The sequence below is a fragment of the Streptomyces sp. NPDC027185 genome, assembly GCF_055567035.1.
Genome location: NZ_JBVHRF010000006.1, coordinates 1 through 56,355, shown reverse-complemented (window position 1 = coordinate 56,355; position 56,355 = coordinate 1). Strand labels below are relative to the sequence as shown.

At 73.1% G+C, this 56,355-nt stretch carries 51 protein-coding genes; 28 read left to right on the top strand and 23 right to left on the bottom strand.

Annotated elements, in window-relative coordinates; translation table 11 throughout:
- Positions 1-67: 67 nt before the first annotated feature.
- From ACZ4M8_RS20235 to ACZ4M8_RS20210, 6 genes are all read left to right on the top strand, one after another.
- Positions 68-442 (top strand): STAS domain-containing protein, encoded by a 375-nt coding sequence (locus ACZ4M8_RS20235; protein ID WP_399090019.1) that lies wholly within the window; start codon positions 68-70, stop codon positions 440-442.
- Between the two features lie 168 nt (positions 443-610).
- The gene (locus ACZ4M8_RS20230; RefSeq protein ID WP_467609251.1) at positions 611-1,111 is read left to right on the top strand and encodes an ATP-binding protein; all 501 of its coding nucleotides are present in this window, start codon (positions 611-613) and stop codon (positions 1,109-1,111) included.
- A gap of 257 nt (positions 1,112-1,368) precedes the next feature.
- Positions 1,369-2,079 carry an LPXTG cell wall anchor domain-containing protein gene (locus ACZ4M8_RS20225; RefSeq protein WP_467609249.1) on the top strand — a complete coding sequence of 237 codons (711 nt, stop codon included), beginning with the start codon at positions 1,369-1,371 and terminating at the stop codon, positions 2,077-2,079.
- A gap of 106 nt (positions 2,080-2,185) precedes the next feature.
- A complete protein-coding gene (locus tag ACZ4M8_RS20220; RefSeq protein ID WP_467609247.1) occupies positions 2,186-3,100 on the top strand; it encodes a COG1470 family protein in 915 nt (304 codons plus the stop codon).
- Complete coding sequence (locus tag ACZ4M8_RS20215; RefSeq protein ID WP_467609245.1) at positions 3,097-4,203, top strand: hypothetical protein; 1,107 nt, start codon at positions 3,097-3,099, stop codon at positions 4,201-4,203. Before ACZ4M8_RS20220 ends, ACZ4M8_RS20215 begins: the two co-directional genes overlap by 4 nt.
- Positions 4,203-5,603, top strand: coding sequence for a hypothetical protein (locus ACZ4M8_RS20210; protein ID WP_467609243.1), 1,401 nt, complete (start codon positions 4,203-4,205; stop codon positions 5,601-5,603). The genes ACZ4M8_RS20215 and ACZ4M8_RS20210 overlap by 1 nt, the downstream gene beginning before the upstream one ends.
- A 174-nt stretch (positions 5,604-5,777) precedes the next feature.
- On the opposite strand, the gene ACZ4M8_RS20205 is transcribed toward ACZ4M8_RS20210, so the two are convergent.
- Complete coding sequence (locus ACZ4M8_RS20205) at positions 5,778-7,307, bottom strand: peptide MFS transporter (RefSeq protein WP_467609241.1); 1,530 nt, start codon at positions 7,305-7,307, stop codon at positions 5,778-5,780.
- A 476-nt stretch (positions 7,308-7,783) separates the two neighbouring features.
- Between ACZ4M8_RS20205 and ACZ4M8_RS20200 the strand changes: the two genes are divergently transcribed.
- The gene (locus ACZ4M8_RS20200) at positions 7,784-8,464 is read left to right on the top strand and encodes a response regulator transcription factor (RefSeq protein ID WP_030282226.1); all 681 of its coding nucleotides are present in this window, start codon (positions 7,784-7,786) and stop codon (positions 8,462-8,464) included.
- Positions 8,465-8,562: 98 nt separating this feature from the next.
- Positions 8,563-9,810 (top strand): ATP-binding protein, encoded by a 1,248-nt coding sequence (locus ACZ4M8_RS20195; protein ID WP_467609239.1) that lies wholly within the window; start codon positions 8,563-8,565, stop codon positions 9,808-9,810.
- A 51-nt stretch (positions 9,811-9,861) separates the two neighbouring features.
- Here the strand turns inward: ACZ4M8_RS20195 and ACZ4M8_RS20190 are convergent, their stop codons facing one another.
- Positions 9,862-10,404 carry a GtrA family protein gene (locus ACZ4M8_RS20190; protein ID WP_467609237.1) on the bottom strand — a complete coding sequence of 181 codons (543 nt, stop codon included), beginning with the start codon at positions 10,402-10,404 and terminating at the stop codon, positions 9,862-9,864.
- A gap of 249 nt (positions 10,405-10,653) precedes the next feature.
- Here ACZ4M8_RS20190 and ACZ4M8_RS20185 point away from each other — a divergent pair, with 249 nt between their 5' ends.
- From ACZ4M8_RS20185 to ACZ4M8_RS20175, 3 genes are read left to right on the top strand one after another with little or no spacing between them, the layout of a single operon-like run.
- Positions 10,654-11,805 (top strand): 5-(carboxyamino)imidazole ribonucleotide synthase, encoded by a 1,152-nt coding sequence (locus ACZ4M8_RS20185; RefSeq protein WP_467609235.1) that lies wholly within the window; start codon positions 10,654-10,656, stop codon positions 11,803-11,805.
- Positions 11,802-12,344, top strand: coding sequence for a 5-(carboxyamino)imidazole ribonucleotide mutase (purE, locus tag ACZ4M8_RS20180; RefSeq protein ID WP_467609234.1), 543 nt, complete (start codon positions 11,802-11,804; stop codon positions 12,342-12,344). The genes ACZ4M8_RS20185 and purE overlap by 4 nt, the downstream gene beginning before the upstream one ends.
- Positions 12,344-13,534, top strand: a complete 1,191-nt coding sequence (locus ACZ4M8_RS20175; RefSeq protein WP_467609232.1) for a dipeptidase — start codon at positions 12,344-12,346, stop codon at positions 13,532-13,534. The genes purE and ACZ4M8_RS20175 overlap by 1 nt, the downstream gene beginning before the upstream one ends.
- Before the next feature lie 174 nt (positions 13,535-13,708).
- Here ACZ4M8_RS20175 and ACZ4M8_RS20170 read toward each other — a convergent pair whose 3' ends face one another.
- A complete protein-coding gene (locus tag ACZ4M8_RS20170) occupies positions 13,709-14,080 on the bottom strand; it encodes a VOC family protein (protein WP_467609231.1) in 372 nt (123 codons plus the stop codon).
- 164 nt (positions 14,081-14,244) lie between these two features.
- Positions 14,245-15,585, bottom strand: coding sequence for a UDP-glucose dehydrogenase family protein (locus ACZ4M8_RS20165; protein ID WP_467609229.1), 1,341 nt, complete (start codon positions 15,583-15,585; stop codon positions 14,245-14,247).
- A 249-nt stretch (positions 15,586-15,834) separates the two neighbouring features.
- Here ACZ4M8_RS20165 and ACZ4M8_RS20160 point away from each other — a divergent pair, with 249 nt between their 5' ends.
- Together ACZ4M8_RS20160 and ACZ4M8_RS20155 are read left to right on the top strand one after the other, a co-directional pair.
- Positions 15,835-17,007: an acyl-CoA dehydrogenase family protein gene (locus tag ACZ4M8_RS20160; RefSeq protein WP_467609227.1), complete on the top strand. Its 1,173-nt coding sequence runs from the start codon at positions 15,835-15,837 to the stop codon at positions 17,005-17,007.
- Positions 17,008-17,115: 108 nt separating this feature from the next.
- Positions 17,116-17,367, top strand: coding sequence for a hypothetical protein (locus ACZ4M8_RS20155; protein ID WP_467609226.1), 252 nt, complete (start codon positions 17,116-17,118; stop codon positions 17,365-17,367).
- Positions 17,368-17,428: 61 nt separating this feature from the next.
- Here ACZ4M8_RS20155 and ACZ4M8_RS20150 read toward each other — a convergent pair whose 3' ends face one another.
- The 8 genes from ACZ4M8_RS20150 to ACZ4M8_RS20115 all read right to left on the bottom strand — a co-directional run bounded on the left by ACZ4M8_RS20150 (position 17,429) and on the right by ACZ4M8_RS20115 (position 21,850).
- Positions 17,429-17,617, bottom strand: a complete 189-nt coding sequence (locus ACZ4M8_RS20150; RefSeq protein ID WP_399090064.1) for a hypothetical protein — start codon at positions 17,615-17,617, stop codon at positions 17,429-17,431.
- Between the two features lie 5 nt (positions 17,618-17,622).
- Positions 17,623-17,757, bottom strand: coding sequence for a hypothetical protein (locus tag ACZ4M8_RS20145; RefSeq protein WP_381699091.1), 135 nt, complete (start codon positions 17,755-17,757; stop codon positions 17,623-17,625).
- Between the two features lie 385 nt (positions 17,758-18,142).
- On the bottom strand, positions 18,143-18,340 hold the full coding sequence (locus ACZ4M8_RS20140; protein WP_467609224.1) for a hypothetical protein: 198 nt from the start codon (positions 18,338-18,340) through the stop codon (positions 18,143-18,145).
- Positions 18,340-18,534, bottom strand: coding sequence for a hypothetical protein (locus ACZ4M8_RS20135; protein WP_467609222.1), 195 nt, complete (start codon positions 18,532-18,534; stop codon positions 18,340-18,342). Before ACZ4M8_RS20135 ends, ACZ4M8_RS20140 begins: the two co-directional genes overlap by 1 nt.
- Before the next feature lie 86 nt (positions 18,535-18,620).
- Positions 18,621-19,469, bottom strand: a complete 849-nt coding sequence (locus ACZ4M8_RS20130) for a helix-turn-helix domain-containing protein (RefSeq protein ID WP_467609220.1) — start codon at positions 19,467-19,469, stop codon at positions 18,621-18,623.
- Positions 19,470-19,486: 17 nt separating this feature from the next.
- On the bottom strand, positions 19,487-20,011 hold the full coding sequence (locus ACZ4M8_RS20125) for a DUF6879 family protein (protein ID WP_467609218.1): 525 nt from the start codon (positions 20,009-20,011) through the stop codon (positions 19,487-19,489).
- Entirely contained in the window at positions 19,992-20,225 is a 234-nt protein-coding gene (locus tag ACZ4M8_RS20120; protein ID WP_467609216.1) for a hypothetical protein, read from the bottom strand. The genes ACZ4M8_RS20125 and ACZ4M8_RS20120 overlap by 20 nt, the downstream gene beginning before the upstream one ends.
- A gap of 350 nt (positions 20,226-20,575) precedes the next feature.
- Positions 20,576-21,850 (bottom strand): LCP family protein, encoded by a 1,275-nt coding sequence (locus ACZ4M8_RS20115; RefSeq protein ID WP_467609214.1) that lies wholly within the window; start codon positions 21,848-21,850, stop codon positions 20,576-20,578.
- Between the two features lie 227 nt (positions 21,851-22,077).
- Between ACZ4M8_RS20115 and ACZ4M8_RS20110 the strand changes: the two genes are divergently transcribed.
- Positions 22,078-22,632, top strand: coding sequence for an acyl-CoA thioesterase (locus ACZ4M8_RS20110; RefSeq protein ID WP_467609212.1), 555 nt, complete (start codon positions 22,078-22,080; stop codon positions 22,630-22,632).
- On the opposite strand, the gene ACZ4M8_RS20105 is transcribed toward ACZ4M8_RS20110, so the two are convergent.
- The 3 genes from ACZ4M8_RS20105 to ACZ4M8_RS20095 all read right to left on the bottom strand — a co-directional run bounded on the left by ACZ4M8_RS20105 (position 22,583) and on the right by ACZ4M8_RS20095 (position 25,146).
- Positions 22,583-23,167 carry a VanZ family protein gene (locus ACZ4M8_RS20105; RefSeq protein ID WP_467609210.1) on the bottom strand — a complete coding sequence of 195 codons (585 nt, stop codon included), beginning with the start codon at positions 23,165-23,167 and terminating at the stop codon, positions 22,583-22,585. The genes ACZ4M8_RS20110 and ACZ4M8_RS20105 overlap by 50 nt on opposite strands.
- A gap of 96 nt (positions 23,168-23,263) precedes the next feature.
- Positions 23,264-23,680, bottom strand: a complete 417-nt coding sequence (locus ACZ4M8_RS20100; protein WP_467609208.1) for a hypothetical protein — start codon at positions 23,678-23,680, stop codon at positions 23,264-23,266.
- Entirely contained in the window at positions 23,677-25,146 is a 1,470-nt protein-coding gene (locus ACZ4M8_RS20095; RefSeq protein WP_467609206.1) for an LCP family protein, read from the bottom strand. The genes ACZ4M8_RS20100 and ACZ4M8_RS20095 overlap by 4 nt, the downstream gene beginning before the upstream one ends.
- A gap of 265 nt (positions 25,147-25,411) precedes the next feature.
- On the opposite strand from ACZ4M8_RS20095, the gene ACZ4M8_RS20090 reads away from it, so the two are divergent.
- A complete protein-coding gene (locus ACZ4M8_RS20090; protein ID WP_467609204.1) occupies positions 25,412-26,437 on the top strand; it encodes a glycosyltransferase family 2 protein in 1,026 nt (341 codons plus the stop codon).
- Between the two features lie 72 nt (positions 26,438-26,509).
- Here the strand turns inward: ACZ4M8_RS20090 and ACZ4M8_RS20085 are convergent, their stop codons facing one another.
- The 4 genes from ACZ4M8_RS20085 to ACZ4M8_RS20070 form a co-directional block, all read right to left on the bottom strand.
- Positions 26,510-28,348, bottom strand: a complete 1,839-nt coding sequence (locus tag ACZ4M8_RS20085; protein WP_467609202.1) for an LCP family protein — start codon at positions 28,346-28,348, stop codon at positions 26,510-26,512.
- 69 nt (positions 28,349-28,417) lie between these two features.
- Complete coding sequence (locus ACZ4M8_RS20080) at positions 28,418-30,148, bottom strand: LCP family protein (protein WP_467609982.1); 1,731 nt, start codon at positions 30,146-30,148, stop codon at positions 28,418-28,420.
- A gap of 219 nt (positions 30,149-30,367) precedes the next feature.
- Positions 30,368-31,483, bottom strand: coding sequence for an LCP family protein (locus ACZ4M8_RS20075; RefSeq protein ID WP_467609200.1), 1,116 nt, complete (start codon positions 31,481-31,483; stop codon positions 30,368-30,370).
- A 498-nt stretch (positions 31,484-31,981) separates the two neighbouring features.
- Positions 31,982-32,746: a TIGR03089 family protein gene (locus ACZ4M8_RS20070; RefSeq protein ID WP_467609198.1), complete on the bottom strand. Its 765-nt coding sequence runs from the start codon at positions 32,744-32,746 to the stop codon at positions 31,982-31,984.
- 414 nt (positions 32,747-33,160) lie between these two features.
- Between ACZ4M8_RS20070 and manB the strand changes: the two genes are divergently transcribed.
- Together manB and ACZ4M8_RS20060 are read left to right on the top strand one after the other, a co-directional pair.
- A complete protein-coding gene (gene manB / locus ACZ4M8_RS20065; RefSeq protein WP_467609196.1) occupies positions 33,161-34,243 on the top strand; it encodes a mannose-1-phosphate guanylyltransferase in 1,083 nt (360 codons plus the stop codon).
- Positions 34,244-34,515: 272 nt separating this feature from the next.
- A complete protein-coding gene (locus ACZ4M8_RS20060; RefSeq protein WP_467609194.1) occupies positions 34,516-35,421 on the top strand; it encodes a DNA-3-methyladenine glycosylase family protein in 906 nt (301 codons plus the stop codon).
- 376 nt (positions 35,422-35,797) lie between these two features.
- Here the strand turns inward: ACZ4M8_RS20060 and ACZ4M8_RS20055 are convergent, their stop codons facing one another.
- The 3 genes from ACZ4M8_RS20055 to ACZ4M8_RS20045 are packed head-to-tail and all read right to left on the bottom strand — an operon-like array spanning position 35,798 to position 38,715.
- Positions 35,798-37,156 carry a coenzyme F420-0:L-glutamate ligase gene (locus ACZ4M8_RS20055; protein ID WP_467609192.1) on the bottom strand — a complete coding sequence of 453 codons (1,359 nt, stop codon included), beginning with the start codon at positions 37,154-37,156 and terminating at the stop codon, positions 35,798-35,800.
- Positions 37,153-38,142, bottom strand: a complete 990-nt coding sequence (gene cofD / locus ACZ4M8_RS20050; RefSeq protein WP_467609190.1) for a 2-phospho-L-lactate transferase — start codon at positions 38,140-38,142, stop codon at positions 37,153-37,155. The genes ACZ4M8_RS20055 and cofD overlap by 4 nt, the downstream gene beginning before the upstream one ends.
- Before the next feature lie 54 nt (positions 38,143-38,196).
- A complete protein-coding gene (locus ACZ4M8_RS20045; protein ID WP_467609188.1) occupies positions 38,197-38,715 on the bottom strand; it encodes a cysteine dioxygenase in 519 nt (172 codons plus the stop codon).
- A 699-nt stretch (positions 38,716-39,414) separates the two neighbouring features.
- On the opposite strand from ACZ4M8_RS20045, the gene ACZ4M8_RS20040 reads away from it, so the two are divergent.
- The 3 genes from ACZ4M8_RS20040 (at position 39,415) to ACZ4M8_RS20030 (ending at position 45,527) form a co-directional block, all read left to right on the top strand.
- Positions 39,415-39,678: a WhiB family transcriptional regulator gene (locus tag ACZ4M8_RS20040; RefSeq protein WP_030282286.1), complete on the top strand. Its 264-nt coding sequence runs from the start codon at positions 39,415-39,417 to the stop codon at positions 39,676-39,678.
- 372 nt (positions 39,679-40,050) lie between these two features.
- Positions 40,051-43,938 carry a glycosyltransferase family 2 protein gene (locus ACZ4M8_RS20035; protein WP_467609186.1) on the top strand — a complete coding sequence of 1,296 codons (3,888 nt, stop codon included), beginning with the start codon at positions 40,051-40,053 and terminating at the stop codon, positions 43,936-43,938.
- Complete coding sequence (locus ACZ4M8_RS20030; protein WP_467609184.1) at positions 43,935-45,527, top strand: DUF5719 family protein; 1,593 nt, start codon at positions 43,935-43,937, stop codon at positions 45,525-45,527. The genes ACZ4M8_RS20035 and ACZ4M8_RS20030 overlap by 4 nt, the downstream gene beginning before the upstream one ends.
- Positions 45,528-45,586: 59 nt before the next feature.
- Here the strand turns inward: ACZ4M8_RS20030 and ACZ4M8_RS20025 are convergent, their stop codons facing one another.
- Positions 45,587-46,039 carry a metallopeptidase family protein gene (locus ACZ4M8_RS20025; protein WP_399090130.1) on the bottom strand — a complete coding sequence of 151 codons (453 nt, stop codon included), beginning with the start codon at positions 46,037-46,039 and terminating at the stop codon, positions 45,587-45,589.
- Between the two features lie 342 nt (positions 46,040-46,381).
- Here ACZ4M8_RS20025 and ACZ4M8_RS20020 point away from each other — a divergent pair, with 342 nt between their 5' ends.
- From ACZ4M8_RS20020 to ACZ4M8_RS19985, 8 genes are all read left to right on the top strand, one after another.
- The gene (locus tag ACZ4M8_RS20020; protein WP_467609182.1) at positions 46,382-46,801 is read left to right on the top strand and encodes a DUF3499 domain-containing protein; all 420 of its coding nucleotides are present in this window, start codon (positions 46,382-46,384) and stop codon (positions 46,799-46,801) included.
- Between the two features lie 249 nt (positions 46,802-47,050).
- The gene (locus ACZ4M8_RS20015) at positions 47,051-48,409 is read left to right on the top strand and encodes a phosphomannomutase/phosphoglucomutase (RefSeq protein WP_467609180.1); all 1,359 of its coding nucleotides are present in this window, start codon (positions 47,051-47,053) and stop codon (positions 48,407-48,409) included.
- Positions 48,410-48,879: 470 nt separating this feature from the next.
- A complete protein-coding gene (locus tag ACZ4M8_RS20010) occupies positions 48,880-49,062 on the top strand; it encodes a Trm112 family protein (RefSeq protein WP_467609179.1) in 183 nt (60 codons plus the stop codon).
- Positions 49,063-49,139: 77 nt separating this feature from the next.
- Positions 49,140-50,276 carry an SIS domain-containing protein gene (locus tag ACZ4M8_RS20005; RefSeq protein WP_467609177.1) on the top strand — a complete coding sequence of 379 codons (1,137 nt, stop codon included), beginning with the start codon at positions 49,140-49,142 and terminating at the stop codon, positions 50,274-50,276.
- A gap of 95 nt (positions 50,277-50,371) precedes the next feature.
- Positions 50,372-51,577, top strand: coding sequence for a mannose-6-phosphate isomerase, class I (gene manA / locus ACZ4M8_RS20000; protein WP_467609175.1), 1,206 nt, complete (start codon positions 50,372-50,374; stop codon positions 51,575-51,577).
- A 458-nt stretch (positions 51,578-52,035) separates the two neighbouring features.
- A complete protein-coding gene (locus ACZ4M8_RS19995; RefSeq protein WP_467609173.1) occupies positions 52,036-52,995 on the top strand; it encodes a cation diffusion facilitator family transporter in 960 nt (319 codons plus the stop codon).
- 686 nt (positions 52,996-53,681) lie between these two features.
- Positions 53,682-55,139, top strand: coding sequence for an adenosylhomocysteinase (gene ahcY / locus ACZ4M8_RS19990; protein WP_467609172.1), 1,458 nt, complete (start codon positions 53,682-53,684; stop codon positions 55,137-55,139).
- Positions 55,140-55,346: 207 nt separating this feature from the next.
- Positions 55,347-55,961, top strand: coding sequence for a hypothetical protein (locus ACZ4M8_RS19985; RefSeq protein ID WP_467609171.1), 615 nt, complete (start codon positions 55,347-55,349; stop codon positions 55,959-55,961).
- Positions 55,962-56,355 lie beyond the last annotated feature (394 nt).

Below are 56,355 nucleotides of genomic sequence, written 5' to 3'. Positions count from 1 at the left end.
GGCGTAGGGTTCGAATGAGCGCAGTCATAGGCAAACGACGTCGAGACAGCAAGAGGGGTGCGCGCGCATGGACCGCGGGACGGTCGGCAGTGCGAGCCGGGGCCGGCTTCACGTCGCGATCCGGCATCACGGCGCCAGCGCGGTCGTGACGCCGGCGGGTGAGCTGGATCACCACACCGCCGATCTGTTGCGCGACGCGCTGGAGGGGTGTGTGGAAGAGGGGTACGCCCGCCTCGTGGTCGACTGCGAACCCCTGGAATTCATGGACTCCACCGGGCTCAACGTCCTGCTCGGGGCCCGCCTGACGGCGGAGGCCGCGGGCGGCGGGGTCCATCTCGTCGCGATGCAGCCCGTGGTGGCCCGCGTATTCGAGATCACCGGCGCGGAGGCGGTTTTCACGGTGCACGACTCACTCGATGCGGCGCTGGCCGACCAAGGGTGACGAGGGCGGCCCGGAGGATGGCATTCCGGGCACGTAGTCCGCGTCACAACTTCCGTATCAAAGAAGTGGGTGTTCTCACGGTCCGGTCGGGCAGGAGACATCTGAATCCGTTGAATCTGTCAGTTATCCGTTTTCCGTGAAAAGGCGAATCGGTGAGGTGAAGCGCTGATGAGCACCACCCGGCCGTACCCGCCGGGCGACCTCGGCCCGGAGCCGGGCGGCGCCGGTGCTTCCGCCGTCGCGCCGGCCGCCGCCCCGGTCGGCCAGGTCCGCAGGCTGCGCCTGAGCGGCGCCCGGGGGGCCGTCGCGCGCGCCCGGGACTTCGCCCGCGAGGCCCTTCAGGACTGGGGCTGGCTGCCGGCCGCCACCGCCGACCAGCGCGCGGCCGCCGAGGACGTCCTGCTGGTCGTCTCCGAGCTGGTCACCAACGCCTGCCTGCACGCCGAGGGGCCCGAGGAGCTGCGGCTGCGCTGCACCGCCAAGGTGCTGCGCCTGGAGGTCAGCGACCTCGGCGCCGGATCGCCCGCGCCGCGCACCCCGCACCGCGCGGGGCGTCCGGGCGGGCACGGCATGTTCATCGTGCAGCGGCTCTGCCTGGACTGGGGCGTGGTCCGTAACGCCGACGGTGCCGGGAAGACAGTCTGGGCCGAACTGGCCGCCCCGTCCTGAGCGGTGACGGACGGCGCGGTCGTCCGCCGGCGGGAGGTGAGGGCGTGGACCGAGGGTCCGCGCCCTCCGTGCGTTCCGCCCCGATCCGCCCCGCGCTGTGCCTTCCCCCTTCGCGGTCCCCGGCGTACCTTGAGCCACCCATCTGATGCGCCGTCAGTAGAACGGGGCGGCGCCCAGGGGCGGTGCGGGGCCCGCCGCCGGGCCCGTGGCCCGCACGGCCCCGCCGCGCCCCTGGACCCGGGAGAAGGGAACGAGAGGTGGCCCGCTTCCACGTACCGCACATCCGGCGCCCCGGCCGCGCGGCCCGGCCCGCCGTCGCCGCGGCGCTGACCGGGGCGACGGTGCTGCTCTCCGCGCCGGCCGCGCACGCCGAGGTCGTCGACGTCAACTACCAGTGCAGGACACCGATCGGGAACAAGGGCGCGGTCTCGCCCATCGACATCAAGGGCACCCCGAGCGGGGGCGGGTACCAGCTCGTGATGTCCTTCCAGAAGGGCGTCTCGTCCAGCCCCGTCGAGTTGGGCAAGGGGGCCATGAAGCCGTCCGCCGTCATCGAGCTGGGCGGTGCGGACAGCGGGACGGTGCCGGTGACCGGTCCGCCCAACGACCAAGCCATCCCGGCCAACACCCCCATCAAGATCAGCGATTTGAGCGGGACGTACACGCCCAAGGCGAGCGGCAAGGTGACGTTCACGGCGGGCAAGCTGACGATCAAGGCCCTCGGGACCACGACCACCTGTACCCCGGACAACAGCCCGAAGCCGTCGCTCAGCCTGGACGTCAAGGGCGGTTCGGGCTCCTCCGGCGGCGCGTCGGGCTCGGGCGCGTCGGGCGGCGCGTCCGGTGGCGGGCAGTTGCCGCAGACCGGGCCCGCTGACTCCGCCGTCGCCCTCGGGACCTTCGGCGGCACCGTCCTGCTCGCCGGGGCGGCCGGGGCGCTCTGGCTCGGCCGCCGCCGCGCCGCCTGATCCGGGGCGCGGTGCCGCCCGGCTTCCGGACGGCGCCCGCCCGGCCCCGGGGCGCGCCCGGACCGCGCCGCCCCTCCTGTTCGCGCACGAGCACCGGGAGCAGCCGATGCCGTTGGGTACCCGAGGCGCGTTGGTGGCGCTGGCGACGCTCGCCGCGGCGGCGTGGGGGCCGCCGGGCGCCGCCGCGGCCGATGCCCGGCCCGGCTGGACGGCCGCACCCGCGCCCGGCGCCGGGAGCCGTCCGGCGGGGGACGGGCGGACGTTCTGCTATCTGGAGGGCGCGCCCGGCGCCGTCCTCGGTGACCGGATCGCGGTGACCAACCCCTCCGGGCGCCCCGTCACCGTCCGGCTGCGCGCCGCCGCGGGCGGGGACGCCGCCGGATGGCTCGCGCCCGCCGAGGACCGGGTGCGGATTCCGGCGCGGACCCGGGCGGCGGTGCCGTTCACCGTCACCGTGCCCCGGGGCGCCGCGCCCGGGGAGCGCACTGCCGCGCTCCGCGCCGACGGGCCCGGGGGCGGGCGCACCGTCCCCGTCCGGCTGCGGGTGACCGGGCCCGCCCTCGCCGCGCTGACCGTCGAGGAGGTCGCCGTCGTCCGGCGCGGCGGCGGCGCGGAGATCCGGTACACGCTGGTCAACCGCGGTACGACGGTGCTCAGGCCGCGGCTCGCGGTACGGGCCGACGGCGCTTTCGGGACCGCGCTGCGGCGTGAGGCCCGCGCGCTGCCGCTCGCGCTCGCCCCCGGGCAGCGGGTCCGGCGCACCGAGCCCTGGGCCGATCCGCCCGCGCTGGACTCCGTGGACGTCACCCTCACCGCCACCGCCGCCGGGGGCGCGTACGCCTCGGCGCGCGCCGGGTACGCGCCCGTGTCCCGGAGCGTGCTCGGCGTGGGTGCGCTCGCCGTCGCCGCGGGTGCGGGCGGCGCGCTGTGGCGTCGGCGGCGCCGTACCGGACGTACCGCAACCGAGGATCAACCCACCGATGGCACAAGGGAGTTGACGCGCGTGGGAGACCGACCGTGACCGGGGGAGCGGTGCGCCGCGCCGCCGCGCGGGGGTGGCCGCTGCGGGTGGCCGCCGCCGTTCTCGTCCTGGGTGCGGGGCTGCTGCCCGGCGCGTCGCCCGCGGTGGCGGCACCGTCCACTGGGGCGCCCACCGCCGAGGTCTCCACCGGGCAGGCCGGGGCCGGCGGCACGGTGACCGTCTCCGGGCGCGGCTGGCGGCCGAAAACGCTGCTCACCCTGTTGATCTGCGGCCAGAACATGATCGGCGGCACCAACTCCTGCGCCAACGGCGACGGGCGGACGGTCACCACCGACGCCCGGGGGACGTTCCGCAGGACGCTGCCGGTGGCGGAGCCGCCCAAGCCCTGCCCCTGTGTGGTGCATGTGGCGGCCGTGACCGGGGCGGCGGCCGCCGACGATGTGCCGTTCGCGGTGGCCGGGCACCCCGTCGCCCCGCTGCCGGAACAGGAGACCGGCGCCCGTCTCGCGGTGGTCTCCGGGCCTGAGCTGGCCGGCGGCGACACCCTGCTGACCTGGTTCGGCGCGCCGCCGCGGCGCCGGTTGACCTTCACGGTCGGCAACACCGGAGCGGGACCGGCGACGGACCCGGTCTTCAAGGTGGGCACCGCGCACGGCGTGTTCGCGCCCGAGTGGGAGGACCGGCAGTGGCGCGGCACCGTGCCCGCCGGGAAGAAGGCCCGCGTCGCCCTGGACGTGGAGTTGGCGGCCGGCGCCCACGGCGACTACCGCATCTCCGCGACGTACGGCGGGAAGCTGCTGGTCGAGCAGGCGTGGGACGTCGGACGGCCGTGGGGGGTGACGCTCTTTCGGGTGCTGCTCTGCCTGGTGGCGGCGACCGTCGTCTTCCGCGCCGGGATGGCCGTCGTCGACCGGGTACGGCCGCGGACCGCGGCGGCGCCGCGTACCACCGGGCCCGCCCACGGAGGCGGCTGGCCCCGCGCGCCGGGCCGGCTCCGCGCCCGTCCGCGCCCCCTGCGTGGCGGCCGGGACGGGGGGACCGCACCGGCGGACCGCCCGGCCGCGCTGCCCTGGTACACCCCGGACACCGCACCGTCCGCGTCCACATCCACCGCACCACCGACAGCGGAAGGGGCATCGTGATGAGGCAACCAAGGAGAGCGGGGGTGGCCGCCGGGGCCGCACTGCTGCTCGCGGGCGCGGGGCTGGTGGCCACGGCGCCGCTCGCGCGGGCGGCGGACGCCGCGTACCGCACGGAGTGCACCCCGCCACCGATCTCGGGGCTGCCGCCGGTCGAGGGCACCACCGAGGTGGCGCTGAGCGCACCGGCCACCGCGAAGGTCGGCGAGGAGATCGAGGTGGTGTGGAAGACGGTCGCCGCCGCCTCGAAGAACCCCGACGTCCTCGACCTGGGCAAGGACACCGTGCAGCCGTCCGGTGTGGTGCGGCTGGCCGGGGCGCAGGTCGGTGAGCTGGCGATGAAGGGGCCGCGGAGCAATCCGCCGATCCCGAAGAACAGCCCGATGGTGCTGCCGGACATGAAGGGCACGCTGAAGCTCACGAAGCCGGGCGAGGTGACGCTGACGCCCGGCGCGTACACCATCAACGTCAACAAGCCGATCTCCACGGACACCGAGTGCGTCCCGAAGGAGGAGGTGGCACCGGCCGTCACGGTCAAGGTGACGGACGGCTCGGGCGGTTCCGGCGGCGCCTCGACCGGCGGCTCCGGGGGAACAGCCGCGGGCGGCGCCTCGTCCGGTGGCACGTCGGGTGGCACAACGAGTGGTACATCCACGGGCGGTACGGACGGCGGCACCGGCACCGGAGGCTCTGATTCCGGCGGCGGGAGCGGCGGTGGCTCCTCCGGTGGCTCCGGCGGTGAGCCCGACGGCACCGCGCACCAGGGGAAGCAGGTGCAGGTGCCGTACGCCTGCAAGACGCCGATCGGCGACAAGAAGGCCACCTCGCCGGTGCGGATCGACGCGGTGGCGAAGGGCGGCGGCTACGACCTGACGGTGAAGTTCGCCAAGTCCGTGATGGACAGCCCGGCGGACATCCCCGAGGGCTCGGTGAAACCGTCGATGGCGGTGGCGCTGGGCGGTGCGGACAAGGGCACCGTCAAGGTCGAGGGCCCGGCCAACGCCGCGCCCATCAAGTCCGGACAGCCCATCGAGATCCCCGACCTCAAGGGCGTCTACACCCCGGGCGCCACCGGCCGTACGACCCTGACCCCCGGCGTGCTGACCGTCAACGCCCTGGGGACGACCACCACCTGCACCCCGGAGAAGGACCCCGGCGCGTCCCTGACGCTGGACACCGCGGCCCGGCCCGGCGGCGCCTCCGGCGGCTCGGCCGGAGCGGCGTCCGGGGCGTCCGGCTCCACCGGCGGCGCGGCCACGGCGGGCGGTGCCCCCGGCGGCCTCGCCGACACCGGTGCGAGCGACCACGGCGCTCTGACCGCCCTCGGCCTCTTCGCCGGCACCGTGCTGCTGCTCGGCGGCGCCCTGCTGCTCGCCGCCCCGCGGCGCCGGGCCCGCCGCTGACCGGCCGGTACCGGGAAAACCCGCCGCATACCGCGGACCCGCCCGCGTACGACCGGACCACGGCCGTACGCGGGCACCGTCCGGGCACCGCACGCGCGAGGGCCCGGCACACCGAACGTGGTGTGCCGGGCCCTCGGGGCGTACGGGGAACGCCTCAGCGCGTGCGGGGACGGGTCAGCGCACGTCGCCCATGAGCGCCATGATCTTCTTGCGGTTCAGCCAGATCGCGATACCCGCCAGGACCGCCAGCCCGGCCTCCGCGGCGAGGACGCCCACACCGCTCAGGTCGGCACCGGCCGTGGAGAGCAGGCTGACGATGCAGTCGCCCGCGGTGACGGCGAGGAACCAGACACCCAGCATCTGGCTGGCGTACTTCTCCGGCGCCAGCTTGGTGGTGACCGACAGGCCGACGGGGGAGAGGCACAGCTCACCCATGGTCTGGATCATGTAGACCATGAGCAGCCACATCGGGCTGACCTTCGTGCCGTCGGACGACATCCCCATCGGGACGATGAAGACGAAGTACGAGATGCCGATCATCACCATGGCTATGGCGAACTTGATCGTGGTGCTCGGCTCCTTGAGGCGCTTGGCCAGCGCCAGCCACATCCAGGCGAAGACCGGGGCCAGCGCCATCACCCAGAGCGGGTTGACGGACTGGAACCACGTCGACGGGAAGTGCAGACCGAAGATCGAGTCGGCGGTGTTCTTCTCGGCGAAGCCGCTCAGCGTGGAGCCGGCCTGGTCGAAGATCATCCAGAAGACGGCGGCGGCGACGAAGAACCAGATGTAGCCGCTGACCTTCGTCTGCTCCTCGGAGGTCAGGTCCTTGTCGCGCTTGATCCGCGCCAGCACGGAGATCGGGATGATCAGGCCGAGCAGCGCGATCGGGATGAGCGCCCAGTTCAGGGTGAAGGTGCCGGTGCCGATGACGATGCCGTAGAAAACGGCGGCGACGGCCAGCCAGATCAGGCCCTTGCGCAGCCAGGAGTTGCGCTCCTGGACGGAGAGCGGGGTCGGCACGGTGGAGCTGGTCGGCGAGAGGTGCCGGGTGCCGATGATGAACTGGATCAGGCCCAGACCCATACCGACAGCGGCGGTCGCGAAGCCGAGGTGCCAGTTGATGCTCTGGCCGATGGTGCCGACGACCAGCGGGGCGAGGAAGCCACCGAGGTTGATGCCGATGTAGAAGATCGTGAAGCCACCGTCACGGCGCGGGTCCTGCGGACCGTCGTAGAGGTGGCCGACCATCGTCGAGATGTTGGCCTTCAGCAGGCCGGAGCCGAGTGCCACCAGTGCCATACCGGCGAAGAACATCGCCGTGCCGGGCACCGCCAGCGTCAGGTGGCCGAGGATCACGACGCAGCCGCCGATGATCACCGTCTTGCGCGGGCCCCAGACGCGGTCGGCGAACCAGCCGCCGGGCATCGCGAGCAGGTAGACCATCGCGAGGTAGACCGCGTAGATGGCCGATGCCGTGGCCATCGTCATGGCCAGACCGCCGCCCTGGGCCCCGGGCTTGGCGTCCGTGCCGCCGGAGATCAGGTACAGCACGAGAAGGGCCCGCATGCCGTAGAAGCTGAAACGCTCCCACATCTCGGTCATGAAGAGAGTGGCCAGTCCGCGGGGGTGGCCGAAGAAGGTCTTACCGCCCGATGCAGGGTTCCCCTGCGGGGCGGCGTCCTTCGTCAGGCTGGACGCCATGGGTGCTTCCTTGGTCTGCTCGGGACGCGAGGGTCGAACGTCACGCGCCCGGTGGGGGTGGTGACCGGCACCGGCGTAGACCTTGCCCGCACCCCACGTCCGAGGGGATCGACGCCACCCGGGGCGGCGTCGGCGGGACGGTCGTACACCGCCTTCCACGCCCCCCGTACTTCTGGCGCGGCGGACCCGGTCGACAGGTCAATCGCTGTGTGCCGGACGCGGTGTACCGCGACCCCGCACACAACTTGGGGACCGAAGGCACCCGTGAGGTGCCGAGGGCCCCGGCGGTTGTGCGATGGACGTCGGCCCACCATACGTCCCGTTCGACCGGCGTTGGGAGGGGTGAGACAACGCTCACATTCGTCTCGGGGAACCATTCCGGCGGGTCGGGAAACCCCTACGGTCCCCTGTCGCACATGTCGTCCCGTCCGCCCCGCTCTCCCCCTGGCCACAGCGCATCGGACTACCATCGGGCCATGACCCGTGTACTGCTCGCCGAGGATGACGCGTCCATCTCGGAGCCGCTCGCCCGCGCACTGCGCCGCGAGGGTTACGAAGTCGAGGTGCGCGAGGACGGACCCACGGCGCTCGACGCCGGTCTCCAGGACCACATCGATCTGGTCGTGCTCGACCTGGGACTGCCCGGCATGGACGGCCTGGAGGTCGCCCGCCGGCTGCGCAACGAAGGTCATTCCTTCCCCATCCTGGTGCTGACCGCCCGCGCCGACGAGGTGGACACCGTCGTCGGTCTGGACGCCGGTGCCGACGACTACGTCACCAAGCCCTTCCGCCTCGCCGAGCTGCTGGCCCGCGTCCGGGCGCTGCTGCGGCGCGGCTCCACCGCCGAACCGCAGCAGCCGCCCGCCACCCACGGCGTCCGTATCGACGTCGAATCGCACCGCGCGTGGATGGGCGACGAGGAACTCCAGCTCACCGCCAAGGAATTCGACCTGCTGCGGGTGCTGGTGCGCGACGCCGGCCGGGTCGTCACCCGCGATCAGCTGATGCGGGAGGTCTGGGACACCACCTGGTGGTCGTCGACGAAGACCCTCGACATGCACATCTCCTGGCTCCGCAAGAAGCTCGGCGACGACGCCGCCAACCCGCGCTACATCGCCACCGTCCGGGGCGTCGGCTTCCGCTTCGAGAAGAGCTGACGCACCCGGACGGGACGAGCTGACGTGCTCGGGCCCGGACAGGCCCTCGCCGGGCGGGACGCCGAGACAGACCACCGCAACCCCGCCCGGAGGGCACCGTGCGCCGCCGCCTGATCAACTCCACCCTCGCGGTGGTGCTCGTCGTGATCGCCGTCTTCGGCCTCTCGCTCGTCGTCGTCGAGACCCGCACCATCCAGGCGGGCGCCCAGGAGAGCGTGGCGTCCGAGGCGGTACGGCTGGTCGGCATCGTCGAGAGCCGGATCGGCAGCGGCGAGAAGATCACCCCGGACGCGCTCTCCGAGCAGATCACCGTCCACCGCTACGCCCGGATCAAGGTGCCCGGCAAGCCGCCGATCGAGATCGGCACCCGGCCCGCCGGTGACGTCATCCAGTCGCAGATGACGGGCGACCGCGGAGAGCAGGTCACCGTCCAGGAGTCCCGCGCCACCGTCAACGAGGAGATCGGCCGCACCCTGCTGGTCATCCTGGCGGTGGCGCTGCTGGCGATCGTCGCCGCGGTGGGTCTCGCCATCCGCCAGGCCCACCGGCTCACCGCCCCGCTCACCGACCTCGCCGAGACCGCCGAGCGCCTCGGCTCCGGCGACCCGCGCCCCCGCCACCGCCGCTACGGCGTCCAGGAGCTGGACCGGGTCGCCGATGTGCTGGACGCCAGCGCCGAGCGGATCGCCCGGATGCTCACCGCCGAACGGCGACTGGCCGCCGACGCCTCCCACCAGCTGCGCACCCCGCTGACCGCGCTCTCGATGAGGCTGGAGGAGATCACGCTCACCGACGACCCGGAGACGGTGAAGGAGGAGGCGACCATCGCGCTGACCCAGGTCGAGCGGTTGACCGACGTGGTCCAGCGGTTGCTCACCAACTCCCGGGACCCGCGCTCCGGCTCCGCCGTCGCCTTCGACCTCGACGAGATCGTCAAACAGCAGGTCGAGGAGTGGCGGCCCGCCTACCGCAGCGCCGCCCGCTCCATCGTCCGCTCCGGCAAGAAGGGCCTGCGGGCCGTCGGCACCCCGGGCGCGGTGGCGCAGGTGCTCGCCACCCTGATCGAGAACTCCCTGATGCACGGCGACGGGACCGTCGCGCTGCGCACCCGCGTCACCGGCAATCAGGCGGTGGTGGAGGTCACCGACGCGGGCCCCGGCGTCTCCGCCGACCTCGGCTCACGGGTCTTCGAACGGACCGTCTCCGGCCGCAACTCCACAGGTCTGGGCCTCGCGGTCGCCCGCGACCTCGCGGAGGCCGACGGCGGACGGCTCGAACTGCTCCAGCAGCACCCGCCGGTCTTCGCCCTCTTCCTGGCCCGGGAGGCCGAGCAGACGGAGGGCTGAGCGGACGGAGGGCGGAGCGGGGCGCCGTTCCCGGGAAGCGGTCCGGCGGCCCTACCCGCGCGGGGCGCCGTACGCCTGCGGCTGCCGTTCGCGGTCGTGACGCCGGCGGGCGCCGGCGTCCGCGGTGTCCGGCAGCTCCCCGGCGTCCCCGGTCGCCGTGGTGCCCGGCGTGCGGAAGACCCAGGTGCGGTACGACCAGAAGCGGAAGAGGGTGGCGACGCCGATGCCGAGGAACTTGAAGACGTTGCTCTGCAACGGGGTGTCCCAGCCGAAGCCGTACGTCGCCGCGTAGAGCATGCCGTTCTCGATGATCAGGCCGGCGACGCTGAACAGCAGGAAGAGCGAGAGTTCGCGGGTGCGGCCCTGCTTGTCGCGGTCGCGGTAGGTGAAGTAGCGGTAGCCGAGGTAGTTGGTGCCGGTGGCCACGACCGTCGCGACGACGCTGGCCCGGACGACGGGCAGCTCGGTCAGGTGCCGGACGAGGTTGAAGACCGCGAAGTTCACGATCACACCGGCGCCGCCGACGGCACCGAACTTGGCGACCTCCCGCAGGAGCGCCTCCAGCCGCGACCGCAGCGCGCTCCGTTCACTCATGGTGATCGTCTTGCTCCCTGTCGGTGGCGGCCGGCCCGGCCGGTCTTCCCCGGACCGCCCCTCATGCTAACCAGCGTTTCCGGGGCTCCGCCCGGCGCGCACGCGTGCGACGACGCACACCCCGCAGCGCTACGGAGGATCACGCTCCGCACATCGCCGCCGGTGGAAGGCGGGAGCGGCACCCGTCCTCGGATGATCCTCCAAATCCCCGCCGTCGGGGTGGCACGTCCGTACGGATACGCTGGGGGCGTGACGTTCCCGGTAGTCGGCATGGTCGGTGGCGGTCAGCTCGCCCGTATGACCCACGAGGCGGGCATCCCCCTCGGCATCAAGTTCAAGCTCCTCAGCGACACCCCGCAGGATTCGGCGGCCCAGGTGGTCAGCGATGTCGTCATCGGCGACTACCGCGACCTGGACACGCTGCGCTCCTTCGCCCGTGGCTGCGATGTGATCACCTTCGATCATGAGCACGTACCCACCGAGCACCTGAAGGCGCTGGAGGCGGACGGCATCCCCGTACGCCCCGGCCCCGACGCGCTCGTGCACGCCCAGGACAAGGGGGTGATGAGGGCGAGACTGGACGCGCTGGGCGTGCCCTGCCCGCGGCACCGCATCGTCGCCGATCCGGCGGATGTGGAGGCGTTCGCGGCGGAGGGTGACGGTTTTCCCGTGATCCTCAAGACCGTCCGCGGCGGCTACGACGGCAAGGGCGTCTGGGTCGTACGTTCCTCCAAGGAGGCGGCCGAACCGTTCCGCGCCGGAGTGCCGGTGCTGGCGGAGGAGAAGGTCCCCTTCACCCGCGAACTGGCCGCCAACGTGGTCCGCTCGCCGCACGGCCAGGCCGTCGCGTACCCGGTCGTGGAGTCCATCCAGGTCGACGGGGTCTGCGACACGGTCATCGCCCCGGCGCCCGGTCTGGACGCCGACCTCGCGGCGCGCGCCCAGGAGATGGCGCTGCGGATCGCGGCGGAGCTGGGCGTCGTCGGCCACCTCGCGGTCGAGCTGTTCGAGGTCGCGGGTCCCGACGGTGAGCCGCGGGTGCTCGTCAACGAGCTGGCGATGCGCCCGCACAACTCCGGGCACTGGACCCAGGACGGCGCGATCACCTCGCAGTTCGCCAACCACGTCCGCGCCGTCCTCGACCTCCCGCTCGGCGACCCGCGCCCGCGCGCCCCGTGGACGGTCATGGCCAACGTCCTCGGCGGCGACTACCCGGACATGTACTCCGCGTACCTCCATTGCCTGGCACGCGATCCGCAGTTGAAGATCCACATGTACGGAAAGGACGTGAAGCCCGGCCGGAAGGTCGGCCACGTCAACACCTACGGCGACGATCTGGCCGACGTGCGTGAGCGCGCCGCGCACGCCGCCGGCTATCTGCGAGGAACGATCACCGAATGAGCTCCCACTCCCCCGGCAGTCCCGTCGTCGGCATCGTCATGGGTTCGGACTCCGACTGGCCCGTCATGGAAGCCGCCGCCAAGGCGCTCGACGAGTTCGAGATCCCCTACGAGGTCGATGTCGTCTCCGCGCACCGGATGCCGCACGAGATGATCGCGTACGGCGAGGAGGCCGCCGGGCGCGGCCTCAAGGCGATCATCGCGGGCGCCGGGGGAGCCGCCCACCTGCCGGGCATGCTCGCCTCCGTCACGCCGCTGCCGGTCATCGGCGTGCCGGTGCCGCTGAAGTACCTCGACGGCATGGACTCGCTGCTCTCCATCGTGCAGATGCCCGCCGGGGTGCCGGTCGCGACGGTCTCCGTCGGCGGCGCGCGCAACGCCGGGCTGCTCGCCGCGCGGATGCTCGCCGCCCACGACGAGGAGCTGCTCGGCCGGATGCGGGAGTTCCAGCAGGAGCTGAACGACCAGGCCACCGAGAAGGGCAAGCGGCTGCGGAACAAGGTCGCCTCCCCGGCCGGCTTCGGCTTCGGGAGCAAGTGATGGCCGCCGCGCGGGATCCGCGGATCGCCGCGCTGCTCGCCGAGCACCCCGTCGTCGACGGCCACAACGACCTGCCCTGGGCGCTGCGCACCCAGGCCGGGTACGACCTGGACCGCCGCGACATCGCCGGTGACCAGTCGGAGTTCTTGCACACCGACATCCCGCGGCTGCGGGCCGGCGGCGTCGGCGCGCAGTTCTGGTCGGTGTACGTCCGCGCCGACTTCGCGGGCGACACGGCGGTCAGCGCCACCCTCGAACAGATCGACGTGGTGCGGCGGATGGCCGCGCGCTACCCCGAGGCGCTGCGGCTCGCCTTCACCGCCGACGACATGGAGGCGGCGCGCGCCGACGGCGTCATCGCCTCCCTGATGGGCGCCGAGGGCGGCCACTCCATCAACAATTCGCCGGCCACGCTGCGGGCGCTGTACCGGCTGGGCGTCCGCTATATGACGCTCACCCACAACGACAGTCTGGCCTGGGCGGACTCCGCGACGGACGAGCCCCGCGCGGGCGGGCTCAGCGCCTTCGGCGAGGAGGTCGTGCGGGAGATGAACCGCCTCGGCATGCTCGTCGACCTCTCGCACGTCGCGGCCACGACGATGCGGGACGCGTTGCGGGTCTCCACCGCGCCGGTGATCTTCTCGCACTCCTCGTCCCGCGCCGTCTGCGACCACCCGCGGAACATCCCCGACGACGTCCTGGAGCGGCTGCCCGCCAACGGCGGCACCGCGATGGCGACGTTCGTCCCGAAGTTCGTCCACCCCGAGGTCGCCCCCTGGGTGCTGCGGGCCGACGAGAACATGCGGGCCCACGGCTTCCACCACCTCGACACCACCCCCGAGGCGATGGCGGTGCAGCGGGCGTTCCAGGCGGCGCACCCGATGCCGGAGGCGACCGCGGCGACCGTCGCCGACCACCTCGACCACATGCGGGAGGTCGCCGGCGTGGACCACATCGGGCTGGGCGGCGACTACGACGGCACCGCCTTCACCCCGTCCGACCTGACGGACGTGGCGAGCTACCCGAACCTCCTTACGGAACTGCTGGACCGCAAGTGGTCCACCGCCGACCTGGCCAAGCTGACCTGGCGCAACGCGGTCCGCACCCTGCGGGACGCCGAGGACGTCGCCCGCGCGGAGCAGGCCCGCCGCCCGGAGTCGATCGCCACGATCGAGCAACTGGACGGCTGAGCGGCGGTCCGCGACCGCCCGGAGCACCGGGAACGCCCCGGCGGGCCCCGTCATGGACGGCGGCCCGCCGGGGCGTTCTTCCGTGTCCGGCGGTGCGGGCAGGCGGTGCCCGGTGGCCCGGCGCGGTGCCGGGCCACCGGCCGTCTCCCGTCCCGGCCGGTCGGGGAGCGGCGCTCAGTCCCGGAAGCAGAAGCAGAACGGGTGCCCGGCCGGGTCCAGGTAGACCCGCCAGTTCTGCCGGGCGTCGTCCTGCTGGACCAGCTTCGCGCCGAGTGCGAGCGCCTTCTCCTGGGCCGCCTCGGCGTCCGCCCGCCGTACGTCGAAGTCGAGGTGGAGCTGCTGCGGATGCTCCTGGCCCGGCCACTGCGGCGGCCGGTACCCCGCCACCTGCTGGAACGCGAGTGTCCTGCCCTGCGGCCCGGCGACCTCGACCCAGTCACCGTCCTCGTCCGCCACCTGCCAGCCGAGCAGCTCGGCGTAGAAGGCGGCGAGCGCCCGGGAGTCGGGGCAGTCCAGTGCGACGACGCCCAGCTCGATCAGGGCCATGGCGTTACCTCCTCGGTGACGTCAACGGATATCTGCGTCACTGCATGATGGCGGCTCGCGCCGGGCACGTCCGGCGATTCCCGCGTTCCGCCACCGGCGCGCCGCCCGGAGCACGTCCGCCCGGCCGGAAGCGGGCCCGGCCGGGCGGCACGACGGGGGGAGGGCTACGCCTGCGGCCGGCCCAGCGCCCGGTAGGTCCAGCCGGCCTTGCGCCACAGCTCCGGGTCGAGGGCGTTGCGGCCGTCGAGGACGCGGCGGGCGGTGACCGCCTCGCCCAGCACCGCCGGGTCCAGCTCCCGGAACTCCCGCCACTCCGTCAGGTGCAGCACCGCGTCCGCGCCGCGCACCGCCTCCAGCGCGCTGTCGGCGTAGCCCAGCGTCGGGAACAGCCGCCGGGCGTTCTCCATGCCCTTCGGGTCGTACACGGTGACCTGCCCGCCCTGGAGGTGGATCTGGCCGGCGACGTTGAGGGCGGGGGAGTCGCGGACGTCGTCGGAGTCCGGCTTGAAAGTGGCGCCGAGGACCGCGACGCGCTTGCCGAGGAAGGAGCCGCCGACCGCGTCCCGGGTCAGCTCGACCATGTGGCCGCGGCGCCGCATGTTGATCGAGTCGACCTCGCGCAGGAACGTCAGCGCCTGGTCCGCGCCCAGTTCACCGGCGCGGGCCATGAACGCCCGGATGTCCTTGGGCAGGCAGCCGCCGCCGAAGCCGACCCCGGCGCGCAGGAACTTCTTGCCGATCCGCTCGTCGTGCCCGATCGCCTCGGCCAGCTTCACCACATCGCCGTCGGCCGCCTCGCAGACCTCCGCCATGGCGTTGATGAACGAGATCTTCGTCGCCAGGAAGGAGTTGGCCGCGGTCTTCACCAGCTCGGCCGTCGGATAGTCCATGACGACGAAGGGCGAGCCCTCGGCGACCGGCTTCGCGTAGATCTCCCGCAGGACCGCCTCGGCCCGCTCGCTCGCCACACCGACGACGATCCGGTCCGGGTGGAGGGTGTCGTCGACGGCGAACCCCTCACGCAGGAACTCCGGGTTCCACGCCAGCTCCGCCGCCTCGCCCGCCGGCGCCTCGCGCGCCAGCAGCCGCGCCAGCCGCGCCGCGCTGCCCACCGGCACCGTCGACTTGCCGACGACCAGCGCCGGACGGTCCAGATACGGCGCGAGCGAGGCGAAGGCGCTCTCGACGTACGACATGTCGCAGGCGTACTCACCGTGCTTCTGCGGGGTGTTCACGCAGACGAAGTGGACATCGCCGAAGGCCCCGGCCTCCTCGTAGGAGGTGGTGAAGCGGAGCCGGCCGGTGGAGCCCTCGATACCGGCGATGTGGCGGCGCAGCAGTTCCTCCAGTCCCGGCTCGTACATCGGGACCTCGCCGCGCCGCAGCATCTCGATCTTCTCGGGGACGACGTCCAGGCCCAGCACCTCGAAGCCGAGTTCGGCCATGGCGGCGGCGTGGGTGGCGCCGAGGTAACCGGTGCCGATCACGGTGATCTTGAGGGCCATGGGTGCTCCAAACCAGGTTTCGGCGCGGCGCGCCGGGATGTCGGGGTGCGGGTCGGTGACGGACGGGTGAAAAGGCGCTGACCGAGCATAGTCGGGCCGCTCCGGGCGACCGGCGGCCACCGGCCATGGCGAGAATCCGCTCCCTGTCGTAAACCTCACGCCCCGCTGCCGGTGCGGGACCCATAGAATCCGGAGAAGATAAGGGTTACTTAACGGTAGTTAGCTCAGCTCTCAGGGGAGTGAGAAACCTTGGCGGGAACCGCTGATTTCGATCTGTACCGGCCGTCGGAGGAGCACGACATGCTCCGGGAGTCGGTGCGCGCCCTCGCCGAGGCGAAGATCGCACCGTTCGCCGCCGCCGTGGACGAGGAGGCCCGCTTCCCGCAGGAGGCGCGTGACGCGCTCACCGCGAACGACCTGCACGCCGTCCACGTCCCCGAGGCGTACGGCGGCGCCGGCGCCGACGCGCTCGCCACCGTCATCGTCATCGAGGAGGTCGCCCGGGTCTGCGCCTCGTCCTCGCTGATCCCGGCGGTCAACAAGCTCGGCTCGCTCCCGGTGATCCTCTCCGGCTCCGAGGCGCTGAAGGCGAAGTACCTCGGCCCGCTGGCCAAGGGCGACGCGATGTTCTCGTACTGCCTGAGCGAGCCGGACGCCGGCTCGGACGCGGCGGGCATGAAGACCAAGGCCGTACGCGACGGCGACTTCTGGGTCCTCAACGGCGTGAAGCGCTGGATCACCAACGCCGGCGTCTCCGAGTACTACACGGTCATGGCCGTCACCGACCCGGAGAAGCGCTCCAAGGGCATCTCCGCCTTCGTCGTCGAGAAGGACGACGAGGGCGTCTCCTTCGGCGCCCCCGAGAAGAAGCTCGGCATCAAGGGCTCGCCGACCCGCGAGGTCTACCTCGACAACGTCCGCATCCCCGCCGACCGCATGATCGGCGCCGAGGGCACCGGCTTCGCCACCGCGATGAAGACCCTCGACCACACCCGCATCACCATCGCCGCACAGGCGCTCGGCATCGCCCAGGGCGCGCTGGACTACGCCAAGGGCTACGTCCGTGAGCGCAAGCAGTTCGGCAAGCCGATCGGCGACTTCCAGGGCGTGCAGTTCATGCTCGCCGACATGGCGATGAAGGTCGAGGCCGCCCGCCAGCTGACCTACGCCGCCGCCGCGAAGTCCGAGCGCATCGCCGCCGGCGGCAAGGACGAGGACCTCACCTTCTTCGGCGCCGCCGCCAAGTGCTACGCCTCCGACGCCGCCATGGAGATCACCACCGACGCCGTCCAGCTCCTCGGCGGCTACGGCTACACCCGCGACTACCCGGTCGAGCGCATGATGCGCGACGCCAAGATCACGCAGATTTACGAGGGCACGAATCAGGTGCAGCGGATCGTGATGGCGCGGAACCTGCCGTAGACAAGGTCCGAGCCCGGATCGAACTGCACGGAGGACGGGCCACTTCCTCCGGTGCTCCCGTACGTCGGGGCGACGGCCGCTGAGGTCAAGGAACTTCCGGGAATCGCGGTGACCGTCGAACGGTCGGGGAAGACCGGCCGACCGGCCACCGTTTTCACGCTCCGCGGTGACGATTCCGAACACGCAGAGCTGGGGAAAACTGTCACGGAGCCGATGCCGGCCGAACCGGAGCGTCATGTGAAGCGGGCCACGGTCGTGCAGATGGCCGCCTACCGCCCGGCCCCGGTGCCCGAACCGGTGAAGCGGTCGGCTGCTCCCGTTCCCGCTCTGGCCGACAACCCGTTCCGCGCTCTGCTCTGATCGCTCGAATCAAACCGAGAACGCCCCCACCATTCGGTGGGGGCGTTCTTTTGCTTGGGACCTACACGAGGCTGATCCCGGCCTGAGCCTTGATGGTGTTCACCGCGTCTTCGGTGAGCCAGCGCAGGGGGACCACGGTCCACTTGTCGCGCTTGCGCATGACCACGGCCTTACCGTCCCTGGTGCGTCCGACGTGAATGAAGCCGTGATCACGTCGCAGGTCTTTCGCCAGGTTCTCGCCGTGGATCACGGGCCTTACTTCCCTTCGCGGTCCTCGTCGTCGGCCATGCTGCTGTGCACGTCCCCGTTTTGAGAGACACGGGTGTCAGGGTCGGTCGCCTGGCCCTGGTTGGCGTACGGGTCCCACTCGTCCTCGTTCTGCTTACCCATTCTGGCCTGCTCCCTAGATCGATGGCTGAGGCGAAACGGGGAATCGGTCCCCGCGTCGTCGTGCAACCCGTCCCGGCCGCCAGGCTGTCCGGTAACTGAGCGATCGGGCGGGGGCTTGCACCGCCCCTGCCGGGATTCTCGAATGGGTACAGGGGGAGCCCAATTCGGTGTCGTCCGGCAGGGACGGAGTCTGTGGGCGCTTCGGCTTCCCTGAGTCCGAAGCGGTTGCCCTCACTGCTCAGGGCAGCACCCCAGTGAAGGGGTGGATCGGGGCGAGAGCCTGGGCCCGTCAGCTCAGGCCGGGCACGTCTGCCCGTACTCGACGGCTTGTCCGATCGGGGGACTCTCCGGCTGTCTGCCACGGGGTAGCAGGACGCCGGAATTCTCAGGTCCGGGATACGGAGGCGGGCGGCGCCATCCATTCCTTGCCACCGCGTTCGGGCCAGATGAAAGCGGTCGGCTGCTTGCGGCGCTTCTGGGGCAGCTCGGCCGGGTCCTCCCAATCAGGGATCACATCCCGCAGGATGCCGACTCTTCCCGAGCCGTCCTCGCCCCGCTCACCGATGTCGTCAACCGTCACCATCAGTGGCCCTCCGGGTGACGCCGCAGGAAGACGTTGCAGTCCGACACCGTGGTCCAGTCGCGGCCCGCCCGCGCCCGGTCCCGTACGTTCGCCAGCTCCACACACCCCGCGCAGCCCTCCACGGGGACCGGCTCCAGGTCCAGCCGCAACGGCAGCTCCACCAGTTCACTCGGGTACGTCTTCGGCTGGCTCATGCTGTCCCTCCGCGTCGTCCGTGTGATGACCACGCTAGGGACGTCAGCGAATCAACCCCCAGGAAGTTGCACGCGGTTGCACAGATTCATCCAAGGGAGTCGATGGCCCTTGTGATGCAGGCGCGAGCTTCTGGGCCTCGTACAGCAATCTTCGACAGTTCGCCGAAGGCTTTCAGATACGTTCGGATCTCGCCGGGGGCCGTCAGATTGATCTCTGCCGTCAGCGTCTCCACCGCCACCTGGGCATCGTCGAAGGCGTAGAACGCTTCCAGCGGCCAGGCCGCACGCCGGGCGTCGAGCGGGATCACACCCAATGAGACGTTGGGCTGAGCCATGACCGACAGCAGGTAGCCGAGTTGGCCCGCCAGCGCCGCGTCGTCGCTGACGCGGTAATAGAGGACAGCTTCCTCCAGGAGCAGCGCAAAGCGATGGTCCCCTTCCCGCACGACGCGGGAGCGGTTCAGCCGAGCCTGTACGGCGTCTGAGACGTCGTCCGGCGTTCCCTGAAAGTGCGTGATGGACCGTAGAAGGCCAGTGGCGTACTCGGCCGTCTGGAGCATCCCCGGTACGACATTGGATGCGTAGACGCGGAAAGTGCGGGTCCGTTGGTAGAGGGGCACCGTCTGTTCGTGAATCCGGCGCATCCCGTCCCGGTGGATCTGCCGCCACTCCACATACATGGACTCAGCGTTGCGTGAGGCTGCGATCAAGTCGGCGACCTGATCGTCAGCATCACAGGCCGTGCACCAGGCCCGGATATCCGCGTCTGAGGGCGGAGTCTTGCCACGGGCGATCCGCGAGGACTTGGACTTGTGCCAGCCGCACCGGGCGGCCAGTTCATTCCCCGTGAGCCCGGCGTCCTTCATGATGCTTTGCAACCGGGTTGCTACAGCGGCGCGCGCCGCTTGGGCGCTGGAGAGCGGGGACGAGGACATGAACCGGCCGGCCTGAGTTAGACGCTGTACTTCTCGTGTGGGATGGCGCGCTCCCACACAGCCTCGAACGCCGAGGCGCAGAGCTGAGCAACGGCAGGGTCTTCGGTCTGGTCGGTGTGGACCCACTGCCCGGACCCATCAAAGATATTGAACTGAACCAACCGCCCGTCGAACAGCCAGAAGTCATTTCCGGGCAGGGCCAGATCTGATGCGTGGCGCCGAGGCAGCCAGCGGATCTGCTCCCCGGCAGCGACGTTCGTGAACGTTCCCGAGTGCTCAAAGCGGATGTAGTCGCTCAGCGGTTCGGAGACGATTCGGGCGCGGCGCATCACCACTCCCTTGTTCGTGACCTCCTGCACGAGGTCGAGCCACGGCCGCCACCACGAGTCGCGGTCGTCGGGGTTGAGGCGGTGCCCCTCCCTCCACGCCGCGAACCCTTCGATCTCGTTCTCTGCGCCGTAGGCGTCGCGCATCTCCAGATGGACGGCTGACCTTTCAGCCGCACGGAGCAGGTCAGCAAAGCTAGTCAAGCTCTGCGACATCAAGTGCCTCCCTGAGAAGCGGGAGCATCCGCCTCGGTACCCGGATCACTGCTTCGTGGTCGAGGATCGGAACATCCACCGAGCTTTCCCGCGTGGTCTGCTCGTCCGCCTTCCATCCCTGGAAGAGGAGATCCCTCGTGCCCTCATCGACCCACACGGCCGGAGAGCCGTGATCCCCGGACTCTGGATCTTTACCGACGAACCGTAGCGCCATGCCGACCTCCGCTGTCGAGTGCGTTGCAGTCTGTTGCACGACCCTCACGCCCCGAGGTGGCTGTGGTCAAGAGGGCGGGTTCCTTCTGGTCAACGTGAGCGTCCCTGGGGTGTCCAGCGGCGATGACATCCACGTACGAGTGATCATGGGGAAATGCTGGGGAGGCACCCCCTGAAGGGGGCGTTCGCGCAGGTCAGAGCGGTAATTTCCGTAAAGCACCCAGATTTACGAGGGCACCAACCAGGTCCAGCGGATCGTGATGGCGAGGAACCTGCCGTAGGGAGTCGCCGCACGTGAACGGCCCCCGGCGTGTTCGCCGGGGGCCGTCGTTGTCGTGCGGGTTGCGCGGGTCACTGACCGTCGGTGACGGTGACCTTCTCGTCGTTGTTGAGCTGCTGGACGAGCTGCTGGACCTTGGCGGTGTCCCACATGACGAAGCCGTTGGTGATACCGGACATCGGCATGTTCAGCGAGGTGCCCTCGCCGCTGTTGACACTCTTCATCGCGAAGAACATGTTGCCCAGGTCCCACAGGCTCATGTCCTTGTCGACGATGACGGTGTCCAGGCCCGCGCCGAGCGTCGGGTAGAGCTGGAAGGGGTTGAGCAGTGTGCCCGGCGCCGCAGCCTGGCTGGCGAGCGCGGCGAGGAACTTCTGCTGGTTCTTGGTGCGCGCCAGGTCCTCCTGCGCGAAGGCGTGGCGGGCGCGGACGAAGGCGAGCGCCTGACTGCCGTTGAGGGTCTGCTTGCCCGCCTGGAAGTCGGAGCCGGAGTTCTTGTCCTTGAACGCCTTGGGGATGTCCAGCTCCACCCCGCCGATCGCGTCCACGATGTTCGCGAAGCCGGCGAAGCCGATCTCGACGTAGTGGTCGATGTGCAGCTTGGTGTTGTACTCGATCGTCCGCACCAGCAGCGCGGCGCCGTCCATGGCGTACGCCGCGTTCAGCTTGGTGCGGCGGCCGGTGGCCGGGTACTTCTTACCGGACTCGGAGCCGATGAAGGACGGTATCTCCACGCCGGAGTCGCGCGGCAGCGAGATCAGCGTGGGGCCGTTGCTGCCGTCGTGCAGGATCATCATCGAGTCGGTGCGCTTGCCCTCGGCCGACCCGGTGTGGAGCTTCTTCTTGTCGTCCGCGGTCATGCCCTCGCGGCTGTCCGAGCCCACGATCAGGTAGTTGGTGCCGTCGCCCTCCGCGGGCCGGTCGATGACCTTGCTCAGGTCCACCTCGCGGCGCAGCTTGCCGTCGGCCCAGAAGTACGTGGCGACGGAGGCGACCGCGAAGACCACGACGACGGTGAGCACCGTCCACTTGATGCGGCGGCCCCAGTTCGGGCGCGGCCGGGCGTCGTGGCCGCCCTGCTGCGGGCCGCGGGGGCCGCCACCGCCGTAGACCTGGCCGGTGTTGTACCCGTCGCGGTCGTCGTAGCCCTGCGACTGCTGCGGGGGGACGGTGCCGCGGCGCGGACTCATGTCCGGGGGCAGCGGCGGCTCGGCACGGCCGTAGCCGGGGCCGGCGTCCCGCCGTACCTGCGGCATGGCGCGCGCGCCTTCCGGCTGGGCGCTGCCGCTGCCGTGCCCGTACCCGCGCCGGTCGCGGGAGGATCCGTTCCCGTGCCACTCATTCATAGGAAGGAGTGTGCCTGGCGCGGTGCGGGGTCTTACAGGGCGGGGGCGGGTTCGCAGCGGGGCTGTTGCAGAGCTGATGCAAAGCGCGTGGGCATACCGCAAGCGGATGTGACCATTCCGACGTGGCGCGGGAAAACCGCATTACGGGCGACCGCGCGGGCCCGGAACGGCCTCCGCGGACCCGTCCTCCCGGTCGGTCACCGGCCGTCACCGCTTAGGGTGGACGCATGACCGAACTCGTCACCGACGGCGAGGAGGGCGCCCCCGCGGGCAAGCCCACCTCCGTCTCCCGCACCACCCTGTCGCACATCATGACCGCCGCGGACACCAATCTCCTCGGCACGGTGCACGGTGGCGTGATCATGAAACTGGTCGACGACGCGGCGGGCGCGGTCGCGGGACGGCACTCCGGCGGCCCCGCCGTCACCGCCTCCATGGACGAGATGGCCTTCCTGGAACCGGTCCGCGTCGGCGACCTCGTCCATGTGAAGGCCCAGATCAACTGGACCGGCCGCTCCTCCATGGAGGTCGGCGTCCGGGTCCTCGCCGAGCGGTGGAACGAATCCACCCCGGCCACCCAGGTCGGCTCCGCCTACCTCGTCTTCGCCGCCGTCGACGCTGAGGGCAAGCCCCGTACGGTGCCGCCGGTGATCGTCGAGACCGAGCGTGACCGGCGCCGCTACCAGGAGGCGCAGATCCGCCGGACGCACCGCCTCGCCCGGCGCCGCGCGATCATGGAGCTGCGCGCACGGCACGCCGCCGAGGGCCTGAACGACGCGTGACCGCCGCGGCCCACCGGGCCAGCGCCGCCGCCCCCAGGCCGAGGCCCGCCCCGGCCGCGCCGCACAGCACGTCGTTGACGTCCGGGACCCGGCCCGCCCGCATCACCGCCTGCGCCGCCTCGACCGCCACGCACACCCCCACAGCCGTCCAGAACGACCAGGACGCCGGCCACCGCACCGCCGCGAACCGCAGCAGCAGCGGCACCGGCAGGTAGAGCGCCGCCCCGGCAAGGTGCTCGCGCACCAGCACCGGCAGTTCGTCCGGCGGCAGCGGCGCCCCCGGATCGAACAGTCCCGCGCCGGGCAGCCACCACACCGTCGCATCGCCCGAACCGATCGGCTGGACCGGCGCCACCGTCACCACCAGCAGCAACACCAGCCAAGCGGCCAGCAGCACCCCGGCGGTCCGGCGCGGCCGCGGGTCCGCCGGGGCGCGGCCCTCCCACAGCGCGAGACCGGTGCCCAGGGCGAGCGCCCCCGGCAGGCAGAGCACCACCGCCACGGGCGGGACGTCCCGGACCAGCTGCTGCCACATGCGAACCTCCGGATCCTGCCGCCGCCGGGCCCCGGGCGGGCCGTCCCGCCCCCGCCCGCGGCTCCGGGTGGCGGCAGGGGGACGGCCCGCCCCGGGTCAGCCGCAGCTCCACCTGGTGACGTAGACCCGCTCCCCGTGTTCCATCACCCCGCGGACGCACTCCCCGGGCGTCATCCCCACCCGGCCGCGCAGTACCGCCGCGCCGCCGGACGTCCGTACGGTGCCGAACCACCCGGGGAACGCGGTGATCCGGGAGTCCTTGCGCTGGTAGCCCAGGCGCACGGTGATCTCGCCGGGGCCCGGGGCGCGCCGGTAGCGCGCGGTGTAGACGCCCGGGTGGCCCACCGGACCGGCCAGGCACAGCAGCCCGCCCGAGGGCCCGCCGCAGCCGGACGGCGCCGCCGGGGCCGGCGGGGCGGCCGCCGCCACCGTCGCGACCAGGCACAGCGCGGCCGCCAGGCCCGCCCGCCGGGCGTAGCCGCGGCGGTCCGCGGGGCCGGCCGGCCCGCTCACGGGCACGCGGCCTCGTCGCCGGTGACGGCCGAGATGCCCGGGGTGCCGGGCGCCGGTTCCTCGGCCCGTACCGGATGTACCCCGGTGTAGTCCGCTCCGGCCGTGACCCGCAGCACCGGGCCCAGGCCCGCGACCTGCCGCAGTTCGGCGCCGGGCAGCGCGGCGGCCACGGTCCGCGCCGAACGGTCCCAGCGCGGGTCGTAGGAGATGACCGTCTTCGTGTGCGGTCCGTCGGGGGCGTCCCCGGGGACGCCCGACGGGACGAAACCGGCCGCGGCCAGCGCCTTGGTGACGGTGTTGGCCAGCCCGCGCCGCTCGGTGCCGTTGTCGACATGGACGCGGATCTGCTCCGGCGGGACGTCCACGACCGTCGGCCGGGGTGCGTGCGGCGCCGCCTTCTTCGGGCGGACGGCGAGCGGTTCGTCGTCCCGCAGCGCCTGGAAGACCTGCCCGGCGGCGACCGGGTCCCAGCGCACCGTCGTCCCGCCGCCCGGCAGCCGTACGCCCTCCCGGGCCAGCGGCACCGACAGGAACTCCGACGACGCCGGGGTGAAGCCGCGCATCGCCTGCCCCAGATCGACCAGGTCGTCGGCGGTGAAGCCGGAGTCGGCCCGGACCGACGTCAGCATCGCGTCCGCGACCTGCCGGAACCGCACCGGGTTCATCAGCACCCCCGACGACGTCACCTTGTGGATCAGCGACGCCAGGAACCGCTGCTGGCGCTGCATCCGGCCCAGGTCCGCGGAGCCGTCGATATGCCGCGAGCGCACGTACTGGAGGGCCTGCCCGCCGTTGAGAGTCGCCTTCCCGGCGGGCAGATCGAGCCCGGTGTAGCTGTCCTTCAGCGGCCGTACGGTGCAGACGTCCACCCCGCCGACCGCGTCCACGCTCCGCATGAAGCTGGTGAAGTCGACCTCCAGGTAGTGGTCGATGTGCACACCCGTCATGTGCTCGACGGTGCGGACGGTCAGCCCCGGCCCGCCCTCGGCGTACGCCGCGTTCAGCTTCACGGCGTGCTTGCGCCGCTCCCGCCCGGCCGCGTCCTTGTGGGCGGGCACCTCGGCGTAGGAGTCGCGCGGCAGGCTGACGACGCTGGCGCGGTCCCGTCCGGCGGAGAGGTGCACCAGCATCAGGGTGTCCGTGCAGTGGCAGGGCGCGCCGCCCAGGTGGTACTTGCGCTTCTCGGCGGGCGTGATCCTGTCCCGGCCGTCGGTGCCGACGACGAGGAAGTTCAGCCCGTCGCCGCCGGTGGGCCGGTCCTGCTCCCGCATCCCCTGGAACGGCTGGACCCGCCCGATGCCGTCCTCCACCCCGGTGACCATGGCGTGCCCGACACCGCTCGCGGACAGCAGCAGCACCGAGACGGCGGCGGCGAGCCGCAGCCCCCAGCGCCGGCGCGGTGCGCGCCCGCGTTCCCGGGCGGTGCGGCGCGCCGCGGTGCGGGCGGGGCGGGGCGGGACGGTCAACGGGGGACACCTCCGCGGCGGGACGGGTGGGCGCGGCGCGCCCCGCCGTGGTGGGCGGGGCGGTCCGGCGGCAACAGCGGGAACACAGTAAGTCGATACGATCTACTGCAAAGTGCCACACGCCGGGCCCCGCCCGCCCCACCACCCGCCTGCCGTCCGGCGGTGTCCCCCGTAAGCGGTAACGTGAGCGGCGATTTCGCACTCACCCGGCGAGCGCTGCCGTCCGCGAGGGCGGCTCCGCCACGGGCCATCCCCCCGAGGAACCATGCCCCAGCAGCAGCCCCCGGCCGTCTCCGTGATCATGCCGGTGCTCAACGAGGAACGTCACCTGCGTAACGCGGTCCGGCACATCCTGGAGCAGGAGTACGCCGGCGAGATGGAGGTGGTGATCGCCGTCGGCCCGTCCGCGGACCGTACGGAGGAGATCGCCGCCGAGCTCGCCGCCGAGGACCCGCGGGTGCGCACCGTCGCCAACCCCACGGGCCGCACCCCCGCCGCGCTGAACGCCGCGATCAAGGCGTCCAGCCACCCGGTCGTGGTCCGCGTCGACGGCCACGGCATGCTCTCCCCGAACTACATCGCCACCGCCGTCCGGCTCCTGGAGGAGACCGGCGCGCAGAACGTCGGCGGCATCATGCACGCCGAGGGCGAGAACGCCTGGGAGGAAGCGGTCGCCGCCGCGATGACCTCGAAGATCGGGGTCGGCAACGCCGCCTTCCACACCGGCGGCCAGGCCGGCCCCGCCGAGACCGTCTACCTCGGCGTCTTCCGCCGCGAGGCGCTGGAGCAGCAGGGCGGCTACAACGAGGAGTTCATCCGCGCCCAGGACTGGGAGCTGAACTACCGCATCCGCGAGGCCGGCGGCGGGGTGTGGTTCTCGCCCGAGCTGAAGGTGAGCTACCGCCCCCGGCCCAGCGTCAGGGCGCTGGCCAAGCAGTACAAGGACTACGGCAAGTGGCGCCACGTCGTCGCGCGCTACCACTCCGGCTCGATCAACCTGCGCTACCTCGCCCCGCCGACCGCGGTGTGCGCCATCGCCGCCGGTGTCGTCGTCGGCGTCGCCGTCACCCCCTGGGGCTTCGTCGTCCCGGCCGGGTATCTGGCGGCGATCACCGCGGGCTCCGTCCCGGCGGGCAAGGGCCTGTCGCTGAAGGCCCGCGCGCAGATCCCCCTCGCGCTCGCCACCATGCACATGGCGTGGGGCGCCGGCTTCCTCACCAGCCCCCGCTCACTGGCGCGCAAGGTCATCGCCAGCCGCCGCCCGGCGGTGAAGGCGGCGGCGACGCCGTAGCGGTACGGATCCGGCGTACGGGAGAGGGGCGGGCCACGCGGCCCGCCCCTCTCCCGTGTGCGCCCGGCGGCGTCAGAAGGTGTAAGCCGGGTTGACGTGCATGCACGCCTTGTCGTTCTCACCGTTGAGCGCGGAGTCGTTCTTCGGCGCCTTGCCGGAGGTGTCGCCCGCGGGCTTCGGGTAGTCGGCGCCGGTACGCCAGTCGTTGCCGACGACCATGCGCAGCCCCTCGGCCGAACCGCTCTCCCGTACGGCGCTCGCCGGCAGCCCCAGCTCCTTCGCCAGTGCCAGCGCGTCGCCGCGCAGCTTCTTGTCGTGGTACTCGATGGTGGTGTCCGCCTGGCTGGTGAGCGTGGAGTCGGTGCCCGCCGCGGTGTAGCCGAGCTGCGCCAGACGCTGCTGGACGACGCCGGCGCGGCCGGGGACCGGGCCGTAGACGGTGCTCTGGGTGCCGTTCTGGACGGTGACCGGCAGCTGCCCCTTGGGCATCGACGGCTTCGGGTCCGGCGCCTTCTTCTTCTTGCCGGTGTCCTTGCCGTCCAGCGAGGTGTCGTTGCGCAGCAGCGCGAAGGTCTGCTCCGCCTCGCCCGGCTTGGGGAGCACGTACTTCTCACCGGGGCCGTACATCCACGGCATGGTGATCATCGTGATCCGCTTGGTGGGCACCCGGCGCAGGTCGCCCGCGAGGTCGTAGAGCTTCATGGGGGAGCCCAGCTCGTTGTCGACGGTGAGCGCGTTGACGGCGGCTTCGGCGAGGTCGCGCAGTTTGCCCGGGTCGGTGAGCTTGGTGCCCGCCTTGAGCTGGCGGACCATCGAGTTCATGTACATGTGCTGGGCCTTGGCCCGGCCGATGTCGGTGTTGTCCTCGAAGCCGTAGCGGGTCCGCAGCCACTGCAGCGCCTGGACGCCCTTGACGGAGTGGGTGCCCTTGGTGAGCTTCAGTCCGCTGCCGTGGCCGTCGCTGCGGTTGTGCGAGTAGATGTTGTTGTCGACGCAGACCGGGACGCCGCCGATGGCGTCGGCCATGTCCACCACACCGGCGAAGTCGACCATCATGAAGTGGTCGATGTAGACGCCGGTCAGCTCTTTCCAGGTGGCGACGGTGCAGCCCGGACCGCCGTGCTGGAGCGACTGGTTGATGGCCGCGGTGGTCTGCGGGTAGACCGTGCCGTCGTCCGGGTCGGTGCACTTGGGGATCGTGACGCGGGTGTCGCGGGGGATCGACATCACCGACATGTTGCTGCGGTCCGCCGAGACGTGCAGCAGCATCTGGACGTCGCCCAGCGGCTTGCGGTCGCGGTCCTCGCCGGCGCCGCCCAGCTTGATGTTCTTCGCGCTGTCCCGGCCGTCGGAGCCGATCAGCAGGATGTTCAGCGGGGTCTGGCCGAACGCGTTCGGCTCCGGCTTGCGCAGTCCGCCCTCGCCGAGGTCCAGCTCGTCCTTGCGGAGGCTGTCGCTGAGGTGCTGGTAGTAGAGGTAGCCCGCGGTACCGGCGCCGGCCACCAGCACGAAGACCACGCCCAGCGAGGTCCACAGGATGGTGCGGCGCTTGCGGCGCCGCCGCCGTCCGCCGCGCGCGGAGCCGTCGCCGCCTTTGCTCTTGCGCCGGCCGGCCCGGCCGCCGCCCGCTGCTCCTTCGGCGTTCCCGGTGGCCTTGTCGCCGTCCTTGCCGCCGTCCGTGTCACCGGCCGGGGCGCCGGGGCCGTCGGCCCGGTGGCCGCTCGTGCCGTCGCCGGCGCCGTCCGCGGACACGGCGTCGGCGCCGGGTATCCAGCCGGGGGCGTCCGGCGGCGGGCCGGAGTTCTTGTACAGGCTGTCGTCCCAGCCCAACTGCTGGGCGTCCGGCTGTTGTTCCGGCGTTCCGGACCGGCGTCGGCGCGGCCGGTCGCCGCGCACACTGTTCTGCCGCATCGGGCTCTCTCCCCGGGTCGGTAAATGGTGCGCTCGGCGCCTGTGCGGGGCGGCCGCGGCTCGTTCAGGTCACTTGGCGCAGATGTTCTTGTCATCTGCATTGACGTTCTGGACACCGTCCGGGGTTTCGGTCGGCGCCTCAATAGGGGTTCCGGGGGCGGTGAAGTCCTTGCCGAGGGTCAGCTTCATGGGCACCCGGTCCCCCGCGTTCGTGGCGGACTTCTTGAGCGCGCTCTTGGGCAGACCCATCCAGTCCGCCAGCGTGGCGGCCTGATCGGCCTGGTTGGGGGCGTACTCGAGCTGGGTGGTGGCCAGCTTCGCCGGGGCGTTGCCCGCGTTGGTGGAGAGCTTGGCGGCCTTGATGTTCTGCAGCCAGTCCACGGTCTCCTGCGCCGCGCCCAGCGGTCCGCCGCCGTTGGTGACGTCGACCCGGACCAGCTCCGGCGGCGCTTTCTTCACCGGTGCCTTCTTCCCCTTCCCCTTGCCCTTCTTGGCGAGCATGTGGTCGGCCTGAACCATCTTGAACAGGGGTTCGGCCTTGCTCTTGTCGAGTATGACGGTCGCATCGTCCTGAGGGTTGTCCAGAACGGGCACCGTGGCGAAGGTGATTTTGCCGATGTCGACGCGCTTGAGGTCGTTGGCGAGCGCGATGAGCTTGGTCGCACTGCCGATACCGGTGTCGACCGTCATCGACCTGGTGGCCACCTTGCTGATGTCGAGCAGCTTCGACGGGCTGCTGAACGCGTCCGACTTGATCTTGCGGATCATCGAGCTGAGGAACTGCTGCTGCAACTCGATGCGGCTGAGGTCGCTGCCGAAGCCGACGGTGTGCCGGGTACGGACGAACGCCAGCGCCTGCTCGCCCTTGACGACGTGCCGGCCGGCCTTCAACTTCAGGTGGGACTTGGGGTCGTTGATGTCCTTCGCGGCGCAGACCTCCACGCCGTCGACCGCCTCGGACAGCTCCTTGACGGCGTTGAAGTCGACCATCATGAAGTGGTTGACCTTCAGTCCGGTCAGCTTCTCGACGGTCCGCCAGGTGCAGCCGGGGTCCCGGCCCTCCTGCCCGAGGCTGGTGTTGAACCGCACGCCGCTCTCACCGGGGATGACCTTCTTCGACCCGTCCGCCTGCTTCGTGGGGCAGGGCGGAATGTCGGTGATCATGTCGCGCGGGATGCTCAACGCGGTCGCGTTCGTACGGTCCTTGGAGACGTGCATCAGGACGGTGGTGTCCGCGTGCCCCACGCTGCCGTTGTCGCCGTAGCCCTCGTTGCCCTTACCGGAGCGGGCGTCGGTGCCGATGATGAGGATGTTGACCGGGCCGTCGGAGACCGCGTCGTTCTCGATGCCGACATCGACCTTGGGGATGTCGTTGAGCTGCCCGACGACGTAGTACGCCACGCCGCCGCCGGCCACCAGCACGAAGCCGAGGACGCCGGACGTCCACAGCAGCGCCTTCTTCCTGCCGGACTTCTTCGGCTTGGGCCGGCGCCGGCTCGACGTCGCGGCGGCGGCACCGCCGGAGCGGGCGGCCTTACGGGCGGCGGCCCGGCCTCCGGGGCGGGGTGCCCCGTCGGGGGCGGCGGCAGCGGAGCGGCGGTCGCGCTGGGCCGGCAGTTCGCGGGTCTCGGTGTCGCGTTCCGGCGCGCGCCGGGAGCGTCGGGGTACCGGATCCGGCGCGGCCGGTTCGGGTGCGGCGTCGAGCCGCAACTCGTACTTACCGGTGCTGGGGTTGAGTACCCACTGGTCGGCGGGGTCGATGTTGTCGTCCCCCGCCCGCCCACGGCCTTGCGCGTCCACGGTGCCCTGCATCCTCCGTCGGTGCCACGCGGCGCCTCCCCTCGGGCGCACGGTCGGACCTGTGTTTCACGTTCGTTCGTCCGGCTGGTCTGCGGACCGGATCACTCACACTATCCGTCCAGTTCAGCGTGGAACGCCGCCCGTGACAAATTCCACTTCCCTACAACTGGGCAATCCGCCCAATCCATTCGAGCTGTTGGTGCGACCTTTGCGGCATTTTTATTCGCAGATCCCGCGTTCTGTGGTGGTTGCGGGAATGGGCGGTCGCGAAGGCGTCGGCGGCGTCGGGGAACTGGCCGTCTTCTCGTCGGAGGATGCCGTATCCGAAGCGTTCGGTGAAGAGGCGTGACCGGAGTTGCCGGGGCCGTGCGCGGGCGCGGCGGGCACCGGAAGGTCCCGGGCCAGCCGGTGGAAGAGCTGGTCAGCGGCGGGTTGTGCCAACTCGTCGCGATTGGCGTCGTAGCGGTACCCGGTACGTGGCACGGTCATGAACTGCACGCGTCCGGCAGGAATGGCGCGCATGCTGCGGACCAATTCGTAGAGACCGGTGAGGGAAGCCAGTGCCTTGTCGGTGGTGAGCGAACTCGTCGCGGCATCCAGCAGCGGATAGAGCCGGGCCGGATTGAGCAGCACACCATTGCTCTGCACTTTCTTCACGAGAGCGTCAAGGAACTGCTGTTGGCGTTCCATACGCTGCGTATCGCTTCCGTTACCCAGACTCTTGCGGGCGCGGACAAAACCGAGGGCTTCTTCGCCGTGCAGGGTCTGCCGCCCCGCCGGGAGATCGATCCGTGCCTGTGGATCGTGGAGCGGCCGCGGCAGACACATCGTGACGCCGCCGACCGCGTCCACCATCCGCTTGAATCCGACGAAATCGACGATGACGTGGTGCCCGACGCGGATGCCGGTCAGCTTCTCGACGGTACGGATGGCGCAGGCGGCGCCCCCGGTCTGGAACGCCGCGTTGAACGGGGTGACACCCGCCGGTGTCCGCCGCCCGTCCGCGCCGGTGCACGCGGGGACGGAGACCATCAGATCGCGCGGGATGCTCACCGCGGTGGCGCTGCGCCGGTCGGCGGCGAGGTGCACCAGGAGGGTGGTGTCGGCGCGCCGGGTGCCGTCGTCGGCGCCGTACGCGCCGTTGCCGCCGCCTCGGGTGTCGGAGCCGATCAGCAGGATGTTCTCGGCGTCCGGCGGGCCGCTCGGGGGCCGCTCGGCCTCGTATTTCTCCAGCTCGTTCTGGGTGGCGCTGTCGGCGTGGAGGTTGCCGCTGAGCCGGGCGTGGAGCGCGTAGCCGGTGCCGGCGAGCCCCAGCAGCGCGGCGGCGGTGCCCACCGCGACCCACCGCGGCCACCGCCGCCGGGGCGCGCGGTCCGCCGAAGCGGTGCCGGGGGCTTCGCCGGGCTTCCCGCCGGGATCGCCGGGCGGGAGGTGGGGGTCGCCGGGCGGGAGGTGGGGGTCGTCTGCCACCTGCGCATCCCTCCCTGGCCTCTCGGCGGTGCCGCGTGCGCGGCCCGGTGGCGGGGTGTGGCGGTGCAGCCACCCCGCGCCGGGCGGGCGCGTATTCCAGGATCATGGCCCCGCGGCGCCGAAGAGGCCCGCTCCGGCGGAGGTACGGTCCGCCGGACGGGGGAGTTCCGGGGCGTACGCCGGGTGTGCGGCCGTGGTGTTCCGGGGCGTGCGCGGGCGCGCGGGAGGCCGGGCGGCGGGAGGAGGGGACGGCGCCATGGCGAAAGGGCGGGACGTAGTGGTGCGCGCGAAGGGCGGCCGCCCGTGGGGCCGCGATGGAACGGCCGGCCGCGCGGGCCGGAGCCCGGCGGCCGGAAGCGCGGGTCAGAGCGTGGCGGACGGGGCCTGGAAGGTGACCTGTTCGCTGCGGGCACGGGTCGCGGCGGCGGTCTCGTCGAGCCGCTCCGGGTGGCGGCAGAGCACTACCGAGCCGCCGGTGGCGAGGGGCGCGTACAGCCCGTAGGACAGGCCGGGCCAGCCGTCGTAGGCGAGGCCCGACAGCACGCGGGGGGTGGGCGGCATCCCGGCGGCGCGGGCGTCGGCCAGTGCGCGGTCGACGACCTCGGCGCCGGTCAGCTCCTCACCGTCCACGCGGAGCGCCGGGTCGTCCCCGGTCACCGGGGCGAACGGGGCGAAGCGGTCGCCCTGCGACGGGACCTCCACCGCGTAGTCGGCGAACCCGGCCGGGGCCTGGGGGAACCGGCCGCCCAGCGGCCGCAGGGCCAGCGCCACCCGCTCACCGGTGCAGGCGCGGGCGGTCTCCAGCCGGTCCGGGCCGCTGACCACCACATCGGCGGCGGCCGGGTCCCCGTCGACATCGGCCAGCACCCCGACGGACGAGGCGGCCACCAGCCACACCGCGGTCTGCCAGTGGGCGGGCAGCAGCAGCGCGAGACGGTCGCCGGGACCGGCGGCCAGATCGCCCTGGAGGTAGTTGGCGGTCTTCGCCACCCAGTTGGCGAAGGTCGCGACGGACAGCTCCACGCGCTCACCGGTGGCGTCGTCGTAGAAGGTCACGAGGGGGCGGGCGGGATCCGCGGCGAGCGCGGAACGCAGCAGGCCGGCGGGGGTGCGTTCGGTGGCGTTCACGGTCGCAGGGTACGGGACCCGGCCCGCCCGGTGACGGCGGATGAGCGGGCACCGGGCGCGGACCCGTACGGGGGCGCGCACTTCCCCGCAGGGCGGGCGCGGCTCCCGTAGGGGACACCCCCGTGGCCCGTAAGGGAGAGGAACCGGCCCGTACGGGACGACCGTCACCCCGTACGGGCTCTGATGTGGCGTCAGCACCTGTACGGGTGCGGCAGGGGGACGCGCTGCCCGCCGGGCGGGTGGCGGACCGGGGGCGCGGGCCCGAAGCGCGCCCCCGCCGGGCCCCGTACGGTGCCGGTGCGCCCGGCAACGTCGCACGTCACCGGGGACGCCGCCCCCGGACCGGGCCGCCGGACCGTCTGCCTACACTGGTCGGCCGATCGGCCGACCCCAGCAGGAAGCAGAGACGACAAGGTGACTGAAGCGATCCTCCTGGTCGGCGGCAAGGGCACGAGGTTGCGCCCGCTGACGGTGCATACGCCCAAACCGATGGTGCCCGCGGCCGGTGTGCCGTTCCTGACCCACCAGTTGGCGCGGGCCCGCGCCGCGGGCGTCGAGCACATCGTCCTCGCCACGTCCTACCTCGCCGAGGTCTTCGAACCGCACTTCGGCGACGGCTCCGACCTGGGCCTGCACCTGGAGTACGTGACCGAGGAGGAACCGCTGGGCACCGGCGGCGCGATCCGCAACGTCGCCTCCCGGCTGCACTCCGCCCCGGGCGACCCGGTCCTCATCTTCAACGGCGACATCCTCACCGGGCTCGACATCCCGGCGCTCGTCGGCACCCACCGCACCAGCGGCGCCGACGTCTCACTGCACCTGTCCCGGGTCGAGGACCCGCGCGCCTACGGGCTGGTCCCCACCGACGCCTCCGGCCGCGTCACCGCCTTCCTGGAGAAGCCGCAGACGCCGGAGGAGATCGTCACCGACCAGATCAACGCCGGGGCGTACGTCTTCAACCGCTCGGTCATCGACACCATCCCGGCCGGCCGCCCGGTCTCCGTCGAGCGCGAGACCTTCCCCGGACTGCTCGCCGACGGCGCCCACCTCCAGGGCATGGTCGACTCCACCTACTGGCTCGACCTCGGCACCCCGCAGGCGTTCGTCCGCGGCTCCGCCGACCTGGTCCTGGGCCGCGCCCCGTCCCCGGCGGTGCCCGGCCGGTGCGGGGAACACCTGATCCTGGACACCGCGCGGGTCGCGCCGGACGCCAAGCTGACCGCCGGCACCGTCGCCGGCCCCGGCAGCCGGATCGGCGCCGGCGCCCGGGTCGAGGGCTCCACGGTGCTGGCGGACGCGGTGATCGAGGAGGGCGCGGTCGTCCGCGACTCCCTGATCGGCGCGGGCGCCCGGATCGGCGCCCGCACGGTCCTGGACGGCGCGGTCATCGGCGACGGCGCGGTCATCGGCGCCGACAACGAACTCCGCGACGGCATCCGCGTCTGGTGCGACGCCCGCCTCCCCGACGGCGCGGTGCGGTTCTCGTCGGACCAGTAGGACCAGTAAGGGAGGAACGGCGCCCTTCGGGGGCCGGGGCGTTCCCCGTACGGGGTGTGTCCCCGTAGGGCTCCGGGCCTCGCCCCCCGTAAGGCGCCGGTTCCGTTTCCGTAGGGGCCGGGGCCGGGCCCGTACGGGCTTGTGCGTCCCCGTAGGGCTCCGGGCGGGCCCCGTAAGAGCTCCGGCCCTTCCCGTAAGGGTTCCCGCCCGGTCCCGCAGGGCCTCCGGACCGCTCCCGGCCCGCTGTCACCCCCATCGCCTACGCTGGCGAGATGCCCGTCCGTACCTGGGAGCCGCCCGGCCCCTACGACCTGCACCGCACGCTCGGCGTGCTGGGGCGGGGGCCGGGCGATCCCGCCTTCCAGATGCGCGGCGGCGAGATCTGGCGGGCCAGCCGCACCCCGCAGGGGCCCGGCACCCTCCGGCTGGCGGCCCGGCCCGCCGAGGGCGCTGTCGCGGCCGAGGCGTGGGGGCCCGGCGCCGACTGGCTGCTGGAGCGGCTGCCCGCACTCCTCGGCGCCGACGACGACCCGGGGGCGTTCACCCCGCGCCACCGCCTCGTCCACGCCGCGCACCGCCGCCACCGCGGCGTCCGGCTCGCCCGTACGGGGCTGGTCCTGGAGTCGCTGATCCCCTCCGTCCTGGAGCAGAAGGTCACCAGCGACGAGGCGTACCGCGCCTGGCGGCTGCTGCTCCAGCGGCACGGCGAGCCCGCCCCCGGCCCCTGGGAGCGGCTGCGGGTCATGCCCGATCCGCGTGGCTGGGCGATGATCCCGTCCTGGGAGTGGCACCGCGCGGGCGTCGACGCCAAACGCTCCGACACGATCGTGCGCGCGGTACGGGCCGCCCGGCGGGTCGAGGAGGCCGCCGCGATGGATCTCGCCGCCGCCACCCGCAGGCTCTGCGCCCTCCCCGGCGTCGGCCCGTGGACCGCCGCCGAAACACTGCAACGCGTCCTCGGAGCCCCGGACGCGCTGACCCTCGGCGACCTCCATCTGCCGAAGATCATCGGCTACGCCCTCACCGGCCGCCGGGGCGCCACCGACGCGCAGATGCTCGACCTGCTCGCCCCGTACGACGGCCAGCGCCACCGCGCGGCCCGGCTGATCCTGCTCTCCGGCACGGTCCCGCCCCGCCGCGCCCCGCGCTTCCCCGTAGGCGACATCGCCCGCCTGTGACCTGCGCACACGGCCACCGCCACGCTGCCCGGGAGACACCAGGGGCACGTCATCCGGCCCTGCGCCGCCCACCCGTACGGGGCCGCGCCCGTTCCCCTCACGGGCTCGCGCCGGACCCCTGAGGGGCGGCCGTTCGACCCGCACGGGGCCGCGCCCGGCACCCAGGACCGCCCCTCGACCCGTAAGGGCTCGCGCCGCTCCCCGTACGGGCTGACGCCGCACCCGTAAGGGCCCGTGCCCGCCCCCGCACGGGCCCGTCACCCACACCGCCCTCAAGGGCTGAAGCCCGCCGGGCCGATGCAGGCATCCCGGCGGGCTCCGGCCCTTCTCCTCTTTCTCCTTCTACGGGCTCATGAGCGGGGGCGGGCCCGGCCGCTCACCGGACCTCGATGAAGTCCGCGCCGTCCCGCGCGGGGCGGTCCTTCGGCGGGGCGGCGGGGCGGCCGATCGCGACGGCGCCCATCGGGTCCCAGTCGGCGGGCAGCTCCAGGACCTCGCGGACCACATCGCGGCAGAACATCGTCGACGACACCCAGGCCGAGCCGAGGCGCTCACCGGCGAGGGCGACCAGGAAGTTCTGGATGCCGGCGCCGTTCGCGACGACGAACATCTCCCGCTCGGCGGCCGCCCGGCGCGCGTCCGGATAGCTGTGCGCGCCGTCCGTCACCAGGCACGGCACCGCGAGGTACGGCGCGTTCCGCAGCACCTCACCGCGGCGCAGCCGGCGGGCGACCGCCTCCTCGGAGAACCCGTCGGCCCGCAGGTCCGCGGCCCACGCGTCCCGCATCGCGTCCAGCAGCCGGGTCCGGCTCGCCTCCGACTCCAGCAGGACGAACCGCCACGGCGTGGTGTGGTGCGGCGCCGGGGCGGTCAGCGCCGCCGCGACCGCCCGGCGCACCGCGCCGCCGTCCACCGGATCCTCGGTGAACTCCCGCACCGTGCGCCGCAGCGTCACCGCCTCACGGATCGCCTCGGACGTACCGAGCCGGAACATGTCACCGTCACCGCTGCGCACCAGCGCCGACGCACCCGGGTCGACCGCGTCGTCCGCCCCGTCCGCGCTGTCCGCCGTCACGACATGCGGCAGCCCCCGGACCACCGCGACCGGCAGCGCCGCCGCCTTGCCCTTCACCAGATCGCCCGCGGCGGCGAGCTCATCGGCGGTGGCCACCACCGTCGCACTGAGCGCATTGCCGTACGCGTCGGTGCCGCCCCGCAGATCGTCCAGGACCCGGACGCCCGCGGCGCCGATCGCCACATCCGTCAGCCCCGACCGCCACGGCCGCCCGAAGGTGTCGCTGATGACGACACCGACGTTCACACCGAGCGCCTCCCGCAGCCCGGCGCGGATCGCGCGCGCCGACGCGTCCGGGTCCTCGGGCAGCAGCAGGATCGTGCCGTACGGGGTGTTGGAGGCATCGACCCCGGCGGCGGCCATGATCAGCCCCTGCCGGTTCTGCACGATGCGCAGGGTGCCGCGGCGCGCCACCACCCGGACGGTCTCCCGGTCGATGGCCGCCTCGCGGTCGGTCGCCTCGACGATCCGGCCCTCGGCCTTGCTGACGATCTTGGAGGTGACGAGCAGGACGTCGCCGTCGGCGAGGCCGGGCAGCCCGCCGGCGGTGGCGGCGGCCGCGATCAGCTTCACCAGATCGTCGCCGGCACGCACCTCGGGGATGCCGGGCAGCGCCCAGACGCGGTACGCGGGGACGGCCGCCCCGGTGGAGTCGCTCATGCCCGTACCTCCCCGGCGAGCGTCAGCGCCGCCCGCGCCATCGCGGCCGTCGCGTCGAGATCGGTCATCATCAGCGGCACCGCCCGGCAGCGGATCCCCGCCGCCTCGACCTCGGCGACGGCCGCCGCGTCCACCTCGTCGACCAGCCAGCCGTCCAGCAGCCCGGCCGGCACACCGTCCGCCGCCGCGCGCCCCTTCGGCCCGTAGTGCCGGGCGACCGCCGCGGCCGTCGCCTCGACGCCGACGGCGGCCAGCACCTTGTCGGCCATCCCGCGCACCGGCGCGCCCCCGACGAGGGGGGAGAGGCCGACCACCGGGGCGTCCGCCGCCGCGACGGCCTCCCGGATCCCGGGCACCGCGAGGATCGTCCCGACGCTCACCACCGGGTTGGACGGCGGGAGGACGATGACGTCCGCGGCGGCGATCGCCTCCAGCACACCGGGCGCCGGAACGGCGTCCTCGGCACCGACCGGCACCACCGCGAGCGCGTCCACCGAGGCCCGCATCCGCACCCAGTACTCCTGGAAGTGGACCGCCCGCCGCTCCCCGCCCTCCTCGACGGCGACGTGCGTCTCGACGCGGTCGTCGGTCATCGGCAGCAGCCGCACGCCGGGCTTCCAGCGGTCGCAGAGCGCTTCGGTGACCGCGCTGAGCGGATACCCGGCGCCCAGCATCTGGGTCCGTACGAGGTGGGTGGCGACGTCCCGGTCGCCGAGGCCGAACCAGTCGGGCCCCACGCCGTACGCCGCCAACTCCTCCTTCACCCGGAAGGATTCGTCGTCGCGGCCCCAGCCCTTCGTCTCGTCGATGCCGCCACCGAGCGTGTACATCACGGTGTCGAGGTCGGGACAGACCTTGAGCCCGAAGAGATGGATGTCGTCGCCGGTGTTCCCGATGACGGTGATCTCCGCCCCCGGCTGAGCTGCCTTCAGTCCCCGCAGGAAGCGGGCGCCGCCGATACCGCCGGCCAGAACAACAATGCGCATGCCCTCAGTCTGGCAGCCGCCCGCCACCGGCCGGCGGCCACCGTCGACGGACCGTCAGCGCGCGGCGGCCCCGGCCGCCTCGGCGGCGACGGCGTGCTGCGAGGGGTGCATCTCCATCTCCGTCAGCCCGGGGAAGTACAGGTGCAGGCTGACCGCGGGCGTCAGCGCGTCATTGACGACCTCGTGGACGTAGCCCGGCGCGAAGACCCGCTGCGCACCGGGGCGCAGCGTGCGGTGCGTATCCCGCCCGCCGGACGTCGCGCGTTCGGTCAACTCCCCTTCCAGCACGGTCAGTACGCCGGACGAGCGCCCGTGGTCGTGGCGGCCGCTGCCCTGTCCGGGCAGCCAGCTCAGCAGCCACACCTCGTACCCGGCGGACGGGACCGAGCGCAGCCGGTGATACCAGCGGGTGGTGGCGTCGTAGCGGACCAGCGGTGCCCAGGAGGCGCGGTCGGCGGCGAGGGAGCGGGCCAGACCGGCGAAGCCGGCGACGGTGGAGGGGTGCGCGGGGACGGGCGGCAGGAGGTGGGCGACGGAGAGCGGGTCGCCGGCGATCTGGACATCGCTGTTCATGTGCTTCGGGTTCCTCGGCGGACGAGCAGAGACGGGGGATGACGCGGAAGGGCTGCGGCGGCGCGCGGTGGTCTCCCGGTGGGGGCACCGAAGGCGCGCGCGTTCAGCGGAGCGCTGCGGGGGTGGTGCGGCGAAGGGGGCTGGAGCTCGGTGGCTTCAACAGCTGGAACAGCGACAGTGAGCGTGCGCGGCGCGCAGCGACCCGTGGAAACGGGTCGTACGGGGCGCGGAGGTCGCTGGCATGGCACCAAGGAGACCGGTTTGCGTCCGCGATGTCAACCGGAGGCCTTCCGGGACGGCGGGGCTTCACCCCATCCGGTCGGACCGGGCGGCGAAAGGTTTGTGCCCGGGTGCCGGGGAGCAAGGGCCCGGCAGCCGCGCCCGCGTGCGCCGTTGCGGTCCTGTGACCCCGCTGTGATCTTGTCCGCTCCGGGGCGCGGGGTGCAACGCGCGTGCGGTCGGTCACGTCCCTGTGGGTAAGGGCACGTGCCTCCGGCGCGCACCCCAGGGAAGTGTCCTGGTTTTTCACGATTTGAACACTTTCCGCGTACGTTTGGTTCCGCAGAGTGAATAAGGAGCGCAATAGCAGATCTTGGCTTGACTGGCCCGGATCCCCGCACTTGTAATTTCACTCGTGTCGTTCGGCCGTTGTCGATCACGGTCGCATCACGGGGACGTCAAGACAGACGAGGGGCGCACATGACCGAGCTGTTCGAAGAATTGCTGGTCGAAGAGGCGGAGGAAGAGCTCGGCTGGCAGGAGCGCGCACTGTGCGCGCAGACCGACCCCGAATCCTTCTTCCCGGAGAAAGGCGGCTCCACCCGCGAGGCCAAGAAGGTCTGCCTCGCCTGTGAGGTCCGCTCCGAGTGTCTGGAATACGCCCTCGCCAACGACGAACGCTTCGGAATCTGGGGCGGTCTGTCGGAGCGCGAGCGGCGCCGGCTGAAGAAGGCCGCCGTCTGAAGGCGGCACGGAAGTCCGCCGGGCGGACGGTGCCGGGCCCCGCGGGCCCCGCGGCCGTCCCACGCCAACTCCCCATATCCCCCTATAGCGAACCCACCGCCTCCAGCGCACGTGACGCCGGGGGCGGTCCGCTGTGTGAGGAGCCGGTGGGCGCGGGCGGGTGAACCATTAGTGTGGGGCTCCGTCCGAGACGTGCCACCGCCCCCGAGTGGGCGCGCGCGTCCCTAGGGGGTGTCGTCAACGTCCCGTCCGGCTCGCGGCGCCCGGCGTGACGCTTCCCCTGGTAGTCCGTCGCAGTGTCTTCCGGGGGCGCCGGTCCGCGCGGCTTCGCCGCCGGCCCCGAACTCCCGGGTCCGGAGGGCCCGTACCTCGATGTCCGTGCACAGCCAGTCGGCGGCCCAGACCGCCACAGATCCCGCAGGCACCCCTCAGTTCCCACGGCATGTCGTCACCGCCGTGATCGTCTCCCACGACGGTGCCCGCTGGCTGCCCGACGCGCTCGCCGGGCTGCAGGGCCAGGAACGCCCGGTACAGAACGTCATCGGCGCCGACACCGGCAGCGCGGACGACTCCGCCCAACTCCTCGGCGCCGCCCTCGGCGACGAGCGGGTCCTGCACCTCGCCCGCCGCTCCGGCTTCGGCACCGCCGTCGACGAGGCGGTCCGCACCGCCCCCGTCCTCACCCCCGACGACCTGCCGTACCTGCGGCGCCCCAGCGGCTGGGACCCCGTCAGCCGCACCTGGCGCGACGACGCGTACGACATGCCGGAGCTGCCGCACGGCGAACCGGTCCAGTGGCTGTGGCTGCTGCACGACGACTGCGCGCCCGAGCCGACCACCCTCGCCGAACTGCTGCGCGTCGCCGACGCCAGCCCCTCCGCCGCCGTCATCGGCCCCAAGCTGCGCAGCTGGTACGACCGCCGGCAGCTGCTGGAGGTCGGTGTCTCCATCGCCCGCAGCGGCCGCCGCTGGACCGGTCTGGACCGCCGCGAGCAGGACCAGGGCCAGCACGACCAGATCCGCCCGGTCCTCTCCGTCTCCAGCGCCGGCATGCTCATCCGCCGCGACGTCTACGAGGAGCTGGGCGGCTTCGACCGGCGGCTGCCGCTGATGCGCGACGACGTCGACCTGTGCTGGCGCGCCCAGTCGGCGGGCCATCAGGTCCTCGTCGCCCCCGACGCCGTGCTCCGGCACGCCGAGGCCGCCGCCCGCGAACGCCGCACCGTCGACTGCGTCGGCCGCCACGTCGCGAGCCCGCACCGCGTCGACAAGGCCGGCGCCGTCTACACCCTGCTCGCCAACACCCGCGGCGCGCTCCTGCCGTACGTACTGATCCGGCTGGTCCTCGGCACCGTGCTGCGGGTCCTGGCCTATCTGGTCGGGAAGGTGCCGGGGCAGGCGCTCGACGAACTCGCCGGCCTCTTCGGCACGCTGCTGCGGCCGGGCCGCATCCTCGCCGCCCGCAAACGCCGGGGCCGCCCGGCCACCGAGGCGGGCGAACTGCGGCCGCTCTTCCCGCCCCCGGGCGCGACCGTCCGCGTCACCGTCGAGCAGATCGCGGGCAACCTCACCGGACGGGCCGCGCCCGATGTCGCGTCGGCCGGCCGGCACGGCGCGGTGGAGTCCGGGCCGGGCGGGGACGACGCCGACTTCCTCGACGTCGAGCAGTTCGCCCGGCTCAAGCGGATCGCCCGCCGCCCGGCGCCGGTGCTCTTCGCCGTTCTGCTGCTGGTCTCGCTCATCGCCTGCCGCGGACTGCTCGGCTCCGGCGCGCTCTCCGGCGGCGCGCTGCTGCCCGCGCCCGCGCACGTGACCGAACTGTGGTCGTCCTACCTCGACAGCTGGCACCAGGTCGGCACCGGCTCCACCGCCGCGGCGCCGCCCTACCTCGCCGTCCTCGCGCTGCTCTCCACCCTCTTCCTGGGCAGTACCGGCTTCACCCTCACCCTGCTGCTGGTCTGCTCGGTCCCGCTGGCCGGTCTCTCCGCGTACTTCGCCTCCCGTCCGCTGGTCGCCTCCCGGCTGCTGCGCGCCTGGGGCAGCGTCGTCTACGCGTTCCTGCCCGCGGCGACCGGCGCGCTGGCCGGCGGCCGGCTCGGCACCGCGGTGCTGGCGATCACGCTGCCGGCGATGGCCCGCGCGGCCGTCGCGGCGGGCGGTCTGCGCCTGGCGCCGGGCACCCGCCCGAGCTGGCGCGCCACCTGGGCGCTGGCGCTGCTGACCACCTTCACCATGGCGTTCACGCCCGTCGTCTGGCCGCTGGTGGTGGCGCTGAACCTCGCGCTGCTGGTGCTGCGCGCCCTGGACGGCAACCGCGCGCTGCTCACCGGGTACGCGCTGCGGTTCGCGGCCGTGGCGCTGGCACCGCTGCTCGTCCTCGCGCCCTGGTCGCTGTCGCTCTTCGCGCACCCCGCCGACTTCTTCCGCGAGGCCGGTCTGGAGTACGGCGCGGGCTCCGCGTCCGCGTTCGACCTGCTCTCGGCCGACCCCGGCGGCCCGAAGACCGCGGGCGGCCTGCTGCTGCTCGGCATCGTCCTGGCCGCGCTCGGCGCCGCGCTGCGCGACGCCCGGCAGAAGACGATCCGGACCGCCTGGGCGGTCGCGTTCGCCGCGCTGCTGCTGGCCGCGCTCGGCAACGGTCAGGGCTGGACCGGCCCGTTGATGCTGGTCTACGGCCTGGCGCTGCTGACCGCAGCGGCCGTCGGCGCGGAGGGCGTCCGCACCCGCATGATCGCCCTCGGCTTCGGCTGGAAGCAGCCGGTCGCCGTGCTGATCGCGCTCGCCTCGGCGCTCGCGCCGCTCTACGCCGCCGTCAGCTGGATGATCACCGGCGCCGCCGGGCCGCTGGAGCGGCGCGATCCGGTGCAGGTCCCGGCGTTCGTCGCCGAGGAGTCGTCCACCGCCGACCGGGCCCGCACCCTGGTGCTCGACGGCGGCGACGGTCACGTCGGCTACAGCCTGGTCCGCGGCTCCGGCGCCCGCCTCGGCGACGCCGACCTGGCCCGCGAGGCCGGTGACGACCGGCGGCTCGGCACCATCGTCGCCAACCTCGTCGCCGGCTCCGGCGCCGACCAGACCAGCCAGCTCGGCGGTTACGCCGTCCGCTACGTCCTGGTCCGCGACGGCGCCCCCCGCGAGATGGGCCGCGTCCTGGACGCCACGCCCGGCCTGACCCGGCTCAGCCAGGACGACGGCAGCGCCCTGTGGCGCGTCGACCGGCGCGTCTCCCGGGTGACGATCGTCGCGGGCGACGCCGCCGACGGCACTCGCGCCGGGGACGCCGCCGCGCCCGTCGCGGTCGCCGCCGGGCCGGTCGAGGCCCACACCCGGGTGCCCGCCGGGCCCGAGGGCCGGGTCCTGCGCATCGCGGACGCCGCCGACGCGGGCTGGCAGGCCACGCTCGACGGCACCCCGCTCAAGCCGGTCACCGTCGACGGCTGGGCCCAGGGCTTCGCCCTCCCGGCCGGTGCCGGCCGCCTCGACCTCACCCACGAGAACCCGCTCGGCCACACCCTCTGGCTGGCCGCCCAGGGCCTGCTCGCCGTCGTCCTGGTGGTCCTCGCGCTGCCGGGCCGCCGCCGGGAGATCGACGACGACCTGCCGGAGGAGGCCGCCCCCGCCGAGGCGCAGGCCCTGGCCGCCACCGGCGACGGCCGCCGCGCCCGCCGGCTGCGCGCGGCCGCCCAGGCCGCCGAGGCCCCCGCCCCGGACGCCGACGTCGCCCCGGCGCCCGGCGACGCGCCCTCCGCCGCCCCGGCCCCCGGCCAGGACCCGGACCCGTACGCCCCGGCCTCACACGACCCGTACGCGGTGGCACCGCAGAGCCCGTACGACCCGTGGGGCGGCACCCCGCAGCCCGGCGACCCGTCGGCCGCCCCGCACCCCGGCGGCCCGGCCCCCGTCCCGCAGCAGTTCGGCCATGACACCGGCGACGCTCACCAGGCGCCGTACGGTGACGCGGCCCCCGCCCCGTACGGCGACGGCACCCCCGCCCCGTACGGCGACGCCGCCCAGGTCCCGTACGGGTACGGGCAGGCCGACCCCTATCAGCAGCAGCCCGGCGGCCACCCGGCCGACCCGTACGGGACCGGCGCCCCGCAGCCCGGCGGCTACGACCCGTACGCCTACGGGCAGCAGCCCTACCCGGGGCAGCAGTCCTACGACGGGCAGCAGATCCCGGCCCAGCAGCCCTACGACGACGGCACGACGTACCCCGGCCCGGCCGCCGGACCGCGCCGTGACGGGAGCGAGCAGCAGTGAAGCCCACGATGATGACCCTGACCGCCGCGGCGGTCGCGCTCGCCGCGGCGACCGGTGTCGCCGCCGTCGCGGCCCCCGGCGGTGCCCCCGCCGAGGCGGCGCACGGCGCGGCCCGCAAGCCGGTCGAACGCTCCGCACTCCTCTGCCCGACCCCGACCTCCTCGGACGTCGGCGAGACCACGTACACCGCGTTCTCGCCCAAGGGCGCCGCCGGAAAGGGCACCGCCGAACTCCACGCCGCCGGAACGGTCCAGGAGACCACCGGCGGCAAGGGAAAGGGCAAGGACGGCAAGGACGGCAAGGACGGCAAGGACGGCAAGGGGGGCAAGGACGGCGCGGACGGCGGTGCTCCGGAGGCCGGGCAGCAGGCCGTGCCGCCGCACGACAGGAAGCCGGTCGCCCCGCTGAAGAGCGCGGGCACCCCCGTCACCGCCACCACCAACCGTTCCGACGCGCCCGCGCTGACCGGCGAGGCCGACGGCGCGCTGGCGCCCGGCTGGACCGTCCAGCAGACCACCTCGGTCGCCGCGGGCTCCGGCCGCGGCCTGCTCGGGCTGAGCTGCGCCGCGCCCGACACCACGTTCTGGTTCCCGGGCGTCAGCACCGGCAAGGACCGCCAGGACTACGTCCACCTCACCAACCCCGACGCCACCCAGGCCGTCGTCGACCTCGAACTGCGCGGCAAGGACGGCGCGCTCAGCGGCGAGGCGGGCGAGAACATCGCCGTCCCGCCGCACACCACCGTCCCGGTGCTGCTCTCCACCCTCACCACCTCCCCGCAGCCCGACGCGGCACTGCACGTCACCGCCCGCGAGGGCCGGATCGGCGCCTCCGTGCAGGCGTCCGACACCCACCTGGGCGGCGACTGGCTCCCGGCCGCCGCCGACCCGGCGCCCGGCGCGGTGCTCCCCGGCATCCCCGCCGACGCCACCTCCGTCCGGCTGATCGTCCTGGCGCCCGGCGACACCGACGCCGACCTGAAGGTGCAACTGGCCACCCCGACCGGCTCGATCACTCCGGCCGGACTGGAGTCGCTGCACGTCAAGAGCGGGATGACGACGGCGGTCGACCTCAAGAACCAGGGCGAGGCGGGCTCACTGGTGCTGACGCCCGCCGACGGCGGCTCCCGCGCCCCGATCGTCGCGGCGCTTCAGGTGACCCGCGGCAAGGGCGACAACCAGGAGATGGCGTTCATCCCCGCGACCCGGCCCGTCGAGGCCCGTGCCACCGCCGCCGACAACCGTGCCAAGGGCTCCACGCTCTCCCTGGTCGCCCCGGAGAAGGGCAAGGACGCCAAGGTCACCGTCACCGCCTCGGCGGGCAGCGGCGGCGGCACCCCGGTCAGCAAGACGTACACGGTCAAGGGCGGCACCACCCTCGCCGTCGAACCGCCGCGCCCCCAGGGCCTCAAGGGCGGCTACGCCCTGACGCTGACACCGGCCCCCGGCAGCGGCCCGGTCCACGCGGCCCGCACCCTCGCCCAGCCGCAGGGCTCCGTCCCCGCCTTCACCGTGCAGACCCTGCCGGACGACCGGGGAACGGTGGTCGTCCCGACCGCGGGCCAGGACCTCTCCCTGCTGACGGACTGACCGGCCGACGGACCCCGGGCCGGGCGGCCCGGGGGAGCGGTGGACGCGCGGCGGCCGGATCAGTCCTGGCCGTAGCGCGGATCCACCGACTCCGGGGCCAGCCCGAGGAGTTCGGCGACCTGCTCCACGACGATCTCGTGGACCAGCAGCGCCCGCTCGTCCCGGCTCTTGGTACGGATCTCGACCGGGCGGCGGTAGACGATGACGCGGTCACGGTGCGGCCCGGCGGCCGGGACCGCCCGCCCCAGCGGCACCGTCCCGTCGTCCGGCTCCGCCCCGTCCTCCGGACCGAACAGCGGCACCTCCTGCACGAAGAAGTCGACGCCGGACAGCTGCGGCCAGCGCCGCTCCAGCCGGTCACGCGCGTCGTGGACGAGGTCCTCGAAGGCGTCGGCGCGGCTGACCGAGAGCGGGACCTGCGGCGGGGCGATGGGGCCGCGCATGCCACGGCCGTGGCGGTCACGGCGGCGCGGGCGCGGCTCCGTCGGGCGGGGCGGTTCGGACGTGTCCATCGCCTCCGAGCGTAGCCGCCGCGGCCCTTCCGGGGAGGCGGAGCGAGGCATCCGGGAACACGGGGGCGGATGACCGGTCCGATAACGATTGTGTTCATTTGACGCGACCCCGTCCCCGCCCCGCCGCCCGCCCCGGGCTCATGGCCCTCCCCGGCCTCTCCTTCCGGAGATTTGCCCCTTTTCTCCCCATCTCCCGCCGGGGAATCCCCGCGTGCCGCCCCGGAGCGGCACGCGTTCCGCCGCCGGACGGCCCTTTCCGTGCCGTCCGGCGCAGGCCGCCGCGAGCGGGTGCAGGTCAGACGCACCGGACGAAGTGGGACGACACGGTCGGCCGAGCGGGAGGTGAGTCGTCGCGGCCCGGTCAAGAGTGCGGTACCGTCCAACGTCGTGAGCCCTGTACGTCGCTGTTCGCGCACTGCGTGCGGCCGCCCCGCCGTCGCAACGCTGACGTACGTCTATGCGGATTCGACCGCCGTGCTCGGGCCGCTCGCCACCTACGCGGAACCCCACTGCTACGACCTGTGCGCCGAGCACTCCGAGCGCCTGACCGCGCCCCGTGGCTGGGAAGTCGTCCGCCTCGCCGTCGATCCCGGTCCGGCCCGCCCCGGCGGTGACGACCTCGAAGCCCTCGCCAACGCGGTCCGCGAGGCCGCCCGTCCCCCGGAGCGCCCCGCCGCCCCGGAGCGGCCCGAGCCCCGCGACCCTCAGCCGGGTGCCCCGCGCCGCGGTCACCTCCGGGTCCTGCGCTCGCCGGATTCCTGACGCCAGGTCAGCTCCGCGTGCCGGCCTGGTTCCTGACGCCCGGTCCGCCCCTCGCGCGGCCCGGTTCCCGCCGCCGTCCACCTTCCGGTGAAGGCCCGTTTCCCTTCCGGCGTGCGGCCCGTCACGGGCCGCACGCCGTCCGCGTACCGCCTGGCGCGTACCCGATGTCCGTTCGGGCCGCTGTCAGTACCTCCGGGTAGGTTGGGACTCCCGTACCGATCTCGCGTACCGATTCCAGGAGGAGTGGCCGTGGCTGATCTGTCGCAGCTCGTGAAGGCGTACGACGTGCGCGGTGTCGTGCCCGATCAGTGGGACGCCTCGCTCGCCGAGCTGTTCGGCGCCGCCTTCGCCGAGGTCACCGCCGCCGACGCGATCGTCATCGGACACGACATGCGGCCCTCCTCGCCGGAGCTGGCCCAGGCGTTCGCCCGCGGCGCCGCGGCGCGCGGCGCGGACGTCACCCACATCGGCCTCTGCTCCACCGACGAGCTGTACTTCGCCAGCGGCGCCCTCGGTCTGCCCGGCGCGATGTTCACCGCCTCGCACAACCCCGCGCAGTACAACGGCATCAAGATGTGCCGCGCCGGCGCCGCCCCCGTCGGCCAGGACACCGGTCTCGCCGACATCCGCGCCCTGGTGGAGCGCTGGGCGGACGAGGGCGCCCCGGAGCCCACCGCCGTCCCCGGCACCGTCGGCGAACGCGACGTCCTGGCGGAGTACGCCGCCCACCTGCGCTCCCTCGTCGACCTGTCGGGCATCCGCCCCCTGAAGGTGGTCGTCGACGCGGGCAACGGCATGGGCGGCCACACCGTCCCGACCGTCCTCGCCGGGCTCCCTCTCGAAGTGGACGCGCTCTACTTCGAGTTGGACGGCTCGTTCCCCAACCACGAGGCCAACCCCCTCGACCCGAAGAACATCACCGACCTCCAGGAGCGCGTCCGCGCCACCGGCGCCGACCTCGGCCTCGCCTTCGACGGCGACGCCGACCGCTGCTTCGTCGTCGACGAGCACGGCGACCCGGTCTCCCCGTCCGCGATCACCGCGCTGGTCGCCGCCCGCGAGCTGGCCAAGCACCCCGGCGGCACGGTCATCCACAACTGCATCACCTCCTGGTCCGTCCCCGAGGTGGTGAAGGAGCACGGCGGCACCGCCGTCCGCACCCGCGTCGGCCACTCCTTCATCAAGGAGCAGATGGCGAAGACCGGCGCGATCTTCGGCGGCGAGCACTCCGCCCACTACTACTTCCGCGACTTCTGGAACGCCGACACCGGCATGCTCGCCGCCCTCCACGTCCTCGCGGCCCTCGGCGGCCAGGACCGCCCGCTCTCCCGGCTCGTCGCGGAGTACGACCGCTACGCCGCCTCCGGCGAGATCAACAGCACCGTCGCCCACCAGGCCGGCCGCCTCGCCGCCGTCAGGACCGCCTACGGGCACCGCGACGACACCACCCTCGACGAACTCGACGGCCTGACCGTCACCGCCGCCGACTGGTGGTTCAACCTCCGCGCCTCCAACACCGAGCCCCTCCTCCGCCTGAACGTCGAGGCCCGCGACGCCGCCACCGTCGCCCGGGTACGCGACGAGGTCCTGGGGATCGTCCGCGCGTAAGGCGGGGGCGGAGCCTTGCCGGGCCGGGTACGCCTGCCGACGGGGCCGGTCCGAGGCCGGGGCTGAGGGCGCGGACCTGTGCCGGAGCGTGGCCCGCGGGCCCGGCGCGGCCGCCGGCGGGCGTCGTGGACCAGCAGGGCGGCCTGCCCCCGGTTGTTGAGGCCGAGGCAGGTCAGGGTGCGTGAGGCGGAGGACTTCCCGGCCGCGGGCCGCGCCGACCACGGGATTCCGCCGCCCGCCGGGGGCCGTCCCGGTCTGCCGCTCCCCGTCCGGAACCGCCCGGCCCCGCCCGCGGCCTTCGCCCCGCCCGCACGCAGCTCCCGCCCCTCCGCCGCGACGGCCCGGCGGCCGGGGCACGCCCGCCACGGCCTGCCGTGCCCCCGACGCCTCCCGCACCCCCGACGACAGGCCCCCGCCCCCCACCCGGCGGTAGGCTGGCGGGGCCGCAACCATCGAAGGAGCAAGCCCCCATGCCGGTCGACGCCAGCCTCATCGAGATCCTCGCCTGTCCCGCGTGCCACGCGCCGCTGGCGGACCGGACGGCGGCCGACCCCGCCGAGCTGACCTGCACCTCCACCGATTGCGGCCTCGCCTACCCCGTGCGGGACGGCATCCCCGTACTCCTCGTCGACGAGGCCCGCCGCCCCGCCTGACCGGACGCCGCCGGGGCCCGGCCCCGGCACCGCCCGGCGTGTCCCGCCCGCACCGGCGAACGGAGGCCGCGCCCACCATGCTCGACGAGTCACTCCTCGACAATCCCGAGGCGCTGGCCCGCGCCGACCGCTACGGCCTGCTGCGCGGCGTCGCCGAATCCGGCGCCCGGGTCCGTACCGCCGCCCGCGGCGCCGCCGAGGGCGGGATCGCCGACCTCGTCCCGGACGGGCGGCCCCGCGCCGTCCTCGTCGCCGGGCCCGGCCCCGTCGCCCCCTGCGTCGCCGACCTCTTCGGCGCGCTCGGCGGCGGCAGCTGCCCCGTCACCCACATCCCGCCCACCGGCGTCGACGCCCGCCCCGGCGCCCTGCGCTGGACGCTGCCCGGCTGGTGCGGCCCCCTCGACCTGGTCCTCATCGCCGGACCCGACGGTTCCGACCCCGGTCTCGCCGAGCTGGTCGAGGGCGCCTACCGCCGCGGCTGCTCCGTCGTCGCCGTGACTCCGGCGGGCTCCCCGCTCGCCGAGGCCGTCCGCCAGGCCCGCGGTCTCGCCGTCCCGCTGGCGACCACCGCGTACGACGCCGAGTTCGATGTCGAGGGCGCCCCGCCCGCCGCCCCGGGCACCCTCTGGTCGCTGCTCACCCCGATCCTCGCGCTCGCCGACCGGATCGGGCTGGTCAGCGCCCCGCCCGACGCGCTCACCCGCCTCGCCGACCGCCTCGACCAGCTGGCCGGGGACTGCGGCCCGGCCGCCGCCACGTACACCAACCCGGCCAAGACCCTGGCCGCCGAGGTCGCCGACGCCCTGCCGCTGATCTGGACCGAAGGGCGGGTGGCCGGCGCCGTCGGCCGCCACTTCACCGCCGAACTCGCGAGCCTCGCCGGACGCCCCGCCCTCGCCGCCGAACTCCCCGAGGCGCTCGTCGCACACCGCACCTTGCTCTCCGGAGCGCTCGCCGCCGGCGCCGACCCGGACGACTTCTTCCGCGACCGCGTCGAACAGCCCGCCGCCCTCCACGCCCGGGTCATCCTGCTGCGCGAACACGCCCCCGGCCCGCTCTCCGCGACCCGCGCCGCCCACGCCCTCGCCGAGGATCGCGGCACCGCCGTCAGCGCGCTGGAACCGTCCGAGGGCACGGATCTGGAGATCGCCGCCGAACTACTCGCCATCGCGGATTTCGCCGCCGTTTACCTCGCGCTCGCCGACACCGAGTGATCTGTGAGGGCGGCCCCGCGACCACCCCGCGGGGCCGCCGCCCGTACGCCCCACGGAAACCTCCTCCCGTACGTCACGCAGGAAGCAGCAGCCCCATGGACCGCCTCGACAACACCGTGCGCCCCTACGCCTGGGGCTCCGTCACCGCTCTGCCGGAGCTGCTCGGCACCGAGCCCACCGGCGAACCCCAGGCCGAGATGTGGATGGGTGCCCACCCCGGCGCCCCCTCGCGCGTCGACCGCGGCGCCGGCCCCGTCTCCCTCGCCGACGTCATCGCCGCCGACCCCGGGGCGGAACTGGGCGAGCCCACCGTCCGTGCCTTCGGCCCGCGCCTGCCCTTCCTCCTCAAACTCCTCGCCGCGGGCTCCCCGCTCTCCCTCCAGGTCCACCCCGACCGCGCCCAGGCCGAGGCGGGCTACGCCGACGAGGAGCGGCGCGGCGTCCCCCGCGACGCCCCGCACCGCAACTACAAGGACCCGCACCACAAGCCCGAGCTGCTCTGCGCCCTCACCCCCTTCGAGGGCCTCTGCGGCTTCCGGCACCCCGCGGAGGCCGCCGACCTGCTGGCGGGCCTCGACGTCGACGCGCTCAAGCCGTACGTCGACATCCTGCGCGCCGAACCCGAGGCCGACGCGCTCCGCGAGGTCCTGACCGCCCTCCTCGGCACCGACCGCGCCGCCCTCGCCGACTCCGTCGACCACGCCGCCGCGGCCGCCGCCCGGCGGGGCGCGGAAGGCGGCCCGCACGCCTCCGCCTACGCCGCCTACGCCGCCCTCGGCCACCACTACCCGGGCGACCCCGGCGTCCTCGCCGCGATGCTGCTCCACCACGTGACGCTCCAGCCCGGCGAAGCACTCTTTCTCGGCGCCGGCGTCCCGCACGCCTACCTCAACGGCCTCGGCGTCGAGCTGATGGCCAACTCCGACAACGTCCTGCGCTGCGGCCTGACCCCCAAACACATCGACGTCCCCGAACTGCTGCGCATCGTCCGCTTCACCCCCGGCGACCCCGGCATCCTCCGCCCCGAGGAGACCGGCGGCGAGGAGGTCTACGACACCCCCGCCGACGAGTTCCGGCTCTCCCGCCACGTCCTCGCCCCCGGCGCCGCCCCCCGCACCCTGGACGCCCGCACCCCGCAGGTCCTCCTCTGCACGTCCGGTACGGTCGTGGCCCGCACCGAACTCCCTAAGGAAGAGCCCGAGTTGAGTCTCTCCCCGGGAGAATCCGCCTTCGTCCCGGCCGGGGAACGGATCACCCTCTCCGGCGAGGGCACGCTCTTCCGCGCCACGGTCGTCGCCTAGCCGGCCCGGGACGTCCGGGCCCGAACCCGCTGGTCTGCCGCGAATCGGCGGACTCCCGGCCGCCTGCCTGCGCACGGCCTATGACCTGACCGGTGCCGAGGGCATGCTTTTCCGGGACGCCGGGACGCCGGGACGCCGGGACGCCGGGACGCCGGGACGCCGGGACGCCGGGACGCCGGGACGCCGGGACGCCGGGACGCCGGGACGCCCGCCCCGTACCGACCGCCGACGGCGTACCCGACGACGCGCCCCCTTGGGAAGTCCCCGCGAGCCGCCCCACTCCGCGTCCCGCGATCTCCGGTGCCACCGCCACCCGGCCCCTGACCTGCCACGACCGCCCCGGGCACCGTCCACTCGCCGGGCACCTCGCACCGCCCCGGGGCCGTGCTGCGACAATGACCGCCCCACAGCCTTAAAGAGGCAGTAAAGCCGGTCGACGGAAGGGACATAAGGCACTCATGAGTGCATCAGGCGGAACCAAGGCGATCGTCGCGGCGCTGGGCGCCAACCTGGCGATCGCCGCAGCGAAGTTCGTGGCGTTCGCCTTCAGCGGCTCGTCGTCCATGCTCGCCGAGGGGGTGCACTCGGTCGCCGACTCCGGCAACCAGTGCCTGCTCCTGCTCGGCGGCAAGAAGGCCAAGCGCGCCGCCACCGAGGAACACCCCTTCGGCTACGGCCGCGAGCGCTACATCTACGGCTTCCTCGTCTCCATCGTCCTCTTCACCATCGGCGGCGTCTTCGCGCTCTACGAGGGCTACGAGAAGATCCACGAGCCGCACGCCCTCGACAACTGGTACTGGCCGGTCGCCGTCCTCGTCTTCGCCGTCATCGCCGAGGGCTTCTCCTTCCGTACGGCACTCAAGGAGTCCAACGAGCTGCGCGGCAAGCAGAGCTGGGCGCAGTTCATCCGCCGTGCCAAGGCCCCCGAGCTGCCCGTCGTCCTGCTGGAGGACTTCGGCGCGCTCATCGGTCTCGTCCTCGCCCTGTGCGGCGTCGGCCTCACCCTCGCCACCGGCAACGGCGTCTGGGACGGCATCGGCACCATGTGCATCGGCGCGCTCCTCGTCCTGATCGCGCTGGTCCTCGCCGCGGAGACCAAGTCACTGCTGCTCGGCGAGGCAGCGGGCGCCGACCAGGTCGCCAAGATCCGCGCGGCGGTCGTCGACGGTGACACCGTCACCCGCGTCATCCACATGCGCACCCTCCACCTCGGCCCCGAGGAACTGCTCGTCGCCGCCAAGATCGCGGTACAGCACGACGACACCGCCCGCGAGGTCGCCGACGCCATCAACGCCGCCGAGGAACGCATCCGCGCCGCCGTCCCCATCGCCCGGGTCATCTACCTGGAGCCGGACATCTACGACGAGGCCGCCGCAGCCGCCGGCGCCGACCCCGAGAAGTCCCCCGGCGGCCGCTGACCCCTCCGCGGAAAGCCACCGCCGGGACGGACGCACCGCCCCGGGCCCCGCTTCCCGCCGCGATCCGCCAGGCCCCGCACCGCCCGCCGGTGCGGGGCCTTTCGCACACCCGCACCCCACCACCCGCTCCGCACCCGGACACCAAGGACAGGAACGAAGCCCGGCACCAACGCCCCCGGCGGGCCACGCCCCCACCGACCGGGCGCCCCCACACCCCCTCGCCGGACGGACCGCCCCTGCGAACCCCGCACCACCGGACTCCGCCCCACACCCCACGGACCACGCGACCACCACACGATCTCGGCCCCGATCGACCCCCGCACCACAGCACGGCGGCCACCCCCGCCCGAGGCCCCGACCCGCGCGGCCACCCGGCTCACCCCTTCCTCACGCCCCCGTACGGAGCACCCGCCAGGGCCCGGAGCGCCGCACCCGCAGCGCACAGAATGAGCCGAGGCGGGCTGGGGCCGCCGAGCCGGTCGGTGTAGATTCGTCCCCAGTGCCAGACGTCGCTGCTGATGGCGGTCGGGCGGCCCGCACCGCGGACCGGCCGAGGGAGAGAGGGCCTCCGACGGACTGCGCTGCGGCCAGGGGAGAGGTGCGTCCGCTTCCGCGTGCGCTCCCGCCTGCCCGCGCCGCAGACTGCCCAGCCCGACATCCACCTCGCCGTACGAGGAGCAGCCCGTATGACCACCGCAGCCACCGGCCAGGACTTCAAGGTCGCCGACCTCTCCCTCGCCGCATTCGGCCGCAAGGAGATCACCCTCGCCGAGCACGAGATGCCCGGCCTGATGGCGATCCGCAAGGAATACGCCGCGGCCCAGCCCCTGGCGGGCGCCCGCGTCACCGGCTCCCTGCACATGACCGTGCAGACCGCCGTCCTCATCGAGACCCTGGTCGCCCTGGGCGCCGAGGTCCGCTGGGCGTCCTGCAACATCTTCTCCACCCAGGACCACGCCGCCGCGGCCATCGCCGTCGGTCCCGACGGCACCCCGGACGACCCCCGGGGCGTCCCGGTCTTCGCCTGGAAGGGCGAGTCCCTGGAGGAGTACTGGTGGTGCACGGAGCAGGCCCTGACCTGGCCGAACTCGCCCACCGGCGGCCCGAACATGATCCTCGACGACGGCGGCGACGCCACCCTCCTCGTCCACAAGGGCGTCGAGTACGAGAAGGCCGGCAAGGTCCCCTCCGTCGACACCGCCGAGAGCGATGAGCACCGCGCCATCCTGGAGCTGCTCACCCGCACCGTCGCCGAGACCCCGCAGAAGTGGACCCGCCTCGCCTCGGAGATCCGCGGCGTGACGGAGGAGACGACCACTGGCGTGCACCGTCTCTACGAGATGCACCGCGACGGCGAACTCCTCTTCCCGGCGATCAACGTCAACGACGCCGTCACCAAGTCGAAGTTCGACAACAAGTACGGCTGCCGCCACTCCCTCGTCGACGGCATCAACCGCGCCACCGACGTCCTCATCGGTGGCAAGACCGCCGTGGTCTGCGGCTACGGCGATGTCGGCAAGGGCTGCGCGGAGTCGCTCCGCGGCCAGGGCGCCCGCGTGATCATCACCGAGGTCGACCCGATCTGCGCACTCCAGGCGGCGATGGACGGCTACCAGGTCACCACCCTGGACGAGGTCGTCGAGACCGCCGACATCTTCATCACCACGACGGGCAACAAGGACATCATCATGGCCTCCGACATGGCCCGGATGAAGCACCAGGCCATCGTCGGCAACATCGGCCACTTCGACAACGAGATCGACATGGCGGGCCTCGCCAAGCTCGACGGCATCGTCAAGGACGAGGTCAAGCCGCAGGTCCACACCTGGACCCACCCCGACGGCAAGGTCCTGATCGTCCTCTCCGAGGGCCGCCTGCTGAACCTCGGCAACGCGACCGGTCACCCCTCCTTCGTGATGTCCAACTCCTTCGCGGACCAGACCCTGGCCCAGATCGAGCTCTTCACCAAGCCGGAGGAGTACCCGACCGACGTCTACGTCCTGCCCAAGCACCTGGACGAGAAGGTCGCCCGCCTCCACCTGGACGCGCTGGGCGTCAAGCTCACCACGCTCCGCCCGGAGCAGGCCGCCTACATCGGCGTCAAGGTCGAGGGCCCGTACAAGCCCGACCACTACCGCTACTGAGCGGACGCGTAACACCCGCAGCAGCCGGTGAAGCCAGGCCCTCGCCCCACCGGGCGAGGGCCTGGCCCGTACCACCCCACGGACAGGGGCACCGCCGCGCACCGGCACCCCCCACACCCCGGCCCGCATCGAGCGGTCACCCCTCACCGAACAGCCCGTCCCGGCCCGGAGCCCGCAACCCCGCCCCCGCCCGCCCGAAGGACCCCCATGCCCCGCGGCCACTACTCCCTGCACGATCCGCACGACCACACCCCCCTCGGCGAAGAACACTTCCACTGCGCCACCGGCCCCTCCGGCTGGCGCTACGTCTCCCAGATCACCTCCCCCTCCGGCGCCCACGCCGGCTCCGTCGACCTCACCCTCGACGAACGGGGCCGCCCCCTCCGCCTCGAACTCCACGCCGGCGCCTGGCAGGTACGCGGCGCCGCACTCGACGGCGTCACCTGGGTGCGCACCGACCCCACCGGCAGCCACGCAACAGAGGGCAACGTCCCCGCCCACGCCTTCACCGGCGCGTCCCCCGCTTTCCTCATCGCCACCGCGAGGCTCCTGCGCCCCGCCCTCGAAGCCGGAGCCATTCGCGCCCGGCTCGTGGCCTTCACACCCCCCGTCCTCGCACCCCGCACACTCGACCAGTCCTGGGCCCTGGTCTCCAGCACAGCACACGCCACTGACAACGCCCCGCTGATCGACGACGAGTACCAGGTCAACGACCTGGAGACCGGCGAACAGCACACCGTCCACCTCGCCGGCGACGTCGTCCTCTCCGCCCCCGGCATCGAGCTCGAATCCCTTGACTCCCCGCCGTCGGTCTTCCCGTAGCGACACCCCGCCCCCGATGTGCGTCGCACCCCGCTGGGCTGGTATTGTTTGTAGCTCCCCAGGAAACCCGTTGACACGGGAGTCTCGGGGAGGTAGATTCGAACGGTTGCGGGAGCTGGACAGGTTCCATCGCGACGGTTAGTCTCATATCTCGCTCCGATCGGAATTCAACCCGACGGAGCCACCCGAATCACTTAGCAGAAACTCTCCCGGTTCTCTCGGGCGAAATGCTTTCTGATAATGTTCGGGTCAGCCGAAAGGCAAAACCCCTCCGACGGGTAATCGGAAACGAATTCGGGCCGGAAACGGCGAGAATCGGATCTGCTAGAGTCGGAAAGGCCGGAAAGCGAAAGCCGAAGGCCACCCCGCCTCCCACCGGGGACCGGAAACGCCC

What these genes read in the sequence shown, in the direction of transcription:
- ACZ4M8_RS20235 (WP_399090019.1), top strand. Translation starts at nt 68, where the DNA reads ATGGACCGCGGGACGGTCGGCAGTGCGAGCCGGGGCCGGCTTCACGTC.
- ACZ4M8_RS20230 (WP_467609251.1), top strand. Translation starts at nt 611, where the DNA reads ATGAGCACCACCCGGCCGTACCCGCCGGGCGACCTCGGCCCGGAGCCG.
- ACZ4M8_RS20220 (WP_467609247.1), top strand. Translation starts at nt 2,186, where the DNA reads ATGCCGTTGGGTACCCGAGGCGCGTTGGTGGCGCTGGCGACGCTCGCC.
- ACZ4M8_RS20210 (WP_467609243.1), top strand. Translation starts at nt 4,203, where the DNA reads ATGAGGCAACCAAGGAGAGCGGGGGTGGCCGCCGGGGCCGCACTGCTG.
- ACZ4M8_RS20205 (WP_467609241.1), bottom strand. Translation starts at nt 7,307, where the DNA reads ATGGCGTCCAGCCTGACGAAGGACGCCGCCCCGCAGGGGAACCCTGCA.
- ACZ4M8_RS20200 (WP_030282226.1), top strand. Translation starts at nt 7,784, where the DNA reads ATGACCCGTGTACTGCTCGCCGAGGATGACGCGTCCATCTCGGAGCCG.
- ACZ4M8_RS20190 (WP_467609237.1), bottom strand. Translation starts at nt 10,404, where the DNA reads ATGAGTGAACGGAGCGCGCTGCGGTCGCGGCTGGAGGCGCTCCTGCGG.
- purE (WP_467609234.1), top strand. Translation starts at nt 11,802, where the DNA reads ATGAGCTCCCACTCCCCCGGCAGTCCCGTCGTCGGCATCGTCATGGGT.
- ACZ4M8_RS20175 (WP_467609232.1), top strand. Translation starts at nt 12,344, where the DNA reads ATGGCCGCCGCGCGGGATCCGCGGATCGCCGCGCTGCTCGCCGAGCAC.
- ACZ4M8_RS20170 (WP_467609231.1), bottom strand. Translation starts at nt 14,080, where the DNA reads ATGGCCCTGATCGAGCTGGGCGTCGTCGCACTGGACTGCCCCGACTCC.
- ACZ4M8_RS20165 (WP_467609229.1), bottom strand. Translation starts at nt 15,585, where the DNA reads ATGGCCCTCAAGATCACCGTGATCGGCACCGGTTACCTCGGCGCCACC.
- ACZ4M8_RS20145 (WP_381699091.1), bottom strand. Translation starts at nt 17,757, where the DNA reads ATGGGTAAGCAGAACGAGGACGAGTGGGACCCGTACGCCAACCAGGGC.
- ACZ4M8_RS20140 (WP_467609224.1), bottom strand. Translation starts at nt 18,340, where the DNA reads ATGGTGACGGTTGACGACATCGGTGAGCGGGGCGAGGACGGCTCGGGA.
- ACZ4M8_RS20135 (WP_467609222.1), bottom strand. Translation starts at nt 18,534, where the DNA reads ATGAGCCAGCCGAAGACGTACCCGAGTGAACTGGTGGAGCTGCCGTTG.
- ACZ4M8_RS20130 (WP_467609220.1), bottom strand. Translation starts at nt 19,469, where the DNA reads ATGTCCTCGTCCCCGCTCTCCAGCGCCCAAGCGGCGCGCGCCGCTGTA.
- ACZ4M8_RS20125 (WP_467609218.1), bottom strand. Translation starts at nt 20,011, where the DNA reads ATGTCGCAGAGCTTGACTAGCTTTGCTGACCTGCTCCGTGCGGCTGAA.
- ACZ4M8_RS20120 (WP_467609216.1), bottom strand. Translation starts at nt 20,225, where the DNA reads ATGGCGCTACGGTTCGTCGGTAAAGATCCAGAGTCCGGGGATCACGGC.
- ACZ4M8_RS20115 (WP_467609214.1), bottom strand. Translation starts at nt 21,850, where the DNA reads ATGAATGAGTGGCACGGGAACGGATCCTCCCGCGACCGGCGCGGGTAC.
- ACZ4M8_RS20110 (WP_467609212.1), top strand. Translation starts at nt 22,078, where the DNA reads ATGACCGAACTCGTCACCGACGGCGAGGAGGGCGCCCCCGCGGGCAAG.
- ACZ4M8_RS20105 (WP_467609210.1), bottom strand. Translation starts at nt 23,167, where the DNA reads ATGTGGCAGCAGCTGGTCCGGGACGTCCCGCCCGTGGCGGTGGTGCTC.
- ACZ4M8_RS20090 (WP_467609204.1), top strand. Translation starts at nt 25,412, where the DNA reads ATGCCCCAGCAGCAGCCCCCGGCCGTCTCCGTGATCATGCCGGTGCTC.
- ACZ4M8_RS20085 (WP_467609202.1), bottom strand. Translation starts at nt 28,348, where the DNA reads ATGCGGCAGAACAGTGTGCGCGGCGACCGGCCGCGCCGACGCCGGTCC.
- ACZ4M8_RS20060 (WP_467609194.1), top strand. Translation starts at nt 34,516, where the DNA reads ATGCCCGTCCGTACCTGGGAGCCGCCCGGCCCCTACGACCTGCACCGC.
- ACZ4M8_RS20055 (WP_467609192.1), bottom strand. Translation starts at nt 37,156, where the DNA reads ATGAGCGACTCCACCGGGGCGGCCGTCCCCGCGTACCGCGTCTGGGCG.
- cofD (WP_467609190.1), bottom strand. Translation starts at nt 38,142, where the DNA reads ATGCGCATTGTTGTTCTGGCCGGCGGTATCGGCGGCGCCCGCTTCCTG.
- ACZ4M8_RS20045 (WP_467609188.1), bottom strand. Translation starts at nt 38,715, where the DNA reads ATGAACAGCGATGTCCAGATCGCCGGCGACCCGCTCTCCGTCGCCCAC.
- ACZ4M8_RS20040 (WP_030282286.1), top strand. Translation starts at nt 39,415, where the DNA reads ATGACCGAGCTGTTCGAAGAATTGCTGGTCGAAGAGGCGGAGGAAGAG.
- ACZ4M8_RS20035 (WP_467609186.1), top strand. Translation starts at nt 40,051, where the DNA reads ATGTCCGTGCACAGCCAGTCGGCGGCCCAGACCGCCACAGATCCCGCA.
- ACZ4M8_RS20025 (WP_399090130.1), bottom strand. Translation starts at nt 46,039, where the DNA reads ATGGACACGTCCGAACCGCCCCGCCCGACGGAGCCGCGCCCGCGCCGC.
- ACZ4M8_RS20010 (WP_467609179.1), top strand. Translation starts at nt 48,880, where the DNA reads ATGCCGGTCGACGCCAGCCTCATCGAGATCCTCGCCTGTCCCGCGTGC.
- ACZ4M8_RS20005 (WP_467609177.1), top strand. Translation starts at nt 49,140, where the DNA reads ATGCTCGACGAGTCACTCCTCGACAATCCCGAGGCGCTGGCCCGCGCC.
- manA (WP_467609175.1), top strand. Translation starts at nt 50,372, where the DNA reads ATGGACCGCCTCGACAACACCGTGCGCCCCTACGCCTGGGGCTCCGTC.
- ACZ4M8_RS19995 (WP_467609173.1), top strand. Translation starts at nt 52,036, where the DNA reads ATGAGTGCATCAGGCGGAACCAAGGCGATCGTCGCGGCGCTGGGCGCC.
- ahcY (WP_467609172.1), top strand. Translation starts at nt 53,682, where the DNA reads ATGACCACCGCAGCCACCGGCCAGGACTTCAAGGTCGCCGACCTCTCC.
- ACZ4M8_RS19985 (WP_467609171.1), top strand. Translation starts at nt 55,347, where the DNA reads ATGCCCCGCGGCCACTACTCCCTGCACGATCCGCACGACCACACCCCC.